50 protein-coding genes (1 of these 50 running past the window's edge) are annotated in these 57,671 nt (G+C 28.5%); 13 read left to right on the top strand and 37 right to left on the bottom strand.

From position 1 onward, the window contains the following. The 7 genes from Q3223_RS14280 to Q3223_RS14250 all read right to left on the bottom strand — a co-directional run. On the bottom strand, positions 1–881 hold the 5' portion of the coding sequence (locus Q3223_RS14280; RefSeq protein WP_054269523.1) for a glycine betaine ABC transporter substrate-binding protein. It extends 667 nt beyond the left edge of the window; only the first 881 of its 1,548 coding nucleotides appear in the window; it begins with the start codon at positions 879–881; the stop codon falls past the left edge of the window. Next, positions 874–2,010, bottom strand: coding sequence for an ABC transporter ATP-binding protein (locus tag Q3223_RS14275; RefSeq protein ID WP_054269522.1), 1,137 nt, complete (start codon positions 2,008–2,010; stop codon positions 874–876). Before Q3223_RS14275 ends, Q3223_RS14280 begins: the two co-directional genes overlap by 8 nt. 261 nt (positions 2,011–2,271) lie before the next feature. Then, the gene (gene dinB / locus Q3223_RS14270; RefSeq protein ID WP_054269521.1) at positions 2,272–3,369 is read right to left on the bottom strand and encodes a DNA polymerase IV; all 1,098 of its coding nucleotides are present in this window, start codon (positions 3,367–3,369) and stop codon (positions 2,272–2,274) included. Between the two features lie 388 nt (positions 3,370–3,757). After that, positions 3,758–5,263: a DUF1846 domain-containing protein gene (locus Q3223_RS14265; protein ID WP_054269520.1), complete on the bottom strand. Its 1,506-nt coding sequence runs from the start codon at positions 5,261–5,263 to the stop codon at positions 3,758–3,760. Positions 5,264–5,524: 261 nt separating this feature from the next. Beyond that, complete coding sequence (locus tag Q3223_RS14260) at positions 5,525–5,875, bottom strand: DUF6483 family protein (protein WP_021383697.1); 351 nt, start codon at positions 5,873–5,875, stop codon at positions 5,525–5,527. A gap of 221 nt (positions 5,876–6,096) precedes the next feature. Then, the gene (locus Q3223_RS14255; protein ID WP_021383686.1) at positions 6,097–6,288 is read right to left on the bottom strand and encodes a hypothetical protein; all 192 of its coding nucleotides are present in this window, start codon (positions 6,286–6,288) and stop codon (positions 6,097–6,099) included. 119 nt (positions 6,289–6,407) lie between these two features. Further along, a complete protein-coding gene (locus tag Q3223_RS14250; protein WP_054269519.1) occupies positions 6,408–7,322 on the bottom strand; it encodes a ComEC/Rec2 family competence protein in 915 nt (304 codons plus the stop codon). A gap of 196 nt (positions 7,323–7,518) precedes the next feature. Here Q3223_RS14250 and Q3223_RS14245 point away from each other — a divergent pair, with 196 nt between their 5' ends. After that, complete coding sequence (locus tag Q3223_RS14245) at positions 7,519–7,767, top strand: hypothetical protein (protein WP_079739679.1); 249 nt, start codon at positions 7,519–7,521, stop codon at positions 7,765–7,767. Between the two features lie 74 nt (positions 7,768–7,841). Beyond that, the gene (locus Q3223_RS14240; protein WP_407812115.1) at positions 7,842–10,754 is read left to right on the top strand and encodes an EAL domain-containing protein; all 2,913 of its coding nucleotides are present in this window, start codon (positions 7,842–7,844) and stop codon (positions 10,752–10,754) included. A gap of 339 nt (positions 10,755–11,093) precedes the next feature. Here the strand turns inward: Q3223_RS14240 and Q3223_RS14235 are convergent, their stop codons facing one another. Then, positions 11,094–12,590: a 4Fe-4S dicluster domain-containing protein gene (locus Q3223_RS14235; RefSeq protein WP_407812114.1), complete on the bottom strand. Its 1,497-nt coding sequence runs from the start codon at positions 12,588–12,590 to the stop codon at positions 11,094–11,096. Between the two features lie 269 nt (positions 12,591–12,859). Beyond that, the gene (locus Q3223_RS14230; RefSeq protein WP_054269516.1) at positions 12,860–14,350 is read right to left on the bottom strand and encodes a 4Fe-4S dicluster domain-containing protein; all 1,491 of its coding nucleotides are present in this window, start codon (positions 14,348–14,350) and stop codon (positions 12,860–12,862) included. A 457-nt stretch (positions 14,351–14,807) separates the two neighbouring features. Between Q3223_RS14230 and Q3223_RS14225 the strand changes: the two genes are divergently transcribed. After that, entirely contained in the window at positions 14,808–15,008 is a 201-nt protein-coding gene (locus Q3223_RS14225; RefSeq protein ID WP_003418660.1) for a cold-shock protein, read from the top strand. A gap of 173 nt (positions 15,009–15,181) precedes the next feature. On the opposite strand, the gene speB is transcribed toward Q3223_RS14225, so the two are convergent. Genes speB through Q3223_RS14205 form a run of 4 tightly spaced genes read right to left on the bottom strand, consistent with a single transcriptional unit; the run spans position 15,182 to position 18,884 of the window. After that, the gene (gene speB, locus Q3223_RS14220; RefSeq protein ID WP_167640067.1) at positions 15,182–16,060 is read right to left on the bottom strand and encodes an agmatinase; all 879 of its coding nucleotides are present in this window, start codon (positions 16,058–16,060) and stop codon (positions 15,182–15,184) included. Continuing rightward, positions 16,050–16,901, bottom strand: a complete 852-nt coding sequence (gene speE / locus Q3223_RS14215) for a polyamine aminopropyltransferase (protein ID WP_054269514.1) — start codon at positions 16,899–16,901, stop codon at positions 16,050–16,052. Before speE ends, speB begins: the two co-directional genes overlap by 11 nt. Before the next feature lie 35 nt (positions 16,902–16,936). After that, complete coding sequence (gene speD, locus Q3223_RS14210; protein ID WP_054269513.1) at positions 16,937–17,350, bottom strand: adenosylmethionine decarboxylase; 414 nt, start codon at positions 17,348–17,350, stop codon at positions 16,937–16,939. A 58-nt stretch (positions 17,351–17,408) separates the two neighbouring features. After that, entirely contained in the window at positions 17,409–18,884 is a 1,476-nt protein-coding gene (locus Q3223_RS14205; RefSeq protein WP_054269512.1) for an aminotransferase class I/II-fold pyridoxal phosphate-dependent enzyme, read from the bottom strand. A gap of 657 nt (positions 18,885–19,541) precedes the next feature. Between Q3223_RS14205 and Q3223_RS14200 the strand changes: the two genes are divergently transcribed. Then, positions 19,542–19,976: a MarR family winged helix-turn-helix transcriptional regulator gene (locus tag Q3223_RS14200; protein ID WP_054269511.1), complete on the top strand. Its 435-nt coding sequence runs from the start codon at positions 19,542–19,544 to the stop codon at positions 19,974–19,976. Then, entirely contained in the window at positions 19,969–21,300 is a 1,332-nt protein-coding gene (locus Q3223_RS14195) for an MATE family efflux transporter (protein WP_407812113.1), read from the top strand. The genes Q3223_RS14200 and Q3223_RS14195 overlap by 8 nt, the downstream gene beginning before the upstream one ends. Positions 21,301–21,446: 146 nt before the next feature. Here the strand turns inward: Q3223_RS14195 and Q3223_RS14190 are convergent, their stop codons facing one another. From Q3223_RS14190 to Q3223_RS14140, 11 genes are all read right to left on the bottom strand, one after another. Continuing rightward, a complete protein-coding gene (locus Q3223_RS14190) occupies positions 21,447–22,751 on the bottom strand; it encodes an MATE family efflux transporter (RefSeq protein ID WP_407812112.1) in 1,305 nt (434 codons plus the stop codon). Between the two features lie 97 nt (positions 22,752–22,848). Further along, on the bottom strand, positions 22,849–23,643 hold the full coding sequence (locus Q3223_RS14185; protein WP_227832530.1) for a MerR family transcriptional regulator: 795 nt from the start codon (positions 23,641–23,643) through the stop codon (positions 22,849–22,851). 188 nt (positions 23,644–23,831) lie between these two features. Further along, positions 23,832–24,470 (bottom strand): GntR family transcriptional regulator, encoded by a 639-nt coding sequence (locus tag Q3223_RS14180; RefSeq protein ID WP_054276184.1) that lies wholly within the window; start codon positions 24,468–24,470, stop codon positions 23,832–23,834. A gap of 240 nt (positions 24,471–24,710) precedes the next feature. Then, a complete protein-coding gene (locus Q3223_RS14175) occupies positions 24,711–26,576 on the bottom strand; it encodes a glycoside hydrolase family 13 protein (protein ID WP_407812111.1) in 1,866 nt (621 codons plus the stop codon). 4 nt (positions 26,577–26,580) lie between these two features. After that, on the bottom strand, positions 26,581–29,001 hold the full coding sequence (locus tag Q3223_RS14170; RefSeq protein WP_407812110.1) for a glycogen/starch/alpha-glucan phosphorylase: 2,421 nt from the start codon (positions 28,999–29,001) through the stop codon (positions 26,581–26,583). 13 nt (positions 29,002–29,014) lie between these two features. Further along, positions 29,015–30,457: a glycogen synthase GlgA gene (glgA, locus tag Q3223_RS14165; protein ID WP_231301403.1), complete on the bottom strand. Its 1,443-nt coding sequence runs from the start codon at positions 30,455–30,457 to the stop codon at positions 29,015–29,017. A 28-nt stretch (positions 30,458–30,485) separates the two neighbouring features. Further along, entirely contained in the window at positions 30,486–31,616 is a 1,131-nt protein-coding gene (gene glgD, locus Q3223_RS14160) for a glucose-1-phosphate adenylyltransferase subunit GlgD (protein WP_054269503.1), read from the bottom strand. A gap of 1 nt (position 31,617) precedes the next feature. Continuing rightward, complete coding sequence (locus tag Q3223_RS14155) at positions 31,618–32,778, bottom strand: glucose-1-phosphate adenylyltransferase (RefSeq protein WP_054269502.1); 1,161 nt, start codon at positions 32,776–32,778, stop codon at positions 31,618–31,620. Between the two features lie 771 nt (positions 32,779–33,549). After that, a complete protein-coding gene (locus Q3223_RS14150; RefSeq protein WP_054269501.1) occupies positions 33,550–34,593 on the bottom strand; it encodes an SPFH domain-containing protein in 1,044 nt (347 codons plus the stop codon). 20 nt (positions 34,594–34,613) lie between these two features. Further along, positions 34,614–35,060 (bottom strand): NfeD family protein, encoded by a 447-nt coding sequence (locus Q3223_RS14145; protein ID WP_054269500.1) that lies wholly within the window; start codon positions 35,058–35,060, stop codon positions 34,614–34,616. 181 nt (positions 35,061–35,241) lie between these two features. Then, on the bottom strand, positions 35,242–36,828 hold the full coding sequence (locus Q3223_RS14140) for an NAD(P)H-hydrate dehydratase (RefSeq protein WP_407812109.1): 1,587 nt from the start codon (positions 36,826–36,828) through the stop codon (positions 35,242–35,244). Between the two features lie 755 nt (positions 36,829–37,583). On the opposite strand from Q3223_RS14140, the gene Q3223_RS14135 reads away from it, so the two are divergent. The 7 genes from Q3223_RS14135 (at position 37,584) to Q3223_RS14105 (ending at position 45,010) form a co-directional block, all read left to right on the top strand. After that, positions 37,584–38,486: an ABC transporter permease gene (locus Q3223_RS14135; RefSeq protein WP_074178288.1), complete on the top strand. Its 903-nt coding sequence runs from the start codon at positions 37,584–37,586 to the stop codon at positions 38,484–38,486. Beyond that, a complete protein-coding gene (locus Q3223_RS14130; RefSeq protein ID WP_054269498.1) occupies positions 38,473–39,228 on the top strand; it encodes an ABC transporter ATP-binding protein in 756 nt (251 codons plus the stop codon). Before Q3223_RS14135 ends, Q3223_RS14130 begins: the two co-directional genes overlap by 14 nt. Before the next feature lie 95 nt (positions 39,229–39,323). Beyond that, positions 39,324–40,361 (top strand): ABC transporter substrate-binding protein, encoded by a 1,038-nt coding sequence (locus tag Q3223_RS14125; protein ID WP_054269497.1) that lies wholly within the window; start codon positions 39,324–39,326, stop codon positions 40,359–40,361. 795 nt (positions 40,362–41,156) lie between these two features. After that, positions 41,157–42,059: an ABC transporter permease gene (locus Q3223_RS14120; protein ID WP_407812108.1), complete on the top strand. Its 903-nt coding sequence runs from the start codon at positions 41,157–41,159 to the stop codon at positions 42,057–42,059. After that, on the top strand, positions 42,046–42,801 hold the full coding sequence (locus Q3223_RS14115) for an ATP-binding cassette domain-containing protein (RefSeq protein WP_243194123.1): 756 nt from the start codon (positions 42,046–42,048) through the stop codon (positions 42,799–42,801). Before Q3223_RS14120 ends, Q3223_RS14115 begins: the two co-directional genes overlap by 14 nt. Positions 42,802–42,939: 138 nt before the next feature. Next, positions 42,940–43,962: a CD0873 family tyrosine ABC transporter substrate-binding lipoprotein gene (locus Q3223_RS14110; protein WP_054269496.1), complete on the top strand. Its 1,023-nt coding sequence runs from the start codon at positions 42,940–42,942 to the stop codon at positions 43,960–43,962. 31 nt (positions 43,963–43,993) lie between these two features. Beyond that, positions 43,994–45,010: an ABC transporter substrate-binding protein gene (locus Q3223_RS14105; RefSeq protein ID WP_074178290.1), complete on the top strand. Its 1,017-nt coding sequence runs from the start codon at positions 43,994–43,996 to the stop codon at positions 45,008–45,010. Positions 45,011–45,206: 196 nt separating this feature from the next. Here Q3223_RS14105 and Q3223_RS14100 read toward each other — a convergent pair whose 3' ends face one another. The 4 genes from Q3223_RS14100 to modA form a co-directional block, all read right to left on the bottom strand. Next, positions 45,207–45,764: a sugar O-acetyltransferase gene (locus tag Q3223_RS14100; protein WP_054269494.1), complete on the bottom strand. Its 558-nt coding sequence runs from the start codon at positions 45,762–45,764 to the stop codon at positions 45,207–45,209. A gap of 5 nt (positions 45,765–45,769) precedes the next feature. Then, entirely contained in the window at positions 45,770–46,846 is a 1,077-nt protein-coding gene (locus Q3223_RS14095) for a sulfate/molybdate ABC transporter ATP-binding protein (protein ID WP_054276123.1), read from the bottom strand. Next, positions 46,847–47,530 (bottom strand): molybdate ABC transporter permease subunit, encoded by a 684-nt coding sequence (modB, locus tag Q3223_RS14090; RefSeq protein ID WP_054269492.1) that lies wholly within the window; start codon positions 47,528–47,530, stop codon positions 46,847–46,849. Positions 47,531–47,677: 147 nt separating this feature from the next. After that, positions 47,678–48,490 (bottom strand): molybdate ABC transporter substrate-binding protein, encoded by an 813-nt coding sequence (gene modA, locus Q3223_RS14085; protein ID WP_054269491.1) that lies wholly within the window; start codon positions 48,488–48,490, stop codon positions 47,678–47,680. 192 nt (positions 48,491–48,682) lie between these two features. Between modA and Q3223_RS14080 the strand changes: the two genes are divergently transcribed. Continuing rightward, positions 48,683–49,612, top strand: a complete 930-nt coding sequence (locus Q3223_RS14080; protein WP_407812107.1) for a substrate-binding domain-containing protein — start codon at positions 48,683–48,685, stop codon at positions 49,610–49,612. 166 nt (positions 49,613–49,778) lie between these two features. Here Q3223_RS14080 and Q3223_RS14075 read toward each other — a convergent pair whose 3' ends face one another. The 9 genes from Q3223_RS14075 to Q3223_RS14035 all read right to left on the bottom strand — a co-directional run. Next, complete coding sequence (locus tag Q3223_RS14075; protein ID WP_407812106.1) at positions 49,779–50,228, bottom strand: hypothetical protein; 450 nt, start codon at positions 50,226–50,228, stop codon at positions 49,779–49,781. A 201-nt stretch (positions 50,229–50,429) separates the two neighbouring features. Next, complete coding sequence (locus Q3223_RS14070; RefSeq protein WP_054269488.1) at positions 50,430–51,410, bottom strand: alpha/beta hydrolase; 981 nt, start codon at positions 51,408–51,410, stop codon at positions 50,430–50,432. A 173-nt stretch (positions 51,411–51,583) separates the two neighbouring features. Next, positions 51,584–52,438 (bottom strand): protein-ADP-ribose hydrolase, encoded by an 855-nt coding sequence (locus tag Q3223_RS14065; protein ID WP_235701984.1) that lies wholly within the window; start codon positions 52,436–52,438, stop codon positions 51,584–51,586. Positions 52,439–52,732: 294 nt separating this feature from the next. Continuing rightward, positions 52,733–54,061, bottom strand: coding sequence for a 6-phospho-alpha-glucosidase (locus Q3223_RS14060; RefSeq protein WP_223195860.1), 1,329 nt, complete (start codon positions 54,059–54,061; stop codon positions 52,733–52,735). 147 nt (positions 54,062–54,208) lie between these two features. After that, the gene (locus tag Q3223_RS14055; RefSeq protein WP_054269485.1) at positions 54,209–54,538 is read right to left on the bottom strand and encodes a PTS lactose/cellobiose transporter subunit IIA; all 330 of its coding nucleotides are present in this window, start codon (positions 54,536–54,538) and stop codon (positions 54,209–54,211) included. 23 nt (positions 54,539–54,561) lie between these two features. Then, positions 54,562–55,851, bottom strand: a complete 1,290-nt coding sequence (locus Q3223_RS14050) for a PTS sugar transporter subunit IIC (RefSeq protein ID WP_054269484.1) — start codon at positions 55,849–55,851, stop codon at positions 54,562–54,564. 17 nt (positions 55,852–55,868) lie between these two features. Then, positions 55,869–56,195, bottom strand: coding sequence for a PTS sugar transporter subunit IIB (locus Q3223_RS14045; RefSeq protein WP_219674098.1), 327 nt, complete (start codon positions 56,193–56,195; stop codon positions 55,869–55,871). Positions 56,196–56,265: 70 nt separating this feature from the next. Continuing rightward, positions 56,266–56,895 carry a hypothetical protein gene (locus tag Q3223_RS14040; RefSeq protein ID WP_054269482.1) on the bottom strand — a complete coding sequence of 210 codons (630 nt, stop codon included), beginning with the start codon at positions 56,893–56,895 and terminating at the stop codon, positions 56,266–56,268. A gap of 498 nt (positions 56,896–57,393) precedes the next feature. Continuing rightward, a partial coding sequence (locus tag Q3223_RS14035; RefSeq protein WP_407812105.1) for an RNA-guided endonuclease TnpB family protein occupies positions 57,394–57,671 on the bottom strand: 278 nt, incomplete at its 5' end.

The following is a 57,671-nucleotide window of genomic DNA, read 5'->3' as shown; positions in this document are numbered from 1 at the left end:
ATTGCATTAAATGCAACAGATGAACCACCTAGATTTAAATTTTTCTTAACATTAAGATTTGTATTTTTTTCTATTAATTCAGCATAAACATTACCAAGTATAAGTTGTTCTGTATAATCTTTAGAACCAATAGTTATTGTATCTTTCTTACCTGAAAAACTTGAACTAAAAACAACAAACAACATTGAAACAACAACTACAACAGATATTACTTTAAGTGCTATATAATTTTTCTTTGGTGCTTTTGGATTTAATCCTTTTGGAGTAACTGCAACTTCAATTTTACTAAATAAATAATCAACTAGTAGTGCAATTATACATGATGGAATTGCTCCTGCTAAAATCATATTATTGTTTACAGTTTGAACACCTGAAAATACTAAATATCCTAGACCACCTGCACCTATAAACGCAGCAAGAGTCATCAAACCAACAGCTGTAACAGCAGAAATTCTAACCCCACCCATTATTATAGGTAGTGCTAAAGGAAATTGTATTTTAAATAATGTCTGATTTCTTGTAAGACCAATACCTTTAGCTGATTCTAATACGACTGGGTCAATACTGGTTATACCTATATACGTATTTTTTACAATTGGTAGTAATGAGTAGACTACTACCATAAATATGGCTGGTTTACTTCCTATCCCAAGTATGGGTACAAGAAGACCCAAAAGTGCCATAGACGGAACTGCTTGGACTAAGTTTACAAATCCAAGTATTATTTTTCTAAGAGATGAGATTCTTGAAATAATTATTCCAAGAGGAACTCCAACTATTATAGCTATCAAAATAGATGTAACAGTTAAACTCATATGTTGTATTAAAAGCTCTATAATCTTATCCTTTTGTAATAGTATAAAGTTAAAAAAATTATCCAAGGACACTCACCTCCATTTCTAGGAATTGTTCACTTAAAACGGAAAGTAAACTACTTCTAGTAATTAGCCCCACAAGTTTATTTTCATCAGAAACAACTGGAATATATCCAACCGAATTACGGTTCATTACATTCAATATCTCAACTAAATTATCTCCTTCATTCACATGTAAAGGCTCTTTTGACATAATATCAGCAAGTAATATTGATTTGTCATTAATATCTTTCATATCCTTTACTGTAACAATCCCTTTTAATGTTTTAGCTCTGTCTATAATTAGTAAACTGTCAACCTTACTTGTTCTCATAATTTCTATCCCTTGAGTTACAGTTCTCGTTGAAGTTACAGCAATAGGATTTTTTATCATAATATCCCTTGCTTTTATATACTCTGGATTATCCCAAACTCTATCTTCTCCAATAAAATCTTTTACAAAATCATTTGCAGGTTTTCTAAGTATATTTTCTGGAGTATCATATTGTGCTATTCTCCCATCCTTCATAATACAAATTTTATCAGCTATCTTTAAAGCCTCATCCATATCATGAGTTACAAATATTATAGTTTTTTTCAATTCATCTTGAAGAGAAAATAATTGCTCTTGTAAAGATGTTCTTGTTATTGGGTCTAAAGCACTAAAAGGCTCATCCATTAATATTATCTCAGCATCAGTTGCGATGGCTCTTGCAACACCAATTCTTTGTTGTTGACCACCACTAAGTTCTGAAGGATACTTATTTAAAAACTCATCACTATCAAGACCTACCATCTCTAGTAGTTGTAATGTTCTTTGCTCAATTTCTTCAATGGACTTTTCCTTTTTTAGGCGTGGAATTAACTCTATATTTTCTTTTATTGTAAGGTGAGGAAATAGGCCTGTGTTCTGTATAACATATCCTATTTTTCTTCTAAGCTCTATTTCATTTTCTTGAGAAATTGGTTTGCCATTAATATATATTTCACCAGATGTAGGTTTTATTAATTTGTTTATAAGCTTCAATGTTGTAGTCTTCCCACAACCACTTGAACCAATTAAAACCACCAATGTACCTGTTTCTACAACTAGAGAAATATCATCTAATATAACATTATTTCCTATCTTTTTGGTTACATTTCTTATTTCTATCATAATCTATCATCCCCTTCATCGACAAGCAACCTCCAGCAATATTATAAGTTGTTTTTATAATTATATCATATTATTCTCTTTATGTAAACAAAGTAGACCTTTTAGGTCAGTTTCTGACTGAAAATTCCTACAAATATAAAGTATTTATATATAGTTATACAATACATAATGTTGAAAAATAAAGTAATAAAAATATTCACAAAATAACACTAGTCTTAATTATATAACATCAAAACTAGTGTTATTTCATTTTTTAAAAAACTATAGTTGGATACTATCCATATACTCAAATAAAGTAATATCTTTGTAGGTTTCTTTTTTATCACTTAAATTCGATATTGTAACTCCCAATAGCCTTATTTGTTTTCTATTCATCTCGACATTTCTTAATAAATTGTCTATGCCACTTCTTATATCACTATATTCATCAATATAATGGTCTAAACTAAGACTTCTAGTTATCTTTGTGAAATCTTCATATTTAATTTTTAATGTAAGTGTCTTTCCAAATTTCTCAGAATTTTTTAATCTATGACATACCTCTTCACAAAGTTCATCAAGAATGTTGCGTGTTTCTTCTTCATCAATATCCAGGTTATGACTTAATGTAGTCTCTGCCCCAACAGATTTTCTAACTCTATTTGGCTCTACAGGTCTATCATCTATTCCTCTTGCGAATTTATACAATTCATAACCTTTTTTCTTAAATATATTTTCAAGTTCAAATAAATTTAAACACCTTAAATCGTATCCTGTTTTTATACCTAAATTTTTAAGGGTATTTGAAGTAACTTTTCCAACACCAAAAAATTTATTTACAGGTAATTTATCTAAAAACTCTTGGGCATTTTTTTCATTTATTACAGTCAGACCATTAGGTTTTTTTAAATCCGACGCAATTTTGGCTAGAAACTTGTTGTATGACACACCAGCTGAAGAAGTAAGACCAACTTCTCGAAATATATCTCTTTTTATTTGCTTTGCTATCTCAATTGATGAGTCAATATTTTTTTTATTTTTTGTTACATCTAAGTAAGCTTCATCTAAAGACAATGGCTCAACTAAATCAGTATATCTATAAAATATATCTCTTATTTGATTTGATACACCCTTGTACACATCAAATCTAGGTCTTACAAAAACTGCATATGGGCACCTATTATAAGCTACAGCTGATGGCATAGCTGAATGTATACCAAATTTTCTAGCTTCATAAGAACAAGTTGCAACTACACCTCTACTTTGTGGATTTCCTCCAACAATAACAGGTCTTCCTTTTAATTTTTTATTATCCCTTTGTTCTATAGATGCATAAAAAGCATCCATGTCTATGTGAATTATTTTTCTATGAAGTTCCATCCTTATCACCTTTTAAAATACAAACAGATTGAGTTTATTTAGATTACCTTTTAATTATACCAAACTTATGTTTCTTTATGCTCTTTTTTTTAATTCTCTTTACATATTGATATTTTCCATATATAAAACATCCTATAATCAACTAATTTAATATAATTTATAAAAAATCCTTAAAAACACTTGCAAAAACTATATAAAAGCTTTACAATAGGTATTCCAAGGAACTAAATTTAAAATTCCTTATGGATAACAGTATATATATTAATTTAAATGGGATGTTTTAAAAACAAAAGACTGCCTTATACAAGGCAGCCTACTGATTTTATTATAATTGTAATGGACTGCTCAAACTATTACTTTAAAACAGCCCATATTTTTTTATATAATTTTAACTATAGTAAAGATTTTGTGATGGATACTCTGGGTCACAAGTTACATCTATGCCAAGTTTTCTAAATGTTTGTTCATCGTCTCTATTTAGTATAGTAGTAGAATGAGCTTGACATCCTTTTAATAATGCCAATTTTTCCATAGCAAATTGTGCAGTTGGATTAGTTACAGCACAAATGCTAAGTGCAGTTAAAACCTCTTGGCAACTAAGAGAAACATTTCTACTAGCTAAAGTTTTTGTTTTTAGATTTATAATAGGTTCTAATATTACAGGTGATATTAAATGCATATCATCAGATATATTAGCTAAGTGTTTAATTGCATTTAATACAGCTGCTGCTGTTCCATTCATTAAGTCAGAACCCTTACCAGTTAATATTGTTCCATCCTCTAACTCTAGCGCTACTACAGGGCAAGTATCATTCTTATCAGCATTTTCTTTTAATTTATTACTGTAATTTCTAGCAGGTAAGACAACTTTTCTATCTTCTGGTTTTAGGTTAAGTTCTTCCATAATCATTTTCATTCTATCATAAGCACCTTTATCAACTTGTCCTTTTTTATATTCACAGGCAGTTTTAAAGTATCTTCTTATTATTTCTTCTATCGAGGCTTTTCTTATTACTTCATCATCTATTATTCCAAATCCAACTCTATTAACACCCATATCAGTTGGAGATTGGTAAATTGATTCTTTTCCAGTTATTTTTTCTATTATTTTCTTAAGCACTGGGAATAATTCTAAATCTCTATTGTAGTTTACTGACATTTCACCATAAGTTTCAAGATGGAATGAGTCTATCATATTTACATCTTTTAAATCAACCGTAGCTGCTTCATAAGCTATATTTAAAGGATGCTTCACAGGTACATTCCAAACTGGGAATGTCTCGAACTTAGAATATCCAACTACATTTCCTCTTTTATTTTCATGGTATAACTGACTTAAACAAGTACCAAGTTTCCCACTATTAGGACCTGGCGCTGTCACTACTACTATTGGTTTTGTAGTTTCTATATACTCATTTGCTCCATACCCCTCATCACTAACTATAGTCTCAACATCTGATGGATATCCTTTTGTTGGATAATGCTTATATACTTTAATTCCTCTACGTTCTAATTTATTTATGAATACAGTTGTAGCAGGTTGTCCTTCAAATCTAGTAATTACTACACTATTTACATCTAACTCATAACCTCTTAAATCATCTATTAATCTTAAAACTTCCATATCATAAGTGATACCAAAGTCTCCTCTTATTTTATTTCTTTCTATATCTCCTGCATATACACAAATTACAACTTCTACTTTTTCTTTCATATGTTGTAATACTTTTATTTTTGCATTTTCATCAAATCCTGGAAGTACTCTTTTTGCATGAAGGTCTCCCATTAATTTTCCTCCAAACTCTAAATAAAGCTTGTCAAAATTATTTACTCTTTCTAAGATATATTTAGACTGCTCTTCTAAATATTTTTTGTGGTCAAATCCTATTTTCATCTTAACACCTCACTAAATTAAATTTCTTATTGATAACAGTATATTTATATATATTTTTTTAGTAAAACATCTTATAAAAAAATGTTAATACTTTTTCACTCAAAGTAATATTATACAATTAAGATTAATTTTTTTCAAGATAGTTTTATAGTAAATTAGATATACTCATATAACTAATAAAATAAGAATATTATATTTTATATATCTAAATATAATATTCTCACCTTATCACTAATTTATTTCAATATTCTCATATATCTTTTACTCCAAGTTCAATACTTTTCTAATATCTTCTATTCCTTGATATACTTCTTGTTTAGAGAAATTCATAGCCTCTAATTCCTCATCAGTTTTTTCCATAAGCATAGTGTAAAATTCTATTGCTATATACTGCATATTTTCAGTATTCACAGTGTTAGCTTTATCGAATAAAATCTCTTCTGCTTCATTCACTTTTCCTTGAAAAACTAGTCGTTTCAAGGTAATAAGTATAACTTCTTCTTCTGTATTATACACTAAATCTTTTTCTTCATATTCACTGTATTTCTTTCCCAATAAAAGTCTTGCAACCATAAGTTTTATCTCATTGAAAATCTTATCTACTATAGCCATTTTTACATCTCCTATAAATAAAGTTTATTTTCTTTTTAATTATAACAGACTTTATATTAAAAATTATTATATGTAAATGAAATAATTCAAAAATAGATTTTAAACATAAAAAAAGAAGGTAGCGGGGGATTTCCGACTACCTTCAAACACTAGATTGTGATTGGTTTGGTATTTTACTTATACCCACCGTACGCTTTGTTAAATCATCTAAATTGATTTTTTTAGCATCCACATCCTCCATCAAAAACGTCACCGCATTCACAAAGTATTAATAATACTATTAAGAAAGGTATCCATGCACATAAGTCCATCTCAGCCCAACAATCTTGGAATGCTAAGAATAAGAAGAATAATATTATTATCCACCAAGCACATCCGCCAAATCCGCCTTCACCAAAAAATCTATCCAACATAATATGTTACCTCCTAGTTATTTTGTATGTGGAGTTTCAGCTCCTAAAATATACTATGTTTAAGGGGTAATATTTGCTAATGATTTTTTTAAATTTTTTCAAAGATTTTCTAAAAAAAATTATTGTCTAACACTCAATGTCTTGCTATCACTATTGATGACTACATCTCCAGCAGAAGTCAAAAATGTTTTTACATTCAGTTTTTCTAATATTTTTAATACATCTTCATCAGGAGCTTTTTTATCTGAACAAGTAATAACAGCATATTCTGGGGTAATAGACTCTAAAAATGCTTCAGTTAATTTGTCATACCTTCCATGATGAGGAATTTTAACAAAATCATATTTTAAGGTATTTTCACTTATAAACTCTGCCAACCTTTTTTCCTCTGCATCTCCTGCAAACAAAAACCTGTGTTCTCCATAATTTATACTAGTCATTATTGAATAATCATTTGAACTTTCATAATCACTTTTTGAAGCTGGTTGTATGCTTATTTTTGCATTATTGATTTCAAGATTCATCTTTTCCTTCAGTACTACTGGTTCTACACCAGCTTGTTTAAGTGAATCTGTATACTCATCATACTGTTTACTGTCTTTCTCATAATTTGCTTGTATCAGATTCTTTACTTTGACACTAGATAGCACACTATCGACTCCACCTATATGGTCCTTATCTAAATGAGTTAAAATCAAATAATCAAGTGTATTTACTCCTTTTTCCTTTAATTTATCAACTATTTGTTCTCCATTTTTATCTTCTCCTGTATCAATCATTACAACTTTATCGCCTATCTCAATTAATATACAGTCTGATTTTCCAGTGCTTAGTATAGTAGTCTTAAATGCAGTATTTTTTGTGTTGCCTTGAATATTATTTTGACTTACACTATTTTTTTCACTCTTTAAATAAGATTCACTTGTTGATTTTATCTTACCATTAGTAGTTATATTTACCACAATCAATAATATTGCAATTACAGACAATGTAGTAACAAAAAACATGATGTCTCTTAATATTATTCTCTTCATCCAAAATCTCCTATAAATTTTATTTATTACATATTTATAGTATAACAATCCTGACTTAGTAAAATACACATATAAACGGGGCAAATTCTAGGCATATTTGTGGCATTAAAAAAACGGGGTTGTCACGCTAGAAAATAGCGCTACGCCCTTTTTTATACAAAAAAGTAAATCCCAAGTTCAAAAGAGCTTGGGATTCTTGTATAATACTTGTATTAAAAAACAAAATACTATACAAATTAATTATGCTACTTATTGTGATAATCATCAATTTAAATTACCACTAAATATGGATTATATGATTCCAAAAGATGATTCTGTAAGGTTATTAAGTCAAATTATTGAGGAGATGAAGTTAGAAAAATTATATAAGACTTATTCTCGAATTAGAGGAAATAAAGTAACCCCTATACAACTTTTGAAATTCGAGAAATATTCTGAAAGTTAAACAGTTGGCAGTATATTCTATTTTTCTATTGAAAATGATATAATATAGCTATTAAGAGGGAGGGGGACAAAATTTTGAAGTTAAAAACCTTTCAACTGATTCTGATTGTTTGTATGATTTTTCTTTCTTTTCCAATAGAACTTGACTCTGCTTCAGATAAGGTTCCAGTTAAAGTCGGATATTATGATGATGGTGATTATATGAGTCGAAATGAAAATGGTGAGTATATAGGGTTTAATTTTGAATATTTGCAGGAAATTAATAAATACACTAACTGGAAATATGAAATAGTAGATTGTAAAAGTTGGGAAAATGCTTTTGAAATGTTAAAATCAGGTGAGATAGATGTTCTTCCTAGTGTCTATTATACAAAAGAGCGTACAAAAGAAATGCTTTTTCCAACACTGCCAATGTGTAATATTTATACAACTTTAAATGTAAGAGTGGACGATACTCGTTATGATTATGAGGATTTTGATTCTTTTCAAGATATGAAAGTAGGTGTTATTAGTAATAGTAAAGATGCTGAAAACTTTAAAAAATATTGTAAAACAAATGATTTTAAAGTTCAAATTGTATCTTATAAAGAAACAAATGATTTGTTAAGAGATTTAGAAAATGGAAACTTAGATGGTGTTGCTATAACACATCTTGGTCGGACTAGTACATTTAAAAGTGTAGCACAATTTTCTCCAGAACCACTTTACACTGTGGTTTCAAACCATAAGCCAAATTTATTATCTCAACTAAATTCTGCTTTGAATACATTGACACTTAGGAATTCTAGTTATGAAACAAAATTATACAATAAGTATTTTTCTATAAGTACTGCTCAGAAGCCAGTATTTACAAAAGATGAGCAAGAATATATACAACAATCTGGTGAAATTTCAGCTGTTTATGATGCTACAAAGATTCCACTAGAATATAGTGATTCCAAAACAGGGGAGTTTTCTGGTGTGGTTGCTGATTTATTCAAGGTAATTACAAATAACACTGGTTTGAAATTTAGATTTGTTTCTGCAAAGAATTATAATGAAGCACTTCAATTATCAAAAGATTCTAGTATATCTGTAGTTTGTGGTATGGAAAACGATTATATCAATAACCAAAAAAACAATATAAGAACAACACAGTATTATTTGCATGCTCCAGTAGTTTTAGTTAGTGGAGAAAATGAAAATGAAAATGAAATTAAAAAAGTGGCAGCTGTAAATGGTTCTTTGATTGGAGAAAATATTACTAAAGATGGGAAACTGGATAGAACCATAGAATATTATAATTCTCCAAAAGAATGTTTTGATGCTGTACTAAAGAATAAAGTTGATGCTGTTTATGTAAATACTTATATTGCAGATTATCTATTATCCAATCCTCGTTATGAAAAATTTTCTGTTTCAACTTTGACAAACTATGCAGAAGAAATAAGTATTGGTATTTCTGATTCTGCAGATTCAAGGTTGTTTTCTATACTAGATAAATGTATTCAATACATGTCAACAGAAGAAATGGACAGAATAATTTTAAAAAATACAATAAATCAATATGATATAACTTGGCAAGATATTATTCATCAGCATCCGATGGCAATTATTGGAGGAATTATTATAATATCAGCTATTATTATTATACTTTTGAGTTTTCTGCTTTTATTAAAGTCAAAAAATAACAAGCGTATCGAGAGTTTGTTATACCGAGATAGTCTTACAGGAATTTGGAATTTAAATAAATTTTCTAAAGAAGCCATTAAGAGTTTAAGAAATGCAGAAGGTGGTTTATATGTGATTGTTTATTTAGATATAAAACAATTCCGAATGATTAATGACACTTTAGGATTTTCAGAAGGAGATGAAATACTTTGTGCATTAGCTAAAGTTTTACAAAACACTGTCTCTTCTGAAGAATCTTGTGCTCGCGTTTCTGCAGACCAATTTGTTATGTTATTAAAATACAATAGTTGGGATTGCTTAAAGGAACGTCTCTTTAAGATTGACACTCAACTAAATGATTGGATAGAAAAAATGAGAAAAACTTACCAACTTATTCTTGTATTTGGCGTATACATAGTAAATGAAGTTGAAAAACATGATATATCTCTCATGCTTGACCTAGCAAATTATGCGAGAAGAAATACAGAAATAACACACAGAAGTTGTATTGTGCTTTATGATATGGCTATGAGAGAGGAAGGATTACACCAAAGAAACTTAACAGATAGGATGCAAATAGCATTAGAACATGGAGAGTTTATTCCATACTTTCAACCAAAGGTAGACATGAATACAAATAGATTGGTAGGAAGTGAAGCACTAGTAAGATGGAATTATCCAGATAAAGGTATAATAAGTCCTGGAGAATTCATTCCTTATTTTGAAAAAAACGGATTTGTGGTAGAAATTGACTTTTATATCTATGAGGAAGTTTGCAAAATGTTAAAGAGATGGATGGATTTAGGATTAAATATTAGTCCAGTATCTTGTAATTTTTCCAGAATTCATTTTAACAATGAAGGCTTCTCAGAAAGATTGATAGAAATAGCAGATTCATATAAAATACCTCATAAATACCTTGAAATAGAAGTCACAGAAAGCATTTTTATTGAAAATCTTAATCAGATTTTGAGTCATTTTAATCAACTAAAAGAATCAGGATTTCCTATTTCTATAGATGATTTTGGTTCTGGATATTCATCTCTTGGTTTATTACAACAATTTTCTATTGATATAATTAAGTTAGACCGTACATTTATACAAACAGGAATGCATGGTAGTCGTGAACAAGCTGTTGTGTGTGGAGTGGTAAATATAGCAAAAGAATTAAATATGAAAGTTATATGTGAAGGGGTAGAAAGTATAGAACAAGTGAGGATACTAAAAGAAATTGGATGTTATTTAGCACAAGGATATTTTTATGCAAAGCCAATGCCACAGGATGATTTTGAGCAATTATTAAAAAATCCTGTACTGGAAATTAAATCAAATGTTTAAGGTGTACATTTATTATAAATAAAGTTTATGTTCTAAGTAAAATTATGCATGATAAATAAAGGTATAAAAATAGCATTTTTTCAGATAATATTTTATTATAAATAATAAATTTAGAATACTTTTTTAGTATATCTATTGGAAGATGACTCTATCTTTGTACCATCAATAAATAGAGTGTTCTTTGAAATCTCTTTATTATTTTCAAGAAAGTTTGTAAACTGAATTATATTATACAAGAATCTCAAGTTCTTTTGAACTTGGGATTTGCTTTTTTGTACAAAAAAGGGCGTAGCACTATTTTCTAGTGCGACAGCCCTGTTCTTTTTATAAAAATTAAGTCTATCTTTCTAAAGTCACATCTTCAAATCCTTTAATTTTATCATTAGATAAGACACTCTTTTTAGTCGATTGTCCATTTTTTCTATCAAAGGTATTTTTGGCTTTTACTCCTGATAAAAACTTACCTGCTCCATTAATACATCCTTCTTCACACATCATTCCTTCTATAAAGTTACCTTCTAATCTACCCAATTTAGCCATTGTCATTGTCTTTTTAATTTGTCTTGAACCAGATACTTTTATAGGTTCAAAATCAAAACTAATTCCCTTCTCAGCAATATAGTTTTGTATGGATTTAGTTAGACCTCCAGATGCTCCAAATCCCCTTCCAAAAATTGACCCATCATTTATATCTTCATTTGAACATTTTGATAAATCTATATTAAAGGATTCAAACAATGCCATTAATTCTTCAAAAGTAAGCACATAATCTACTGCATCTTTTAGACATGCATCTGTTGCTTCACTCTTCTTAGCTGTACATGGACCTATAAATACAACTTTAGCATCAGAATCAAATTTTTTTACCAATCTTCCTGTTGCTACCATAGGAGATACTGTAGATGATATTTTATCTTTTTCATCAGGAAACATCTTCTCTATATACTTAAAAAATCCAGGACAACATGAATTTGTCATGTAATCATCTCCAGATTTTATTCTCTCAATAAATTCATTACTTTCATGAACTGTAACTGCATCTGCGCCACAAGAAGCTTCTATCATATCCACAAATCCCAATGACTTTATAGCATTTTTTAACTGTCCATATGTAATATTACTATCAATTTGACCTGTTATAGCTGGAGCTACTATTGCATACATATTTTCCTTTTTGGCAAGTTTTTTCGCAACAGGTGCTATCAAACTTTTGTCAGATATTGCTCCAAATGGACATGCTGACATGCATGCTCCACAATTTATACAATTATCTTCATGTATCATAGCTTTCATAGTATCTCTATTAAAATCCAATGCTCCTGTTGGACAGACACTCTTGCAAGGTCTTACAACTTCAGATATAGCATCATATTGACAAGAACTTTTGCACATTCCACAAGCTTTGCATAAATCATGATTTATATATGCCCTCCCATTTATGTAAGAAATCGCTCCAAACTTACATGCTTCTTTACATCTATGTGCTAGACATCCTCTACAAAGTTCTGTAACTGTAAATTCATTTATTGGACATCTATCACATGCTGCTTCTACTATATATATAATTTGTTCATCTGTATCTAAGTTTACTAAATCTGGATTTATATCTCCATATTTACTATTTGGTGTTAAACTTAATGCAAGTTGTGCTCTTTCAAGAACTACCTCTCTCTCCTTATAAACACAACATCTATATCTTGCTTTTTCTCCTTTGATTATTTCATATGGAATTTTTTCTATATTTTCTTTTGTTAATTTTTCTTCAATTGATAATCTAGCTACTGCTGTTAAAACTTCATGCTTCAACCTTTTTAGTTGCGTTTCAAACTCAAACATAAGTAATCCTCCCCATAAATCACATCTTTTTTGCTATATTTCTACTATTATGTACATTGTATTTTCATTTATTCCCATAAATCATTATAACACAGGCGTATACTTTGTTAAGTTATATACAAAATATTATATATGTAATTTTTATTTTAAGTGTATATAGTTTTTAATTTAAATTACTAAATAAACAAAAATATAAATAAAAATAGAGTTACCCAAAAGTCAACTTGCAACTTAGAACAACTCTATATAATATGTATTTTATACTCGTTTTATTTTTCTAAATTTATTTTACTAAAATCTTTTATCTTAGTATTTGCTAAGACACTCTTCTTAGTTGATTGAGAATTTTTTCTATCAAAAGTGGCTTTAACTTTTGCACCTGATAAGAACTTACCAGAACCATTTATACATCCACCTTCACACATCATTCCCTCTATAAAGTTACCTTCTAATTTTCCTAAGTTTGCCATAGTCATAGTTTTCTTGATTTCTCTTGCACCAGAAATCTTTACAGGTTCAAAGTTAACACCTATGCCTTTTTCAGCAAGGTAATTCTCTATGGCTTTTGTAAGACCTCCAGCAGCGCCAAAACCTCTTCCAAATATTGATGCATCATCTATATCTTCATTTGAACACTTAGCTAAGTCTATATCAAATGCTTCAAATAATGCCATTATTTCTTCAAAAGTCAGTACATAATCCACTGCACCTTTTAATTCTTTCTTAGCTGCCTCACTCTTTTTAGCTGTACATGGTCCTATGAATACAACCTTAGCATCTGGCTCATAACTTTTTATAAATCTTCCACTAGCTATCATAGGAGATACTGTAGATGATATTTTTCCTACATGATTTGGGAATGTCTTTTCTATATAACCAACAAATCCTGGACAACAAGAATTTGTCATAAAAGATTCTCCTTTTTCCATTCTTTCAGCAAACTCTAAGCTTTCATGCACTGTGACTGCATCTGCTCCACAAGCTGCTTCTAGTACATCTACAAATCCTAATGATTTTATAGCATTCTTTATTTGACCATATGTAACATTTGCTTCAACTTGACCTGTTATAGCTGGAGCTACTACTGCATACATTTTTTCATTTTTAACTAATTGTCTAGCTACAGGAGCAATCAAACTCTTATCAGATATCGCTCCAAATGGGCAGGCTGACATACATGCACCACAGTTTAGACACTTATCTTCATGTATCATAGCTTTCATATTCTCTCTATCAAATCCTAAGGCATTAGTTGGGCATACGCTCTTGCATGGTCTAACAACCTCTGAGATGGCATCATATTGACAAGCTTTTTTACACATTCCACAAGCCTTACATAATTCGTGATTTATATAAGCCATTCCTCCGACATGTGTTATAGCACCAAATTTACAAGCTTCTTTACATCTATGTGCTAGACAGCCTCTACAAATATCAGTTACTGTAAATTCATTTATTGGACAACTATCACATGCAGCCTCCAAAATATATATAATTTGTTCATCTTCTCCTATATCCATTGTATCTAAATCTATTTTATCTTGACCTGGTTCTAACCCCATACTTACATTTACTCTCTCAGATATTATGGCTCTTTCTTTATAAACACAACATCTGTATGTAGGTTTCTCACCTTTTATTATTTCATATTGAATATTATCCATTGCTTCTCTTGTAAGGTTATCTTCTTTTCCAAGCCTAGCTATTGCTGTTAAAACATCATGTCTTAATTTGTGTATTTGTGTTTCAAATTGAAACATTTTAATACCACCCCCGTAAATGATTTTATACGATACCATTATAACACAATATTTGCTTTTATTAATATATACATAAAATATTATATGTTTAAATTTTATTTTATCGAATATATATAATGTTTTTATATTTTATTGTATAATAATATTGATATTTCTGAAATTTCACTATTTTTATCTTGAATTTTTAATCGAATATATAATATTTTTTATTATATTTTTTAATTTTACTTTTTATTTGCATTCCTTTTTATTACATTTTTTGCTATTAAATTCATTCATAGTTTAGTATGATTTTGCACTATCTGTTATTATATGATTTAGCAGTTTTTCTTAAATTCTAAAATTAATTAATTTTTTTAAAAATTTTATTTGCTTTTATTTTAAATTTATGCTATATTAATAGAACAGACTTATTTTTTTAGTTTGTATTTTTTAATAAAGCGGAGGTTTTCTTATAATGAAAAACGGAATAGTAAAATGGTTTAACAATGAAAAAGGATTTGGATTCATATCTGTAGAGGGAGAAGACGATGTTTTCGTACATTTCTCAGCTATACAAAATGATGGATACAAAACTTTAGAAGAAGGCGAAAAGGTTAGCTTTGATATAACTCAAGGTAATAGAGGACCTCAAGCTGAAAACGTAAATAGAATATAATTATTTAATTTAAATATATATATTTTAGAAAAGGAGCTATCGTAGGCTCTTTTTTGTTGTTTATTATACTTATAATACATTACAAAAACAAGAAGTTACTTTAAAAAAGACAATTCAAAACATCTTTTTAAAATAACTTCTTTTATTATAATATATTACTATCAAAAACTACTCTATTTAATTTTATCAGATATCACTAAGCATAACTCTCTCAATATTTTACAGGCTATAACTGTTGATACACCTGTAATATCATAATCAGGACTTAACTCTACAATATCACAACCAACGATATTTATATTAGAGTTTTTTATGATTCTAAAAACTTCTTGAAATTCTCTATAATTTATACCACCAGGTTCTGGTGTACCTGTTCCTGGAAATACAGATGCATCTAGTATATCTAAATCTATAGTTAAATAAACATTCTTTCCATTCAACATATTAATTATATTTTCAAAGGTGTTTATTCCTCCAATTTCCATATATGTATGCTTTTGTTCTGTAGCAAACTTAAATTCTTCTTTTGTACCAGACCTTATACCAAATTGAAATATTTTATTATCTCCTACAACATCCCATACCCTTTTAATTACTGTTGCATGAGAATTTTTGCTATTATTATACTCTTCTCTTAAATCTGCATGAGCATCAAAATGAATTACATATATATCATTATACTTTTCATACACTGCTTTAAAAGCTGGTAGTGTAACTAAATGCTCTCCTCCAATCATAAATGGAACTTTTGAATCTCTAACAATCTTAGATGTTTCTATATATATTTCTTCTAATACCTTTTCTGTACTTCCTACACTTATTTCTAGGTCTCCATAATCGCATATACTGTAATCTTCCAAGTCCAAATCTAAAAACGGACTATATGTTTCAAGACCATAAAATTCTTTTCTCATAGAACCACTTGCAAATCTAGCTCCTGGTCTATTTGAAGTCGTTCCATCAAATCCAACACCAAATACTATAAGATTAGATTCTTCATAATTTTTGTCCATACTCATAAAAGTATTCATGTGATAGAAATTATTGTTCATCTAACATCTCCTTTACATATTGAGGTAACATAAACGAACCTAAGTGTATATTACTATTATAATATTTAGTTTTTAAATTTAATTTTTCCCATCCATCCCTATCTTGATTTTCTATTGGACTAAATTTTTTAGAAGCAAAACCAAACAACCAATGACCAGATGGGTATGTTGGTATATGTGCTTGATAGACTTCAGATATTGGAAATATTTCTTTTAACTTCTTATTAGCTCTTTTCATTTCCCTAGCATTAAAATCAAAATAAGGACTTTCACTTTGATTTACTAAAATTCCATCATCACTCAGTATTCTATGACAATCTCTATAAAAATCAGTTGAAAAAAGACCTTCTCCTGGTCCTATTGGGTCAGTTGAATCTACTATTATTAAATCATAAGATTTATCAGAGGCACATTTAACAAAATTAACACCATCTTCAAAATATAAATTAACTCTTTCATCATCTAATTTGCATGAGCATATATCCATATACTCTTTAGATACATCTACAACCATTTTATCTATTTCAACCATATCAATCTTTTCTATTTGTGGATAACGGCTTAATTCTCTTACAGTTCCGCCATCACCCCCACCTATTACTAATACTTTTTTTATGTTTAAATTTGTAGACATAGGAACATGAGTTATCATCTCATGGTATATAAATTCATCTTTATCTGTTACCATCATTAACCCATCTATTGTTAGAAACTTTCCAAATTCATCACTATCAAATACATCTATTCTCTGAAATTGAGACTTCCCCTCAAATAAATGTTTATTTACTTTTATAGAAAATCTTACATTTTCTGTCCATTCTTCTGTATACCAAAGCTCCATATAATAATCCTCACTTTCTCCTATATATTTTGTATTTATACTGCTTCTGGCTTATGAGTAATTTTCCCTAAATCTTTTTTTGAATATTTTTTTATTTTTGTAGTCAGACCTCTTGGAATTTCTGTAGACTCACTTCTTTCTGATTTTAAAAGTTGTTCTAACAATTCAAAACTTTTCCATGGGTCTATATCACCACAAGTAAAAAAATCTGCTGCTGCATAACCATACTCAGGCCAAGTATGTATTGTTAAATGAGATTCTGCAATTATAACAGCACCTGAAACCCCCCAAGGATTAAAATGGTGAAATACAGAATCAACGATTGTAGCTTTTGCATTTAATGCTGAATCATTCATAAAATTTTCTATAAGATGTGGGTCTTTAAGTACATTCTCATCACAATTATAATATTCTACTAGTATATGTCTTCCTAGTGTTTCAAATTTCATTTCAATCCCAACTCCTCTACATATTTAATCTATTCTTATCTTTTCTAAATAAAGCAATTTATTTTATTACAAGTATTCTATCTAAGTTTTTATCTTGCACATCAGTTAGATATACATTGCTATTTTTTAAGAAAATAATATATTCCATAATTTCTTTTGTTATCAATTCTCCTGGAGCAACAATTGGTATCCCTGGTGGATATGCCATTATTGATTCTCCACAAACTCTATCTATACACAAATCAAGTTCTACACTTTCTTTCGGTGCATAAAAAGCTTCTCTAGGATTAAGTTTAATAGTAGGATTTATTTGAACCATATTAAACTCATTTAATGCAGATTCTTTTCTATAGACCTTTGCAATTATAGAGAGTGCTTTTACTAATCTATCAATATCAGACTTATTCGTTCCAATAGATACAAGTGCAAGAATATTGTACGAATCTCCTAATTCTACTTGAATCGAAAAATTTTTATATAATAAGTCATAGACTTCAAATCCAGTTAAATTTAATTCTTTCACGTTTATACATAGTTTTGTTTCATCTATAAATTTGACACCTTTTTGTTTTAATATTTCAGTAGATAAAACTTTTATTCCATCAATTTTGTTTAATCTTGATTTTGCATACCTGGATAAATTTAGTGCTTTTGATAATTGTTTTTCTCCATTTTCAACTAGGTTTGCTCTAGCACCATCTATACTTGCCATAAGTAAATAAGATGCTGATGTTGACTGTAACATATTTATTGATTGAAGAACTTTTTCAAATTTTACATTGCCTCTATTAAGCAAAAGTGCTGAAGACTGTGTCAATGCACCTCCAGTTTTATGTATGCTTACAGCTACCATATCAGCTCCTAGTCCTATTGCAGAGGGAGGCAAATCTAAATGAAATGGAAAATGAGCTCCATGAGCTTCATCCACTAGCACCAAAATATTATTTTTATGACATAGCTCTATGATATTTTCAATATCAGCACAAACTCCATAATAAGTTGGATTAAGAAAAAATAATGCTTTTATATTACGATTTCTTTCTATCTCCACTTTAATTTTTTTAAGAGTAATATTTAAACTTATGCCTAATTTCTCATCAAATTCTGGCTGTATAAATATTGGTATTCCTCCACAGAGTATTAATGCATTTATCACTGATTTATGTATATTCCTTGGAAGTAATACTTTTTCACCTGGTTTTATCACACTCAAAATCATTGCATGTATTGCCTGAGTTGTACCATTAGTTATAAAGAATGCTTCATCAGCCATATATGCTTGCGCTAACAAATCTTGTGCATTTTTTATAACCCCATTTGGAGCAGATACATTGTCCATAGTTGGTGATGAATTTATATCCATTTTCATGAGATTTTCACCTAGATATTTATTTAATATATCTACACCTCTATTTTTTACATGTCCAGGCACATCAAAGCAAGCTATATCTTTTTCTGAGTATTCCTTTAAAGACTCTAATAATGGAGCACATTCATAGCTCAATTCAACTGCATTTGCGAACTCACTATCCATGATTTTGAATTCATCTCCTCTCTATATTCAAATAATTATTGTATTCTTATTTATTATTTCTATTTTTTATTTTTACTTTTATTAAACTCATGATATTTATTATATTAACATTCCGCTACTTTTACAAGTGTTTTTTTGGTTTTATCCAAAAACCCAAACATTAGTCATGTCAATATTTATAAACTTTTTTATTTTTTGTTGTTTATATTAATTTTTTTAAAAATTAGTATTTATAAACTTTTTTGTTTTTTATTTTTTTATCATTTCTATTTTTTTGAGATTTACAAAGCTTTTGAGTTTAATATTTTTAAGTTGTAAGTATTTTATTACTAAACTTTTATATTATTCTGATTTCATATGTCAAAATTTCTGGTTTAGTTAGACTAAATAAATTTCCTATTTTTGTATTTTTATTTTCTGTTAAAATTTATTAAATTTTTTTTATTTGATGAAATAAATTCTATTTTTATAAATAAAACCAGATACAAAATAAAGATTTACAAAGAATAAAAGTTTCTTGATATAACAAAACAACCTTATTTAGAATGGCAAATAGTTAAGGAAGATATTTTTTGTTTCTTTTTATTTCTTATTGACAATAGTACTAATCAGTACTATACTACATAAAGTACCGATTAGTACTATTAGGAGGATATTATGGATATTAGAAAACAAATTAGACTTGTAAACTCTGCTTTAAGCAGTACATTGGATTTATATAGGATATGGGCGAAAAAGAATAAATTGAATTACAATTCTTTGCTTGTTCTATATACCTTGTATGATTTTAAGACATGCACTCAAAAACAAATATGTGATTGGTGGGCTTTACCTAAACAAACAGTTCATGGAATTTTATTTGATTTTGAAAAAAAAGGTTATATTTTAATTACCCCAAATGAAGAAAATAAAAGGGAACGATTGATTACATTTACACCTAAAGGAAGTGATTTCGCTTGCGAGATATTAAAGCCATTACTTCAAATGGAAGAAAATGTAATGGAAGAATTAGGTGAAGAATTGATAAATCAGCTAATTGTAAGTAACACAAAATATTATGAATTACTCAAGGAGGAAATCAATAATGGATAATGTTTTGGCTAAAAAGTTTTCCTTTTGTTCATTATTACAATTTGCAATACCTAACATTGTGATGATGATTAGTTTATCTATGTATATTATTGTTGATGGAATGTTTGTATCACGATTAATTGGCACGACTGCTTTATCTGCTGTTAATATGTTTTATCCTGCAATATGCTTTGAAATGGCAATCGCAATTATGATTGCAACTGGTGGTAGTGCAATAATTGCAAGAAAATTAGGTGAAGGTAAACAAAAAGAGGCACAGGGAAATCTTAGTTTTTTAATTGCTATAGAGGTTTTAATAGGAATTTTGATTGCGATTCTAGGGAATGTTTTCATTGATGAAATTATTTTACTTTTAGGTGTAAGTCCCATTCAGTCTCCCTTAACTATCTGTTATGCAAAAATTATATTTTCATTTGCTCCTGCTTTCTTTCTTCAAACGGCTTTTCAAACATTCTTTGTTACAGTAGGAAAACCAACATTAGGATTAGCTGTTACTTTATTAGCTGGTATTACAAATATTGTCTTAGATTATATTTTTATGGCACCCTTGAATCTAGGTATAAATGGTGCAGCAATTGCTACAGGAATAAGTTATTGTATTCCTGCAATCGTGGGCTTGTTATTTTTCTTTACATCTAAGAAAAATTCATTATGCTTTGTAAAACCTAAAATGGATTGGCAAGTACTTATAAAAGCTTGTGCAAACGGTTCATCTGAGATGGTAACAAATTTAGCAAATGCTGTAACAACTTTTTTGTTTAATTATGTTCTATTAAAATTTTATGGAGAAGATGGTGTAGCTTCCATTACAATCATACTTTATTTTCAATATATATTCACTGCTCTTTATTTTGGATATTCTAATGGAATTGCACCTGTCATAAGTTTCAAATATGGAAATGATGACAAAGAGCAGTTACAGAGTATATTTAAAAACAGTATTATTTTTTTGCTTATAAGTACAATATTAGCAAACTTTTTGATTCATTTGACAGTAACAGAAGCAATCACAATTTTCACTCCAGTAAATAGTAGTGTTTATGATATTACACTTCATGGATTTTTTGTTTACTCTCTATCTTTTATTATTATGGGATTAGGAGTTTTTACTTCTGCAATGTTTACTGCATTTTCAGACGGAAAGACCTCAGCCATTATATCATTTTCAAGAACTTTCATTTTTATTGTAGGTGCTATTCTTATTCTTCCTAATATATTTGGAGAATTTGGTGTTTGGATGGCAGTTCCTGCAGCAGAAGTTCTTGGATTCATTGTGGCAGTATTTTATATATTTAAGAAAAAAGATACCTATACTTATCTTTAAATATATCATCAAATAACACATTCCTGTTGAGTGTTGTATGAATGAGGAAATTTTTTATAAAAAATATAAAAGAGTTGAACTTGAAACTTGATTAAAAAAGTCAGCTTTAAGACAACTCTTACTTATATAATTTATAATATTAAATGCTATAAACTTATAGCATTTTTTGTGCATTCCTTTATATTCACTGCTTTACTCATAATCAAAACTGTTAAAAGCTCTGAAATAGCCATACTTACCCATATTCCATTTGCTCCAAATAACTTAGAAAAAATAATCAATATAATAGGTAAAAGTAAAATTGAACGCAAAGCCCCTATAACATTAGAATGTATTGGCATTTCTATTGCTTGATAATACATAGTTGTTGTTAAATTTTTTCCAATCATAAGGTAAGCTATATTAGCCATATTAAGTGCAACGTATGCCATTAAAATAATCTCTTCATCACCTGTAAATATTTTTATAATCTCTCTTCCAAACAAGAAGCATACTATTGTAAATATTACAGACACAAAAATACTCATCTTCGTTGCCATACTATAATAACTTAACATTTTATTAGTCTCTTTAGAACCAAAATTATAGCTTATAAGTGGCTGAACACCCAAAGTTATTCCCATTAGAAGATTATAAATATTTGTAGTTATATAGTTCACTACAGCATAAGCTGAAAGACCTACATCTCCAACCACTCTTGTTAAAACTATATTATGTGCAAGTATTATTATTGAAAAAGCACACTCTGCAAAAAATGAAGGGAACCCTATTGCAAACAATTCTTTTAAAACATCTTTTTCTATTTTAGCTGTTCCAAAGGACAATTTACCTTTCTTAAATACAAAATGAGGTAGCATTATCATTAGTGTTGATAACTGACCTAATCCACTTGCAATTGCTGCACTCTTTATACCAAATCCAAGTTTAAATATAAATATATAATTCAAAGCTATATGAAAAATTGTCCCTGACAAAGTTGCTATCATTGCAAGTTTTGGTCTTCCATCATTTCTTAAAAAGCTACAGAAAACAAGTCCTAGTAAGTTTGGAAGACAAAAAACAGCATAAAAGGTTAAGTACTCAGCAGATAATCCAACTAAGCTTTCAGTTGCTCCCATAAATCTAACAATATGATTTGAAAAAAGTATACAAAATATTGTAAGAGATACACTACCCAATATTAAAACTTTTATAACTTGCCTAAATATATTTATAGCCCTTTCATCATCTCCAGAACCAAAGTTTTTTGATACTAATGCTCCTCCTCCAACTGCCATTAAACTAGATAACCCTAAAAACACCATAACAAGAGGCACCACTATACTAACAGCTGTAAGTGCTGCATCACCTAGTCCTTTCCCCAAAAATATTCCATCTAATATAGTATTAAATGATGATACAAACATAGCAAGAGCTGATGGTATGGCATATTCTAAAAATTTTTTTATCATTATAAATCACCCCTCTATATATTATTATGATAATTATTATTCCACTATATAAAATATTAATATATCCTCTGAGGGGAGAGTCAAGTTTTTTTGTATACTATTTTTTTCTTATTTCTAACTGAACTAATGTCTTTTCTTTTGAATCTGAGTCTACTCTAGAGAGTATCCATATTTCATTAAAATCACCAACAATTTCTATATTGTTATCCTTAGCATAATCTATTATTTTTTGATAATAATCATAAGCTTTATTCCAATTATCATCATATAATATAGTTAGATATTCTCCTTCTGGCAAAATATATTCATTTTCATAATTGTCTCTTCTTGTAAAATCAACTATGTTATCATATAATAATGTATCTCTTTCTTTAATTACTTTTTCATAAGAAATACTCCCTGAGATTATAGGATAGACATCGTTGTATTTGTCCTGAACATGTAAGATGACATGTCTAAGATACATCTCAAACTCAACTTCATCTTTTGAATCACATTTATAAACACTTACTTTTCTTTCTTTATTGTATTTTACAAATACCTGATTTAAACCATATTCCAATAATTCATTTACATTAGATTCTATATCATTTAAATATTTTTTTACATCTGACAATTCTTTTATTTTATTTTCTATCATTTTTTTCTGCTCATTAATTGTATTCAACATAGATTTTATTGAACCATCTGAATCAATCAATTTTTTTATATCTTCAAGAGTCATTCCCATAATCTTGCAGTACTTAATTACATCTATACTCATAAACTGCTCTCTTGAATAATATCTATATTTATTTTCTTGATTTACATATGCTGGTTTTAGTATACCTATTTTATCATAGTATCTCAGAGTTTTTATTGATAACCCAAAAAGCTTAGATACTTCACCTATTGAAAAATATGTTTTTATATAATCTCCCCCTTTATATTTTGCATTAAAATAATACTATATTCCTATGCAAACAGCAACATAAAATTAATTTTATTTTTAATTAATTTTATTCATATTTTTTTATTAATAATTAACAAAAAACATAAATATATATAAAAAAATAAAGAGAAGCTTTATAAAGCTCCTCTTTATTCCATCTCCGATACAGGTATCGTTTTCCAATGTTCCCTCAGAATTCTTTCAACATTTTCTAAATCATTCTCTTTCATAAATTTTACTACTTCAATATGTTGATTATTACTGTATGTCAACATTTTATATAACTCATCTTCATTATTACTAGTATATGACTTTGACATAAAATTATATCTTAAAGAATTCAATAGATTTATTAACACTTGATTTTCTGATTTAGCTATGTATATATCGTGAAATTCATTACTTAATTTTAAATAGTTACTGTAATTTTTATACTTTATAGATATAGTCATCATTTCTGTTAATTCTTCCATTTTTATTAAGTCTGATTCAGTTAAATTTTGTACTGCTGAAGAACCTGCTAAAGCATCCAATACTCCAATTACAGAATAGGTGTCTAGTTTTTCCTTTTCTTGAAATTCTTTTACAACAAATCCTTTATTAGGTATCTTTTCTAGTAAATTTTCACCCGCCAACCTCGTTAGTGCTTCCCTTGCCGGTGTTCTACTAACTCCTATAGAGTTACAAATCTCAGATTCAGTAATTCTCTGATTAGCTTCATACTCTCCATTTTGGATTTTTTTTGATATATAGTCATATACTTGAGTTGTAAGTGGATCTACCTTCATAAGACGTTCCTCCATATTAAGATTATAAAAGTTAAATCTCCCGCCAACTTTGGTAGAGAGGTTCAGTTTTACCTTACTCATTTATATAATATCACAATTATCATATTTTTTATACTTGTTTGTAATATTTTGAAATACTAAAATTCTTATAGTAATTTAAACAAAAAATGTAGAAAAAGTTTTGATTTATCAAAATTTTTTCTACATTTTTACTTTCTCTTTATTTTTTAAATCAAGTATTTAATTTATTCTAAAAATGCCAAATGATTTTGCTCCTAAATCAATTCTCAATTCATTATTTTCAATTTGTGTAGTATTATTTACATTTTTAGGGCTATACTTTATTGGTATTTCTTCAATAAAACTACCATCTATATTTAATGATATTCTTTCAGTACTCTCACTTCTATTTACCAAAATTAATACTCTATCATTATTTTCATTAAACCTAATAAAAGCAAACACAGAATTATTTTCTGTATATATAAAGTCTGTATCTCCTGAGCTTAAAAGTGTATTTTTATTTCTAATTTTTATAATATCCTTATAGAAACTAAGCATATCTTCATCTTCATTTTTCCATGGATATGTTCTTCTATTATCTGGGTCAACACCTCCACAAAGACCTGCTTCATCTCCATAGTATATATATGGTACACCTTCAAAGGTCATCTGTACAGCTACTGCAAGCTTCACTAAATCCACATCATAATTCAATTCAGTTTTAGCTCTTGTAACATCATGTGTACCAATTAAATTTAAATTAGACTTAAATGATTCTTTTGGATAATTTTCCTTAATCTGCATATATCTATTGCAAAGTTCATATGATTTAATTTCTCCTTTTAGAAAAGAAAACATATTGTTTCTAAAAGGATACCCCATAACAGAATCCAATTCTTTACCCAATAGATAACTTCTTCTTTGACCATAACTAATCTTATTTGACGCATCTTCCCAGACTTCTCCTATAAGAATTGAATCATCGTCAGCTTTTTTTAGTTCCTTTTTTAACTCTCTTATAAACTTAGTTGGTAGTTCATCTGCAACATCTAACCTCCAACCTTTAACACCCATATCTATCCACTTATTTATAACACTATCTTTGTCATATATTATATAGTCCATATAGCTATCTTCTAGTTCATTTATATTTGGTAATGTCTTAACATCCCACCAACTTTTGTACTTTTGAGGAAAGTCTTCAAACATGTACCATGGATAATATGGAGACTCTTTCGATTGATATGCTCCTAGGCTATTATAGTTTCCATACATATTAAAATATTTACTATCTGCTCCAGTATGGCTAAAAACACCATCTAATACTATTGACATATCTTTTTCTTTTGCTTTATTAATAAGCTCTTTAAATGTCTCTTCATCTCCAAACATTGGGTCAATCTTTTTATAATCACCTGTATCATACTTATGATTACTAGATGCTTCAAATATAGGGCTTAAATATAGTATACTTACTCCTAGTTTTTTTAGATATCCAAGTTTGTTGATTATCCCTCTCAAATTACCACCATGAAAGTCCCACCTTATAATATCACCTTTGCTGTCTTTTATGTACATAGGTATATCTTCCCAATTCCCATATATAAAGCTATTCTTTTTAGGATTGTCAATTTTACCATTTCGATTGCCATTATTAAATCGGTCTACAAATATATGATAAAGTATTCCTTCTTTATACCATGTTGGTACTTTAAAATCTTTATAAACAGTGATTTGATATTTATTTATATCATTGTAGTCATACTCACAAGAATATCCATTTTCTCTATTCTTTCCATAAAATACAGTTTTTTTATTGCCATCCACTTCAACATCAACTTTAAAATAATAAAAATAAACACCTGTCTCTTCAAAGTTTTCCATCTTGCAACAGAAACACTTTCCAAGTTTATCATTACTTAATTCTTCATTTAAAGTTATTGTTCTCATTTCTTCTTCCTTATTTATTTCTAGGGAAATAGAATCGACATTATATCCTTCATTTACTTTAACATAAATAGTCAATCTCTCATCAAATTTTAAAGCTCCAAATGGAGCCTTAAAATTTTTATCCCAAGAGTTATATTCTATTATATCTTGCATCTAATCACACCCTTTTAAACCAAATGTCTTTTGCATATTCAGAAATTGTTCTATCTGAGGAGAAAAATCCTGAGTTAGCTATATTAACTAAAGACATTGTATTCCATTTTTCTTTATCTCTATATAACCTGTTTATATCAGCTTGAGCTTCACCATAATTCTCAAAATCTCTCAATACAAAATATTCATCATTGTAAGTGGTAAGTGAATTATAAATGCTTCTTCCTTCTTCACCTAGATTAGGAATAAATCCATTTATTAAATCATCTACTACCCTTTTTATATTCATATTAGAATGGTATAAGTCAAGTGAAGAATATCCACCATACTTATTATAATTCAACACTTGCTCTGCACTAAGTCCAAATAAAAACATGTTTTCTTTTCCTACTTGTTCACATATCTCTACATTTGCGCCATCTAGTGTAGCCAAAGTTATAGCACCATTCATCATAAACTTCATATTACTTGTTCCTGATGCTTCCTTTGTTGTAGTTGATATTTGTTCACTAACATTTGCTGCTGGTATTATTATCTCTGCTAATGATACTCCATAATTCTCTAAAAACACTACTTTTAACTTGTCCCTTACTCTGACATCATTGTTTATAGTACTTGCAACAGAATTTATAAATTTGATTATACATTTAGCTAAATAATATCCTGGTGCAGCTTTTGCACCAAATATAAAAGTTCTCGGGTCAATATTTAAATTAGGATTATCAAGTAACTCATGATACATATGAAGTACATTAAATATATTCAACAACTGTCTCTTATAAGCATGTAATCTCTTAACCTGAACATCAAATATTGAATTTGGGTCGATATTTAAATCGTATTTATCTTTTATAAGTTTTGCTAAATTTGCTTTATTATTATATTTTATATCATCAAGTCTCTGTAAAACAGAAGAATCATTTTTAAATTTTTCAATATTCTTTAACTGTAAAGTATCTTTCTTCCATGAATCACCAATTAAATCTGTAATTAAATTGCTAAGTTCAGGATTTGAACTTATAAGCCATCGCCTATGTGCAATTCCATTAGTCTTATTATTAAATTTATTTGGCTCATCTTGGTAGAAATCTTTCAATACCTCTGTTTTAAGAATTTGAGTATGAAGCTTAGCAACTCCATTTACACTGTGACTTGTAACAATACATAAATTTGCCATGTTGATGTTATCCCAGCTTATTATACTCATTCTATTTATTCTATCTTGGTCATATCCTTTATTATTTAATTCCTCTACATATCTTCTATTTATTTCTTCTATTATCATATAAATTCTTGGTAATAGCTCTTTCATCATACCTACAGGCCATTTTTCCATTGCTTCTGACATTATAGTATGATTAGTATAAGATACTGTTTTTTTAGTTATTTCCCATGCCTCATCCCAAGATAAGTTTTCTTCATCAAGCAGAATTCTCATAAGTTCTGGTATACATAAGGTAGGGTGTGTATCATTTATATGAATTGCTACCTTATCACATAAATTGCTAATATCCAGTTTGTTCTTTTTATATTTTCTTATTATATCTTGTATCCCTGCACTTACAAAAAAGTATTCTTGTTTTAATCTCAATAACTTTCCTGCATAATTTGAATCATCTGGATATAGTACCTGTGATATTTCCTCAGTATAATACTTATGTTTTAAAGCCTCTTCATAGCTACCAGAATAATTTAGAGCGTTTGAAGTAAGTTCACCAAAATCTCTCTTTGGTATCTCACTTTTAAACAATCTTAAAGTATTTATACATTGATTTTGATACCCAATTATTGGTATATCATAAGGCATTGCCATTACAGGAAGGTAATTCTTATGCATTACTTTTAAATGACTACCTTCCTTAAATAATTCTACCTCTCCACCAAACTTCACCATTGCTGCTTCATTTGGCCTTACAGTTTCCCAAGCATATCGTCCTTCTGTAAGCCAGTTATCAGGTACTTCTACCTGATAACCATTTACAAATTTTTGTTCAAACAAACCGTATTTATATCTTATTCCATACCCTTGACCACTTATATTCAAGGATGCCATAGAATCTAAAAAGCAAGCAGCTAATCTACCAAGACCTCCATTTCCTAAGGCTGGGTCTACTTCAGCTTCAACTAAATCATCCAAGTTAATTCCTAATTCAGATAAGCCTTCTCTAACTTCTTCTTCAATATTCAAATTTAGTAAGTTTGATTTTAATTGTCTTCCTATTAAAAATTCAAGACTAAAATAATAAACTTCCTTTTTCTTGTCTAACTTTGTTGCAACCCACTTTTTTGCTATTTCATCTTTCAATAAACTACATAATACGTTTAACAATTGTTCATTAGTAGCTTCCTTGATAGACTGTGCATATAAGCTATACATTTTCACTTCAAATTTTTGCTTGAATTTTTTTTTGCTTATTGTTACCAAAAAAACCACTCCTTTAATCACATATGTCTCTATATGTTTCTATATACTCCTTAGCTGATTTTTTCCAACTATTATCTGTTCTCATTGCATTTTCAACTAATTTAGTCCATTCTTCTTTATCTTTAAATACTTTGATTGCATTTTTCAAACAGAAAAACATCTCATGAGCATTGTAATTTTTAAAACTAAATCCATTGCCTTCACCAGTAAATTTATTGTAAGGCATTACAGTATCCTTAAGCCCTCCAGTCTCTCTAACTATTGGCAAAGAACCATATCTCATAGCTAACATTTGTCCTATACCACAAGGCTCAAATAATGATGGCATTAAGAATATATCACTTGCAGCATATATCTGTTGAGCCAATGATGTATTAAAAGTAATTCTAGCTGATACTTTATCAGAAAAATTAGAATCATAATAATTGAACATTGATTGATATTGATGTTCTCCAGTTCCTAAAACAACAATTTGTAAATCTTCTCTCATAAGTTCAGGCATCATATACGCTATTAAATCAAATCCTTTTTGAGAAACTAATCTTGAAACTATTCCTATTAATGGAATAGATGAATCTTTTTTCAACCCTAAAAGGTCTTGTAGTCTCAATTTATTTTCTATCTTTTTATCAATAGACTCTACATCATAATGAACAAATATATCTTCATCTTTTGCAGGGTCATTTAAGTCATAGTCTATACCATTTAATATTCCTTTTAATTTTCCTGATTCTTTTCTAAGCAAACCATCCAATTGTTCACCATAAAATGATGTTTGTATTTCATTTGCATAAGTAGGACTAACAGTTATAATTTTATCTGCAAAATTTATTCCAGCTTTCATAAAATTTATTGAGCCATAATATTCTATATCCCCATTATCAAAGTATTTTTGAGGTAAGTCCAATATATCATCTAAAACAAATTTATCAAACACACCTTGATATTGCAGATTATGTATAGTATACATAGTTTTTATATTTTTATACCCCTCAAGGGTTGCATATCTCTCTTTTAAAATCAATGGTAACATTCCTGTATGCCAATCATTTATATGTATTACATCTGGATAAAAATCAATTCTACTTATAGCTTCTAAAACAGCATCTGTAAAGAAAGTATACCTTTCTGCATCATCTCCATATCCATATATACTCTTTCTTTCGTCTTCTCTTCTAAAATAAAATTCATTATCTATAAAGTAAAATTTGACTCCATCCAATTCCATTTCTAAAAGTCCACAATATTGATTTCTCCATCCAACACGTACACTAAACACAGCTATCTCTTTTAGTTGATCTTTTAAATAACTTGGTATAGTTGAATATTTAGGCATTATAACCCTTACATCTACGCCTTCTTTTTTTAATTCTTTAGGTAATGCATAAGATACATCCCCTAATCCTCCAGTTTTTGCAAAGGGCCAACACTCTGCTGTTACATAAAAAACCTTCACTAGTCATTCCCCCTTCTAAAAAATATATTTATATGTTTGTATTCTTTTCTACTACAAGAGGATATTTTTCATCTCCTCTTAATTCTTTTCCATTTGATATATTGGTATTTTTATCTAATATTGCATTATATAATTTTGCATTTGATTTTATTACACAATTTTGCATTACTATTGAGTTCTCTATAACTGTTCCTTTTTCAACATTGACCTTTCTAAATATGATACTATCTTTTACAGTACCTTCAATTAGACAACCTGATGCTATAAAGCTATTTTCTACCTTGGCACTATCTGTATAAATTGTAGGCGATTCATTCTTTTCTTTTGTAAATATCTTTCTTTCAGAATATAATAATTCATCAGCAATTTCTAAATTTAATAAATCTTTACTCATTTCAAAATAAGATTCAACAGAATTTACACATTTCAGATATCCTGTATACTCATAAGCTCCTACTTTCATGTTTTCTGCTTCTTCAATAATGAATTCTTCTAGATAACAATAATTGCCTTTATTTACAATATTATATATACACTCTACAAAATCTTCACGTTTCATAATATAAGTTTCCATACATATATTAGCTCTAGGGAATTTACCTAAATTATTTCCAACATTTATTACTCTATTGTTACTATCCAAATTCAAAGTTAAATTACCAGCAAAATCTTTATTTGCATTATTTACATTTTTATATATTATAGTTATATCATTATGAGATTTTTTATGATACTCCAATGCTTTAGAATAATCCAAGTTGCATAGCATATAACTAGGTGCTATTAAAATATATTCTTCTTCACTCTTTTCTATATAATCTAGATTAGCTAAGATAGTGTATATATCACCCTCTCTATGTGAATAAGTATTTCTATACTTAGTATTTTCTGGACTAAAAATTGATAAGCCACCTTTTTTTCTACTTAAATCCCAATCTTTACCACTGCCTATATGGTCTGTCAATGATCTGTATTTTTCCTTTGCGAATATTCCAACTTTAGTGATTCCTGAATTTATCATATTAGATAAAGCAAAATCTATTATTCTATATCTTCCAGCTACTGGAGTAGATGCTATTGGCCTTCCATAGTTAAGCTTGTTTATTGCTGGGTCTCCTTTTTTGTTTAAATTTATTATGCCTAAACATTCATTTCTCATCTTAAAGACCTCCTTCTATTAATACGCATCTAGGTTCAATATTTTCGTATTCAGAAACTACATTTATTTCATTATTTACATTTTTTATCTGAACATTATCATTTATTGTTGCACACTCACCTATCATAGCTTTTTCTATAGTTACATTTTCACCTATTACAACATTTGGCATTATTACTGAATCAATTACCTTACTTCCTTTACCAACAACAACTCCATGTGATAATACAGAATTACCAACTTCACCTAAAATCCTACAACCATCTGCTATCATTGATCTATGAACATTTGCATTTTTACCTATATATTGTGGAGGCATTGCCATAGTATTTGTATATATTTTCCATTTAGGGTCTGCTAAATCAAGAGTTTCTGGAGATTTTATTATATCCATATTAGCATCCCATAAACTTTGTATAGTTCCTACATCTCTCCAATAACCTTTAAATGGATAAGCATACATTCCAACATTATCTTCTAACATTTTAGGTATTAAATTCTTTCCAAAATCATCATAATTTACTTCTGAATTTTTTTCTGCTTCTTTAAAATAACTTCTCAACATCTTCCAATCAAATATGTATACTCCCATAGATGCTAAATTACTCTTTGGTTCACTTGGTTTTTCTTCAAATTCATAGATACTTGAATCTTCATTTGTATTCATTATTCCAAATCTAGAAGCCTCATCCCAAGGGACTTCAATTACTGCTATTGTGGCTTTAGAGCCTTTTTCTTTATGAAATTTTAACATCTTACTATAATCCATTTTATATATATGGTCACCTGATAGTATTAATACATATTCTGGATTATAAGTATCTACAAAATCCATATTTTGATATATTGCATGTGCTGTACCATTATACCAATTACCTTCTTTTTCATTCATAAATGGTTGCAAAACATATACACCACCATTTATTCTGTCCAAATCCCAATGACTTCCCATACCTATATGTGAATTTAATATCAACGGTCTATATTGAGTTAAAACACCGACTGTATCGATACCAGAGTTTGAACAATTACTTAACACAAAATCGATAATTCTATACTTGCCTCCAAATGACACCGCTGGTTTGGCAATTCTTTTTGTAAAAACGCCTAGCCTTGAACCTTGCCCTCCTGCCAAAATCATAGCTAACATCTCTTTTTTCATTTAATGACACTCCCCTCATCTAGTAATTAATATTTATAATTGCATTTTTACTTTTATAAACTCTATCAGTCAATAAATGTTGTGTATAAATTTTGCTCAAATGATACTTTAATAAAAATAAAATAATATCAACTATACAATTGATATAATGTATACCCCATAATATGCTTGTTGACGTATACATTATTTTCCATAAACACCATAGTATTTATTAATATTCAATTCTCAGTTAAAAAATAATACAAATTTTATTTAACAAATATAAGAAACATTTTTTATGAATATTTTATACCATAATAGATATACTTATTTTTTTATTTATTAAATGCATGATAATAAAATATAATTATAAATTTGTTAAATAATTGTCTAAAAAATTTTAAATAATCAATAGTTAACCTTTTTTTCATTAACACTTTTTTGACATCATCTAAACAGTAAATTATAAAGTTACAATTAGGTTATTAGTTTTATTAATAGTAATGTTGCTATTTTTATAATTATGTGTGCTAATGATATAAATAGATTAATTAAAATCATTCTCATTACCTACATGTTTTATATATTATTATATAACACTTTTTATATTAGTAAAGAATAAATTGTATAAAAATTCTGTTAATTTATTTTTATAATATTATTTTTTAAATAAAAACAAAGAAGAAGACTTAAAAAGCTATAAGTCTTCTTCTTTTCAACGTGCATTTTTATACTATATTTAATTAATTCGACCTTTAATTTCCATTTCCTTCTTGTGATAACAAAACTCTTTTATTTTTTTAATGAATCATTATTATCTAAAACTTCTTTTACATCTAACATATCTTTGTTATCATCACTCATAACTTCTTTTATTCCTTTAAATGTTCCTAAGAAGTTAACTGCTTCTGAAGGTAAAACTAGTTTTGTTGACTTACCTTCAGCCATTTTTTCAAGTGCTTCCATAGATTTTAATGCTAAAATATTATTGTCAATATCAGACTCTTTCATTGCTGAAAATACTAATTTTAAACCTTCTGCTGTTGCAACTTGAGTTCTTTTTATCATTTCAGCTTCACCTTGTGCTTTAGCAATAGCTGTTTGTCTTATAGCTTCAGCTTCACCTTCTGCAACCAAGATAGCAGATTCTTTTTCTCCTTCTGCTACACGTACCATAGCTTCTTTTCTAGCTTCTGCTGTTAGTATAGCAGATTGTTTTTCTCCTTCTGCTTGTAATATCGCAGCTGATTTGTTACCTTCTGCTTGAAGTATCGCTTCTCTTCTTTCTCTTTCTGCTCTCATTTGTTTTTCCATCGCAACTTGAATATCATGAGGAGGCATTATATTCTTTAACTCTACTCTATTTACTTTTATTCCCCATTTATCTGTTGCTTCATCTAGGATAGTTCTCATTTTTACATTTATTATATCTCTTGATGTTAATGTTTCATCTAAATCAAGTTCACCAATTATATTTCTTAATGTTGTAGCTGTTAAGTTTTCAATAGCAGCTATTGGATTTGCTATTTCAAACACATATCTAACTGGGTCTGTAACTTTATAATATACAACTGTATCAATCTGCATAGTTACATTATCCTTAGTTATAACTGGTTGAGGTGGGAAATCTATTACAATTTCTCTCAAATCAATTACATATGCCATCTGATCTAAAAATGGTATTAAGAAATGTACACCTGTATCAGCTACTTTCTGAAACTTTCCAAGTCTCATTATTATACCTACTTTAGATTGTTTTATAACTCTTATACAAGTTAAACTTATTGCTACAACTACTACTATTAATACAATACTTAAAACAATTTTAATACCCATACTATAAATCCTCCTTTATTCTATTGATTTGTCACACTAGTTGTAGAGTTTACTTTTTTAACAACTAGTTTTACCCCTTCTATTTTCAATACTTCTACTGTAGAATCTTTTTCTATCTTTTCACCATCTATAGAAATAGCAGTCCATGTTTCATGTTCAACTACAACTAAACCTGTGCTATTTGGAGAAATCTCTTCTGTAACAACACCTTTTTTAGACATCATCGCTTGTAAATTAGTGTTAGACTTATAACCTTTATCTTTCTTTACTATTTTTTTAGTAGCTACAACCAACATAGTTATAGAGATTACTGCAAAAATTAGAATCTGTAAGAATATACTCTCTACAAAGCTACTTAAAAATATAAGTACTACAGCTCCTACACTAAACCATATCAGAGTTAAGCTTGGTGTCAACATTTCTGCTATTCCAAATAAGATTGCTACTATCAACCATATTAATTTCATACTATCTTCCCTCTTTTCATATGAATTATAAAACTCTATATAAATATTATGTTTATACAATGCTTTTAAATGTAAATTTAAACCATAAACCAATAAAATAACTTAATTTTAAATTAATTTAATAGTATTATATCAACATACTTTGTTAAAGTTGTTACAAAGTAGTATCAAATATCATTCACTAGATAAGCAAAAACTCCTTCATTGTTAACGAAATGTTACTTATTAAATCCGTTGCAGTTACTGTATACATTTTCTTGCTTAATTTATCTCCTATATAACCATGTATATACGCTCCCATGACTGTAGCTTCAAATACATCCACACCTTGACCTATAAATGAAGTAATCATGCCAAGAAGACAGTCTCCCATTCCTCCAGTTGCCATACAACTGTTTCCTGTAGGATTTATATATGTTTTTTTGCCATCTGTTATGACAGTTTGATAACCTTTTAAAAGTACAACTACATTATATTTTTGAGCAAATTCTTTTGCTACATCTACCCTATGTTCTCTTATATACCCAATTGAGTCTCCTGTCAACCTGGCCATTTCTCCCAGATGAGGTGTAATCACGAATTTATTTTCCCACTCTAAAAATCTATAACATCTATCTTTCATAACATTTAATCCGTCAGCATCTAATACAATTGGACAATTAGAACCTTCCACTGTTTTGAGCAATTTATCAAATGTCTGATGACTATCTCCCATTCCTGGACCAAAACCAATTGCATTACTAGAACTTAATATTTTATTCAATCTTTCTTCTTCAAAATTTACAGTCATCGCTTCTGTAAGCCTAATAGATGCCTTGTTTTGTACATCTTCTTCACTAATCAATGTTACAAGTCCACATCCACTCTTAACAGCAGATTCAGTTGCTATAAAACTTGCACCATAAAATCCTTTTGAACCTGCAACTATAGATACTTTTCCAAAATCACTTTTAAAACCATGTACATCTCTTATTCTAATATTATTTTTCACAAAATTCTCATCAGTTATGAACTCGTCTTCATGGTATTTTTTTGTAATAAAATCTGGAACACCTATTTTTTCTACAATTACATTACCTATAAGTGAACTAGTGTCATAGTTTAAAAAACCTCTTTTATAAAACTCAAAACTAATTGTCTTATTTGCTTTAATACAAGTTCCTAACACATTTCCTTTATCACTATTTATACCAGATGGAACATCTATAGAATATGTCTTTTTACTATTATCATTTACCATGTCGATTACTTCTTTAAAAATACCAGTTATATCTCTTTTTAATCCAGTCCCAAATATAGCATCTACTACAACATCACTTTTAGATATTGCTTCTTTAAGCATTGTTAAATTTTTATTTTTTATAATATTTCCCTTTTCATTCTTAATAATTTTATCAACTTTATTTTTATTTATATTTTCATCATCTTTTTCAATTAAATCACTTTTATTAATATTTATAATATTAATACCCATATTTAAAAGTATATTGTAGTTTATTTTAGAACATTCACTTAACTTTTCAAGATTTCCTATTAAAAATACTTCTACATCTTTTCCTTTTGTATTTAAATGTCTTGCTATCCCAAGACCATCTCCACCATTATTACCAACACCACATACAACCACATAGCTATTATATATATCTATATCCATATTTTTCATTGCAGATATCACGGCATTTTCCATTAATACAATCATTGGGATTCCCAACTCTGTCACACATGCAGCATCAACGTTTTTACTTAAATCAGATGTACCTATCAGCATAAATCATCACTCCTATAAAGTTAAAGACTTCCTAAATATTCACAGATAAATATCTATTGAAGTCTTTTTAATATCATAATAAAATTACTAAAACTAAAATTTTAAAGTAATCTAAAATAACAAAAAATTTTGAATTAAAATAATTATTTAATTTTATTATATCACATAATTTGAGTTATTATGTTGGTTTAAAGCCTATTTGAACTAATCATCCAAATATTTTTTATTTTTATTTAGAAAATAATAATTAAGAATATTGCTATATTCCACACATAAAATTTTTTTTATTTAAATCAAATTTTCTGATAATTTAATGATTTTCTTAAATTTATAGTTGACTTTTATTTTTTACTGTATTAAACTAATTACTATACAAAATAGAAAACAAAATTTTCAAAATTATTAAATTAAAAGGAGAGATAAACATGAAGACTTTATTAAACAAACAAGTACGATTTTTTAATAGCCAATTTAGTTAGGGTTTGTAGCTAAGTTAAGACAAATTGTCATGACATAGATACAAACCCCTTAGGATTATGATTTTTAAGGATTGTATCTGTGTTGGCTATAGTAATTGTTGTTAAAGTTTTTATTTTATCATCATAATATAGAGCCACATGGATTATACTGTGTGGCTCATTCGTGTTTTTGCCATACAGTTATATATACTGTGTGGTTTTTTTATATTAAAATTCAATTTTTAAATTAAATTTAAAAAATTATTTAAAAAATATTTTCAAAGGGGTGTTTTATTTATGTCAGGTATTATATCTGTAATGACGCAAAGTTTAATTTTATCGATTATGGCACTGGGGGTTTATATAACTTACAAAATCTTAGATTTTCCAGATATGTCTGCTGATGGTAGTTACACAATGGGTGCTTCTATCGTAGCATTTTCTCTTACTAATGGTATTTCCCCTGTAATGGCAACACTAATGGCTATCTTATGTGGTTGCACTGCTGGTCTTGTTACTGGAATTCTTCACATTAAGTTTAAGATTTCTAACTTACTTTCTGGTATTTTAGTTATGGGAATGCTATACTCTATCAATTTAAGAATAATGGGAAAATCAAACATCCCTCTATTTAGTTTCAAGCACTTATTCAATGGAGAAATATCTCCTATAGTTTTAGCCTTAGTATTCGTTTTTATTTGTAAAGTCTTCTTAGACTTATTCTTAAAAACAGGTCTTGGATACACTTTAAAAGGTGTTGGTGATAACTCTCAAATGATTAAATCTTTGGGTATAAATATCGGCTCTATAAAGATACTAGGACTTATGATTTCAAATGGACTTATAGCTTTATCTGGTAGCCTTATGGCTCAGTTCTTAGGATTCTCAGATGTAAATATGGGTATAGGAACTTTGGTTCTTGGAATTGCATCTATAATAATTGGTATTACTTTATTTAAGAAATTCACTTTTATTAAAGATACTACTGCAATAATCGTTGGCTCTTTTATATACCAATTCACTATATACTTTGCAATGAGTTTAGGAATGTTATCAACCGACTTAAAACTTATAACTGCAATAGTTATAATTGCTTTCTTAGCTACTGGTAACTTAAATATTTCACTAAAAAAAAACAACCACAAAGCTAGTACCAAAAATAAATCAGAAAAAAGAGGTGTTATAGATGTTACAAATTAAAAATCTTTCAAAAAGTTTCCCTAATCCGTATGGTCAACCTAATACTATATTTGAAAATTTATCAATTGATATAGAAGATGGTGAATTTGTAAGTATCATAGGTAGTAATGGGACTGGTAAGTCTACTTTACTAAACATAATATCTGGACTTATAAAAGAATCTTCTGGAGAAATTACTTTAGATAATACTGCTATAACAAATTTAGCAGAATACAAAAGGACTCAGATAGTAAGTAGAGTTTTTCAAGACCCAAGCCTTGGAACTTGTCCTTCTATGACAGTTAGAGAAAACTTATCTTTAGCTCTTAATAAAGGTAAATTATTAAACCTAAGAAAGTGTCTTCGTCATAAAACGAATGACTTAGAACACTTACTTGAAGGAATTTCTTTAGACTTAAAAAAATATTTAGATATCAAAGTACAATATCTTTCAGGAGGTCAAAGACAGTCACTATCATTAATTATGTCTAGTCTAGCAAATCCTAAAGTTCTTCTGTTAGATGAACATACAGCAGCACTTGACCCTAAAACATCAAATGAAGTTATAGGGCTAACAGACAAGATAGTAAGAGAAAAAAATATAACTACACTTATGGTAACTCACAACTTAAAGCATGCTCTTCAATATGGTGATAGATTGATAATGCTTCATAAAGGCGAAGTTGTTTTAGATGTAAGAGATAAGGAAAAAGAACAATTAACAGTTGAAGAAATCTTAGAAAAATTCGAATATGCAGTTTAAAAAATAAAAAACTTAGTCTTAATCAAGTATACTTATAATCTTTTATATGAATATATGAACAAATATAATTATTAAATTTGAGGGAGGAAAATAAAATGATAAAAAGTAAAAAAATATTAAGTTTAATTATAGCAGGAGTACTTGGTGTATCAATGCTTACTGGTTGTTCTCAAAATGATGGCTCTAGTACTTCAAACGAAAAGGATAAAGCAGATAACAAAAAACAAAAAAATATAGGTATAACTCAATTAGTAGAACATCCATCTCTAGATAAAGCAAAAAAAGGATTCATAAAAGCACTTGAAGACAAAGGCTATAAGGATGGAGATAATATAAAAATAGACTTCCAAAATGCACAAAACGATATGCCTACTACACAAAGTATTGCAAGTAAATTCGTATCTGATAAAAAAGATTTGATATATGCTATATCTACTCCATCTGCTCAGGCAGCTTATAATGCTACTAAAGATATACCTATAATTATGACTGCTGTTACAGACCCTATAGAAGCTGGACTTGTTAAATCTATTGAAAAGCCAGGTGGGAATGTTTCTGGTACATCAGACTACCTTTCTATTGATAAAACATTGGAATTAGTTAAAACATTAACTCCAAAAGCAAAAAGAATAGGTGTTATATACAATACTAGTGAAGTTAATTCAAAAATCCAAGTTGATTCTCTACATGATTACGCTAAGAAAAATAATTATGAAGTTGTTGAAAAAGGAATCAGCTCTTCAAGTGAAGTTAATCAAGCTATTTCTAGCTTAGTTGGTAAGATAGATGTCTTATATGTTCCTACTGACAATTTAATAGTTTCTTCTATGCCAATAGTTGCTAAAGTTGCTAATGAGAACAAAATTCCTATAATAGCTTCTGAAGAAGGTTCTGTATCTTCTGGTGCTTTAGCTTGTTGTGGAATAGACTATGAAAAGCTAGGATATAAGGCTGGAGAACTTGCTATTGAAGTATTAGAAGGAAAATCTATTGGAGATATCCCAGTTACTATGTTAGATGAAACTGAAATAATAATTAATGAAGATACACTAAAAGCACTTGACATGCAAAAGTTATCAGCCGATAATATAAAGTATATAAAGTCAGATGAAAATACAAAATCTGCAGAATAATACTTATTAAATTTAACAAAGTAGGTAATATGAAAACTTTATATAATAAGTACTCTTATCCACCCTAACCCTTTGAAAATTGTGCTTATTTCAGCAATTCAAATATTGCATATAAAGTTATTCATTTTCCATAAAAGTCGTCTATACTGACGACTGATTATGAAAGTTATATAACTTTCTAATCACAACTTGAGCTGTCCAAAAGGATTTTAATATTCTTTAGACAGCTTTTTTTTATAAAATAGTATGAATTTATGTGCATATAGACTCTATGTTTAGTAAATATTTTCACAATTTTTCCATGTCAACAAAATATTAGGATAACGTTTTTTCCAAATATCACGTTAATTTGAAAGTTATCTAAGTATACATTATTTAGTATTTTAATTAAATTTAGCAGTTGACTTTTATTATTGTATAATTTATAATTTATAACAAGTCGAGAATACATATAATTTTCTGACTAATTAAAATATTAAAAGGGAGAGATAATTATGAATACTTTATTAAACAATAAAAAATATTATTATTATTATAGCCACTATTTTTAGGGTTTGTACCTACGTTTTAACATAGATACAGGCCCCTTAAGACTAGTAAAATTTTGGGATTGTATCTATGTTGGCTATATTGTTTATAGAGTTTTCATTTAACTATATAAGAGCCACATAGATTAAACTATGTGGCTTATTCGTGTTTTTCACCACATAGTTTTGTATACTATGTGGTTTTTTTATACACAAAATTAGCAAATAATTAAAATTATAAAAATATTTTCAAAGGAGTGTTTTATTTATGTCAGGTATTATATCTGTAATGGCGCAAAGTTTAATTTTATCGATTATGGCACTGGGGGTTTATATAACTTACAAAATCTTAGATTTTCCAGATATGTCTGCTGATGGTAGTTACACAATGGGTGCTTCTATCGTAGCATTTTCTCTTACTAATGGTATTTCCCCTATAGTGGCAACACTAATGGCTATCTTATGTGGTTGCACTGCTGGTCTTGTTACTGGAATTCTTCACATTAAGTTTAAGATTTCCAACTTACTTTCTGGTATTTTAGTTATGGGAATGCTATACTCTATCAATTTAAGAATAATGGGAAAATCAAACATCCCTCTATTTAGTTTCAAGCACTTATTCAATGGAGAAGTATCTCCTATAGTTTTAGCCTTAGTATTCGTTTTTATTTGTAAAGTCTTCTTAGACTTATTCTTAAAAACAGGTCTTGGATACACTTTAAAAGGTGTTGGTGATAACTCTCAAATGATTAAATCTTTGGGTATAAATATCGGCTCTATAAAGATACTAGGACTTATGATTTCAAATGGACTTATAGCTTTATCTGGTAGCCTTATGGCTCAGTTCTTAGGATTCTCAGATGTAAATATGGGTATAGGAACTTTGGTTCTTGGAATTGCATCTATAATAATTGGTATTACTTTATTTAAGAAATTCACTTTTATTAAAGATACTACTGCAATAATCGTTGGCTCTTTTATATACCAATTCACTATATACTTTGCAATGAGTTTAGGAATGTTATCAACCGACTTAAAACTTATAACTGCAATAGTTATAATTGCTTTCTTAGCTACTGGTAACTTAAATGTTTCACTAAAAAAAAACAACCACAAAGCTAGTACCAAAAATAAATCAGAAAAAAGAGGTGTTATAGATGTTACAAATTAAAAATCTTTCAAAAAGTTTCCCTAATCCATACGGTCAACCTAATACTATATTTGAAAATTTATCAATTGATATAGAAGATGGTGAATTTGTAAGTATCATAGGTAGTAATGGAACTGGTAAATCTACTTTACTAAACATAATATCTGGACTTATAAAAGAATCTTCTGGTCAAGTATTATTAAATAAACACAACTTGTCTAACCTAGCAGAACACAGAAGAACTCAAATAGTAAGTCGAGTTTTTCAAGACCCAAGCCTTGGAACTTGTCCTTCTATGACAGTTAGAGAAAACTTATCTTTAGCTCTTAATAAAGGGAAATTATTAAACCTAAGAAAATGTCTTCGTTACAAAAGAGATTTCTTAGAAAATTTATTAGAAGGAGTGTCTCTTGATTTAAAAAAATATCTTGATGTTCAAGTACAGTTTTTATCAGGAGGTCAAAGACAATCACTATCACTAATTATGTCATGCTTGACAAATCCTTCTGTCTTATTACTTGATGAACATACAGCGGCACTTGACCCAAAAACATCAAACGAAGTAATTGAGTTGACTAATAAGATTGTAAGAGAAAAAAATATAACTACACTTATGGTAACTCACAACTTAAAACATGCTCTTCAATATGGAGATAGATTAATAATGCTTCATAAAGGTGAAGTTGTATTAGATGTAAGAGGTAAAGAAAAAGAGCAATTAACAGTTGAGGAAATCTTAGAAAAATTCGAATATGCAGTTTAAAATATATCTATTATATTAATTTAAGTTTATTTTATTTCTAAAATAAGCTCAAAAATATAATAATTATGCTAACTTTACAATAATTCATATGAATATATGAACATATATAATAATAAAATTCTTGAGGGGGATATAAAAATGATTAATAAAAAAAGATTGGCAAGTTTAGTTTTAGCTGGTGCACTTAGTGTATCTATGCTTACAGGATGTTCACAAGGTGGAGATTCTGGTAATTCAAAACAAGAAAGTGCTTCTAAAAATAAAGAAGTTAAAAAAATTGGAATAACTCAATTGGTTGAACATCCAGCATTAGATGCTACTAAGGCAGGATTTGTAAAAGCATTAGAAAAGAATGGATTTAAAGATGGAGAAAATATTGATATAGACTTCCAAAATGCTCAAAATGATATGCCTACTACACAAAGTATTGCAAGTAAATTTGCATCTGACAAGAAAGATTTAATATTTGCTATATCTACTCCATCAGCTCAAGCAGCTTTCAATGCCACTAAAGATATACCTATACTTATGACTGCTGTAAGCGACCCTGTTGCTGCTGGATTAGTTAAAACACTTGAAAAACCAGGTGGAAATGTTTCTGGGACATCAGATTTTGTTTCTGTAGATAAAGGCTTAGAACTTCTTAAAATATTTGCTCCTAAGGCAAAAACTATAGGAGTTATGTACAATACTAGTGAGGTTAACTCTAAAGTTCAAGTTGATGCCTTAAAGGAATATGCATCTAAAAATGGTTTTAAAGTTGTTGAAAAGGGTGTAACTACTTCAAATGAAGTCAATCAAGGAATTTCTAGTTTAGTTGGTAAAATAGATGTCTTATATGTTCCTACAGATAACTTAGTAGCTTCTTCTATGCCTATAGTTTCTAAAATAGCTACTGAAAATAAAATTCCTGTTATTGCAGCTGAATCTGGTCCAGTTGAAAAAGGTGCTCTTGCTTGTCAAGGTATAAACTATGAAAAACTAGGTTACAAAACAGGTGAAATGGCAGTTAAAATTTTAAATGGAGAATCAGTTTCTGATATGCCTGTAGCTACATTGGATGACACAGATATCATAGTTAATGAAGATATATTAAAAGCTTTAGGCATGGAAAAACCTTCTAATGATAATATTTCTTATGTAAAAACTAAACAAGAATAGATATAATAGATTTTTTGAGGGAGTGGTCAAAATGAAACGAAGTAAACTAATAAATTTAACTTTGATTGGTGTTCTTAGTATATCTACCATTACAGGTTGCTCTAAGAATAATGAAGGTGATTTAGATGAATCATCCAGCAAAAACAATGATATAAAAAAAATTGGTATTACACAATTAGTTGAACACCAAGCTTTAGATGCATCTAAAGAAGGCTTTGTTAAAGCTTTAGAAGATAATGGTTTTAAGGATGGTAAAAATATAGAAATAGATTACCAAAATGCTCAAAATGATATGCCTACTACACAGACCATAGCAAGTAAATTCGTATCTGATAAAAAGGACTTGATATTTGCTATATCTACACCATCTGCTCAGGCTGCATATAATGCAACTAAAGATATACCTATACTTATCACTGCTGTAACTGACCCTGTCTCTGCTGGATTTGCAGATTCTTTAGATAATCCAGGTAAAAATGTTTCTGGAACTTCTAACTTTACACCAATTGAAAAAAGTATGGAAGCTCTTGATGTACTAGTTCCCAAAGCAAAAACTATAGGTGTCATATACAATACTAGTGAAGTAAATTCTAAAGTTCAAGTTGATAATTTGAAAAAATATGCTACTAATAAAGGGCTTAAAATTGTTGAAAAGGGAATTAGTTCTTCCAGCGAAATAAATCAAGCAGCTTCTAGCCTAATGGGAAATGTTGATGTTATTTATGCTCCTACAGACAATTTACTTGCATCTTCTATGCCTATAGTATCTGAACTTGCTACTAAAAATAAAATCCCTATAATAGCAGCAGAAGAAGGAATGGTAAAAGGAGGCGCATTGGCTTGCCAAGGTATAAATTACGAAAAATTGGGCTATAAAACTGGTGAGATGGCTGTCAAAGTACTAAAAGGAGAATCTAAAGTTTCAGATATGCCTATAACAAGTTTGGATGAAACTAATTTAATTATTAATGAAGATATATTAAAAGCACTTTCTATAGATAAACCTTCTGACAATAATATAGTTTACGTTAAGACTGAAAATAAATAATTTGACTACTCTAGTTTGAACGATATAAAATTAAATATATTTTCTCTATAATTACTATGCCTGTTTCTATAAGTTTTTTAAAACAAGAAACAGGCATATATTTTTACTTTAGTATCTTTTCTACTCAAAACTATGTATAAACATTCTTAATTTATTTTTATAGACTTTACTTTTCCAGGCTTTATATAATCAATATTTAGTCCTCTATTTTCTTTATTACTCTGCATGGATTTCCAACAGCCACAGTATCTGATGGAATATCTTTTGTCACAACACTTCCTGCACCTATTACTACGTTATCACCTATAGTAATACCTGGAGTTATGATTACTCCACCACCTATCCATACATTATTACCTATCTTTACAGGGGAACCATACTCTATACCAGAATTTCTAAGTTGTGCATCCATTGGATGATAAGCTGTATAGATTTGAACATTTGGCGCTAGCATTACATTATCACCAATTTCTATTTTACATACATCTAAAAAGATACAATCATAATTTGCAAAAAAATTTTCACCTACATGGATGTTATATCCATAATCACATCTTATATTTTGTTCTACATTTATTTTACTACCTACTGAACCAAATAGCTCACTTAAAATTTCTTCTCTTTTCTCATATTCATCCTCTAAAGTATTATTAAATAGTCTAGTTAATCTTTTACATTTCTCTCTTTCTTTTACTAGAATTTTATCGCTTGCATAATAGCCTTTACCTGACAACATTTTTTCTTTTTCAGTCATATAATTTACTCCTTTTCGTTATAATTGTTTCTAAAGCAAAATAAATATTCCTGTGGAAAATCTAAATAAATGCTGTCTCCATTTTTAAATCTCATTTTACTTTTTTCTAATTCTATTTGAATAGGCATACACTGGTTAGATAAGTCCTGTTTTCTAACGTATATAGTATATGTAAATGGATTTTCTATAATGTTAATCAATTCAAAACATAGCTTTCCACTTAAATCTTCATTAGAATCCAAGACATTAATATGATGCTCTCTGATTCCCACATATTCTATATTATCGCCTATTTCTCTATTTAATGTCAACTCGCATCCCCAATCTGTAGCATAAACAGTATTTTCATCTATTCTGTTTAATTGAGATATATTTTTACATCCTGTTATCTTTGCTTCCATAAGGTATCTTGGGGATTCAAATAACTCTTTTTTAGGTCTTTTTGGAAGGCCTTCCCCTTTGTTGTATACCATAATATCATCACAAACTCTATAAGCTTCCTCAATGTCATGAGTGACAAATAATATGTCTCCTTTATAATCTTTTAGCATATTCATAAGTTCTTTTTCCATATTACTTCTTAAATGGTGGTCTAGTGCTGAAAACGGCTCATCTAGAAGTAATATATCTGGAGATGTTGCCAATGCTCTAGCTAATGCTACTCTTTGTTGCTGACCGCCAGATAATTGCCAAGGATATCTCCTCTCAAACCCATTCAATTTAAGTATATCTAAGTATCTTTCTACTATTTCCTTTTTTTCATCCTTACTCAGTTTTAAAAGTCCAAGCTCAATATTTTGGCTTACAGTCATATGTGGAAACAAAGCATAGTTTTGAAATAGAAAACCTACTTTTCTTTCTTGAGTTGACAAATTTATCTTTTTTTCAGAATCAAACAATACTATATCGTTTAATACAATCTTACCTTTTGTTGGTTTTTCAAGCCCTGCTATACATTTTAGTGTCATACTTTTTCCAGAACCAGATTCTCCTAGAAAACCTAAAATTCCTTTTTCTTGTTCAATTTTTACCTTTAATTTAAAAGAGGATAAATCTTTTTCAATATCTACATATAAGCTCAATTATCTACACCTCTTTCCTATAATTTTCTGCTGAAATTCAGACCAATAATTTAACAATAAAATCATTGCTATAGATATCACTACAATAATCATAACCCACATCATAGCTTTATTCATATCTCCACCTTCCACAGCAAAAAATATAGCTATTGGCATAGTTTGAGTTTTTCCAGGTATATTACCAGCTACCATAAGTGTTGCTCCAAATTCTCCAAGAGCCCTAGCAAATGACAACACCAGTCCACCAATTATTCCAGGCCATGCTAATGGAACTGCAATCTTAAAAAACACTTTCCATTCATTAAGACCTAATGTTCTCGCAGCTGACAACATATTATTATCAATCTGTTCAAATGCTGACCTTGAAGTTCTGTACATCATAGGAAAAGACACCACTACTGCTGAAATTACAGTTGCTGTCCAACTAAATATTAAAGTCTTATCAAAACTTAACAAAAACTTACCTACAAAACCATTTTTCCCACATAGCAATAATAAAAAGAAGCCTACAACTGTTGGTGGCAAAATCAATGGGAGTGTAAATAACCCATCTATAAGACCCTTCCATTTGCCTCTATAATTAGCCATAATATATGACACAAATATTCCTATTATAAAAGTTATCACTGTTGACAAAAAAGATGTCTTAAGTGATATCCATAAAGGTGACCAATCTGTTCCCATTTTTCCCTCCTTAATTTTAAATGGAAATAGTGAAATTAATATGTCTATTAACTTCACTATTTCCATTTTATTATAATATACAATTATTTTCAATTTTCATTTATTTATATATAATTTATACTTAATATACATAACTTATTTGTAAACTTATTCTACTTTTTTGTACCCAAATTCTTCAAAAATCTTTTGACCTGCATCACTTAACAAAAACTCTTCAAATTTCTTAGCCGCATCTACATTTTTACTAGCTTTAATTACTGAAACTGGATATGTAATAGGTGAATGAGTTTTTTCATCTGTTTTTTCAACTACTTTTATCTTATCATTATTAACAGTATCACTAAAGTAAACGAATCCAACGTCAGCATTTCCTGATTGTACCCATGCTAAAACTTCTTTTACATCTTTTGCAAATACTAACTTGTCTTTTAATTTATCTTTTAAATCTAAATTAGTTAATACTTCATCTGCATATTTCCCTGCTGGAACACTTTCAGCTTCACCAACAGCAATTTTCTTTACTTTATCCGATGTCAAATCTTTCATACTAGACACATCACTATCAGTAGAAGAAATAAGAACTAAATCATTTTTTACTAAGTCTTTCGTTGTATCAGAAACTAATAACTTTTCTTCATCCAATGCCTTCATTTGTTTTTGTCCTGCTGAAATGAATAAATCACATGGTGCTCCTTGTTCTATCTGTTGTTGTAACGAACCTGATGCTCCATAGTTAACTATAAGTTTTACATTTGAATCAACTTTTTTGTATTCTTCTTCAAGCTTTGCCATTGCTTCTTTTAAACTTGCAGCAGCCGATATGTTTAACTCTACTGTATCACTACTTTTATTTGTTTTTTCTTGTTTTTCATCATCTTTCTTGCTTTCATTACTATTGCATCCAACTGTCCCCAGAGTTAAGCATGCAACTAGCCCTAATATTCCCAATATTTTTTTCATAACAATCTCCCTTTTTGTAAATTTGGTACACATTTCAATATGTTTTATCATGTTTTATCATGTTTTGTTACGTATAACTTAATTATATATACCTACTAATAAATTTTCAAGTAAATTATTTATATTACTTTTAAATATTTTCCTACATTTTTCTTTTTTTAATGTTAAAATAACCTTATATGGAGGTGTATTATGGACTCATTATCATCTTTGACGCCTGTCGAGGTAGCTGAATTATTAAAGATAACAAAAAATACTGTATATGAATTAATCAAAAGAGGTGAACTTCCTTCTTATAAAGTAGGGAAAAAAATAAGAGTTGATATTAAAGATGTTGAAGAATATATCAATAGTCAAAAGACTGGTAAAATAAAAGATACACAATTTAACAATAAGAATATATCTATAAATAATAATTTTAAAGTTATTATTTCTGGTCAAGATGTAATATTAGATATTTTAGCTAGGTCTGTTGAAAAAAAATTAGATGGAGTAAATACATTTCGCTCTTATATAGGTAGTTATAATGCTTTATATGAATTATATAATGGTAGGGTTTCTATAGCATCATCTCATCTATGGGATTTTGAAACAGATGAATATAATAGCACTTTTGTTAAAAAACTATTGCCAGGAATCCCATGTGTTCTTATAAATTTAGCTTACAGAATGCAAGGTTTTTATGTTGCTAAAGGTAATCCTAAAGAAATAAAAGCTTGGGAAGACTTAATTAGACCAAACATAACTCTTGTCAACAGAGAAAAGGGTGCTGGTACTAGAGTTTTACTTGATGGTAAACTTAGACTTCTAAATTTTAATGGTAACTATATAAAAGGTTATGACAATGAAGAATTATCACACCTTGGTGTTGCAAGTACTGTTTCTCGTGGAATAGCTGATGTTGGTTTAGGGAATGAAAAAGCAGCATTACAAGTAAATAATATTGACTTTATTCCTCTTCACAAGGAACGTTATGATTTAGTCATCAAAAAAGAAGACTTACAAAATCCAGTTTACCAAACCATAATTAACATAATAAACTCAGTTGAATTTAAGGCTGAACTTCAAGGTCTTGGTGGGTATGACTTAACTGATACAGGTAAAATCATAGCAGAAGTATAGAATCAAAATCGCAATCTATTTCATAAGACTTATAATTTTTCACAAAACTTATAACTTAAGGTCAAAATAAATTGCGATTTTTTGTGCATTTTTAAAAATATTTACCATATTAAATTTAGCAGTTAATACAAATTTCAATATAGTGAATTTCATAGTACTATTACATTTAATAGATATTCACATAATAGTACTTTTCCTTAACATAGATTAGCATATGATGTATTCTAACAAGCAACACTCTTCCTTTATTATATATATGTGGCAATATGTATGAATTTAATACATTATATACAATATTGCTTTCTTCTTGTATTTTTTCAACTAATAAATTATTTATAAAAGTATCCTTTTCATTTCCAATAACTTTACACCAATTTATTTTAACTTTTAAGATATATCTTCCCACTAGGTATATACATTCTACAATAAATAACAAAAATACAATATAATCAGTACCTCCTAGCTGATATAAACTTCCCGATACCAATGGTTTTGCAAAGAAATTATAAAAGTTTAAAGTATCTCCTGTATAATCAAAAAGTATTAATAGTAATCCTAACCCCCTTAACACTTTCATATTCAACATGTCTTTATCTTTATTATCTTTGTTTTTCATATATACTACCTCTCTTTTCTTTAGATTTTATTGTAATATAATACTAACTCTTTCATTTGAGGTATAAATGAATTTAATTGGTAGTTATTTTCATTTTTACTAGAAATTAATTCACATTACTAAATATTATTTATATTTCAACATAAAAATAGCTTATCTATTTTTGATAAATACCAAAATAAATAAGCTATTAATATGCAACTAATTTTTATCATTAACAACATTACTATCTATAAATTTAAAGATTTTATTGAAATATACTGTTTTATCATGCTCATATCCATCAACATGACCAACACCTTCTATAAGCCATATCTCTTTTTTGTCGTGTTTAACTAAATCATACATTTTTTGGCTATTTCTATAATCACAGACATTATCTTCTGTTCCATGTATAAATAATATAGGGACATTAGACTTTTTAACTGCCTCGTCTGGTCTTACATCACTGTACCAAAATCCAGATTTAAACTTATTGTATAAATCTCCACATGTTATTACATAATCGACTAATACATTTGGTATGTGCTTTTCTATTACTCCCATTCTAATCGCTTCTCTCATTTCAGAATAAGGAGAATCCAATATATAAAAATCCACATCTCTATTTTTAGAGTTTATCTCTGTATGCATAGCAGCTGTTCCTGCACCCATAGAAAATCCATGTATTCCTAATCTTCCATCTGGAAATTTATTTTTTATAAATTTAACTAAACTATCTAAATCATACCTTTCATAAAGGCCAAATGTATAATTATCGCCTCCACTATTACCTGTGTTTCTTTGATTATAAATTAATACATTATAACCTTTATCTAAGTATCCATATGCTACCTTTAGCATTTCATAGTGGCAACTTCCTATTCCATGAACAAGTATAATAGTATCTTTTGTCTTTATATTTGAAGTTATAAAAATACTTTCAAGTTTGTAATTATTAGAACTTTGTATCATTAATTCATCTGTCTTATAGTTTTTTAATTTCTCTAGAGGCTTATCTTTTCTCTTAGAAAATACTTTTATCACATCTTCTTTTTTTATTAGTTGTTCTGAACCAACTGAGCTATCATAAACTAATTTACCAAATATATAAGATACAATTAATAGAATTAACAGAAACACAACTGATATAATTATAACTTTATCGCTTAAATTAATATAATTTTTAAAATTATTTTTCATATTTATTTACCATACAATTTCCTAGATTATATTTTTAAGTAATAGAACAATTACTTATATTACCCTTATGATTTCTATTATACCCATTAATGTACTAAAATTACAAATTTTATTTAGTATTAATAAATTATTATATTATATAATAAAGATTTTTAGAATTTTATTATATAATATTATTTAAATATTCTTCTATATTTTTCTTCTTCCTCTTCAGTAAACACATTAAATACAACTTTTAAGTTTTTCTCAGGATTTTCTTTTAACCATAATCTAACTCTGCTTACAGCAAGATTAGCTGCTTCTTTTTTTGGATACCCAAATACTCCTGTAGAAATTCCACAAAAAACAATATTTTTTATTTCATCAATTTCTTTTATTGTGTTTAAACATGATTTGTAGCAATGAAGTAGTTGCTTTTCTTGTTCTTTACTTGGTTGACCACCAGATACAATAGGACCAACAGTATGTACTACAAATTTTGAAGGTAGGCAATAACCTCTTGTTATTTTAGCATCTCCAGTATATTCTAAATGACCTTGTTTTTTTATTATTTTATCACAATCTTCTCTAAGCCTAGGACCTGCACATGAATGTATCTCATTATCTACACATAAATGTAATGGTTGTAAGCATCCTAATAGCTTATTATTTGCAGCATTCACTATTGCATCTGCTTTTAAACTTGTTATATTACCTCTCCATATAGCAATACCTTCCTCTACTTCTTCTATATCATTTACATCTACTAACTCTCTTTCTTCACATTCAATTAACAATAAATTATGTAACATATTAAGTATTTCTGGAGCAATTTCTTTTGGTGGATATACATTCAAAAGTCCTCTAAGTATATCTCTAGGCTTAATTTCGTCATTTGATAAATTGTATATTTTAGAAGGAACTTCTTTTGAAAAATATGCAATTAAAGTGTTTATATTTTTCTTTCTTTGTTCGTCAGTTAGAGGCTTGATACTCTTATCAAAATCCTCAAATAAATTTACATCATCAGCATAATCTCTCCACTTCATAGCCATCTCTCCATTCTCATATTTTAGGATTGTAAAATAATTATGTATTATGTACATGTTTATTTATTTCTATAAACACTTACATAAATCCTGTTAAAAGTGTAAATTTTTTAATATTATTATATTTAAAGACAAAATATAGAATTATTTTAAGTATTTTATAGAAACCTTTATAAAAATAATATGCAATTTGTTATTACTTTAATAGTAAAATTTTTAAATAATAATAAAGGTGAAAGCTTCTAAAGCTAACACCTTTATAAATTAAATATTCTAAAAAATCATATATTATTCTTAGTTAAGTTCTGGCCAATAATTTTTATTTGCTTTTATTAAATCATCTAATAGTTCTTTTGCTACTGTTGCACTTGGAACTGTTTTAGATAGCATAAGTGCTTGCCAAAGTTTATTATATGATTTTTCAATCCAAGCATCAACCACTAACTTTTCAACTGCTAATTGTTGTTCCATTAAGCCCTTTTGAAACGTTGGTATTTTTCCTATTGATAATGGTTCATACCCATCTTTTCCAACTATACATGGAATCTCAACCATCGCATCAGATTGTATATTTTCTATAGCTCCATTATTTTGAACTATTAATAACATACGCTCATGAGTATTAAAAGCTAGAGCTGTAGCTAAATCAACTATAAACTCTGCATGTATTCCTATCTCAAGTCCACTGCCATTAGAATGCCCTTGCTTTTCTATTAATGCACATGAGCTAAATACTTCTTTTTCTCTTCCATTAATTACTTCATTAACACGAGTGTAATTTACATCAGAATGATTTACAACATAATCTGGGAATAGATAGTACTTTAAGTAACTACTTGGTATTGTAGTCAAATCTGTTTTTACTATTTCTCTAGTAAATAAATTAGTTTCAAACCAGCTATCCTTCTTATCATTTTTCATTCCTTCTTCACCATTTATAAATCCATACTCTTTTATATGCTCTACTAATTTTGGCAAAAGTTCATTTCCTTCTTTGTCTTTAATTGAAGTATACCAACCAAAATGATTTAATCCAAAATATCTTATATCCATATCTTTTCTAGATTCAAGCCCCGCAATCTTTGCTATACTATGCTCCATACCTATTGGCATGTCACAGATATTTATTACTCTAGAAGTAGGTCTTAACCTTCTAACAGCTTCTGCTATTATGGATGCTGGATTAGAATAATTTAACATCCAGCAATTTGGAGAATACTTTTCCATATAGTCTATATTTTCAAGCACACCTTCTATGGACCTCATTCCATAAGCTATTCCACCTGGTCCACATGTTTCTTGACCAACTATCCCATGTCTTAGAGGTATTTTTTCATCTAATTCTCTCATTTCAAGTTTTCCCACTCTTATATGAGCCAAACAAAAGTCTACATCTGTATAAGCTTCTTCAGGGGATGTTGTTGCTAAATACTCTATAGTAGGGTCCTTTTCTTTTATTAATATTTCACAGGCTTTAGCTACTTTATTTTGTCTTTCTTCATCGTTGTCATACAATTTAATAGCTCTTAATGGTAACCTATCTAGATTATCTAACAACATTAATATGATTTCTGGAGTATATGTACTTCCTCCACCAGCTATTACTACTGAAAACTTCTCCATAACAATTTCTCCTTTTCTATTTAAAAATTTACTATATTTATAAATAACTTTATAAATACTAGTACTTTAAAGCAAAAGGGAGTTCATTTATTAAATTTGCCAAATTAATAAACTATAGCCAAACTTCAAGCACTATTTATATGAAAATTAATTCTTATCATTTCTTGGGTCCATTATTTCAAATATGTCTACAAGCTCAGATACTAAAGAGTGAGCAAATAATGCATTTGAATAATGGTCTTCAGAATGTACAACTAAAAAATTAGTTCCACTATCTTCACTGTTCATAGCATTTGATAGTAATTCTAAATGATTCTTTGATGCTGTTTGTATTTTTTCTGATGCTGAGTCTAAAAGTTTTTTAGCTTTATCATAGTCACCTTTTTTTATTTCTTTAAGGGACATCATCACATCACTTTTAGCATCTCCCGATTCTGATATTATGCTAAATACTTTTTCTTCTATTTCAGGTATCATATCCTTCTCCTTCTAATGACTAGTTAAAAATCAAAGCTATCGTCACTTAATTCCGTAGCTAATTCTGCATTTTTGTTTAATTCCTCTTTCTCCATTATCTTAAAGAATGGATAATATATCAAGGTCATAAGTATTATACTTGCAAATACTAATACTATAGCCTTCCAGTCTAATGTCATTAAAAAAGCTGCAACTCCTGGAGGCAAAAATCCTGGAGGTTCTGCAATAGGTAATCCTACTAATCCTAATTTTAAAGCCATAAAGTTAAGTGCTCCAACTAGCACAGGTCCAAATACAAATGGTACAAACATATATGGATTCATAACTATTGGTGTTCCAAATATTACTGGCTCATTTATCCCAAATAATGATGGTAATAGCACAACTTTTCCCATACTATTTAAACTCTTACTCTTACTTCTCGACATAAGATATACTAGTCCTAAAGTTATTCCTGACCCAGTTACTTGTAAGAAACCATAGTAAAACCCTATTGTAAACACATGTTTTGGGTCTCCTCCAGCTGCTATTAGTGTCGCATTTTCTGCCATATATGTAGCTGCTATTGGCATCCATATACTTGAAGTTATTGCTGCTCCATGAAGCCCAAAGAACCATAACAATTGAGTTATAAAAAGTATTATAATTACTGCAAAGACATTGTCTAAACTGCTTATAGCTGGTGCTAAGAAATTCATTATAATAGCTGGTAATGGCTGACCTAGTATATTTTTAGTTACTGCTGCTATTGCTGTAAATAACATTATACATACTATCATTGGTGTTAAATTTCTAAAACTTTTATTTACTACACTTGGTACTTCTTTTGGAAATCTAATTACAAGATTTTTATCATTCATAAACTTAGTAATATCAACTACTAAAAGTGCTATTAGTATACTTACAAATAAACCTTGAGCATCTAAATAACTTGTATCTAATGCACCATCTACTATTTGCCCACATACAACAAGTTGTGCTATAACGGCTGTCATACCTATTTCCACATGATTAAGATTATATTTTTTAGCCAATGCTTGAGCTATAAAAAAAGCTGAGTATATAGATAATAAGCTCATAGTAAATTTATTTGGAATAAGTAATGTATCCATATTCTCAGATAATAACGTTTTTACACTTCCTTCAGGTAACATATTATTTAGAGCTACAAATAGCATACTTAAAGAACCAACAATTATTATTGGGGTGATGCTTATCATACCTTCTTTTATAGCTTGGAGATGCCTCTGCTTTTCAATCTTTTGTGCTATTGGAAGAAGAAATTTTCTCAAATTATTTTGAAGTGCTTCCATGTTTATCCTCTCCCTAATTATCTATTTTTATATAGCTCGATTGCCGACTTCATAACAGAAGGGGCATCCATACGACCATAATGTTTAGTATCTATTACACCAACTACTATTTTATAATTTTTACAAGCTTCAACTACATCCTCCTCCTTAAATCTAATTTGAGGAGCTACAAGAACTACATCTATATCATTAACTTGAATATACGATTTTAAATTTTCAAATGATGTTGCATCTATATTTATAGTTTTTGTTTTTAGATTTACATGCTCACTGCAAAAACTTTTCATTTTTTCTACGAGTACTCCTGTTGAAGCTCCATTTGCACATACTAATAAAATATTCATAATAAATTCCTCCTGCAATATTTAATTTCTTTTATTTTATAGTTTTATACTTTAATTCTTGCTTTAATTCTTAGTACTGCCAGTGATTAAATTTAAAAGCTGTATCTATAGCTTCTTCTGGCTTATATTCTTCTAATATTTTTAAGTATCTTTCTTTATAATCATTATCTACCTTTTTTTCTGGTATTACTATGCTAGCTTCATTTAAGAAGTGGAATGAATCTCTTCCCATTTCTAATCCTCTATATGTATGTTTATCAAGTGCCACATCCATAATTTCTGGGACTTTACCCATTGCAAATCCTTTTATAATTATATTTTTTAATAAGTCACTTGATCTATCTTTTTCACATGCACAAAGATATCTTATTGCATGTATGAAAAATAAAGGTCTATCTCCATCTGCATATGAATATTCCTTTCTTACTTGATTTAAATTATTTATGATTATTATAGCTGATGGGTCTCCCATTCCTATATCCTCAACTGATATTGTAAGTATTCTTCTCCACAACTTATCTTCTAATTCTGGTGATGATATATATAGTTCATAAGCAAATTCACATGCTTCTTCTACCATATTTCTTCTTATAGCCTTTTGAAATGATGATATTATTTCATCTGCACTAAATCCGTTTCTTGTAGTCATTCTTGCCCATGGGTCATTTGCCTTTTTATCTCTTAATATTTTCTCCTGCATATTATTTACTCCTTTTTATTTAAATTTTAATTCTTTATATTATTTATAAATAATACAAAGCAAGTATTGTGCCAGTTTTTTTAGACACTTCTAAATGCGATTATTTCAATCATATTTATTGCCAATACTCAGATACTTTGTCTAAATTTACTTGTATGTGTCTAATATTAATGTCATTTTAGACTAAAAAAGACTACCAAATAGGTTTTTATACTTATTGGTAATCTTTTTTATTATTTATACATATTCTAATATTAATAATATTTGATAACATTCTTTTTTATTAATTTCTATATTATATTTTTTATCTAATTGAGATAATATATTTTTTATTTTACTTAAGTCCTTATCACAATTAAGTGCTTTTTCTTTCTGAACCTCCCATGACTAAAGTCACAGGGTTCCTGTTTCATAGAATCTTGCATACTGAAATATGTCTTACCAATTCTCCACAGGCTATCCCCGTAGTTCCTACGGTTCTTACATAAGTTATTTATTTTAAACTGTTATTAGTCTTAGTCCTTCTTTTAGTATATTTATACTTGCATTTATATCTCTATCATGAGTTACATTACAACAAGGACAAATCCATTCTCTTATACTTAAATTCTTCATTTCCTCGTTTTTGTACCCACATTTATTGCATATTTGTGAACTTGCAAAGAATTTACCTACCCTTACAATTTGTCTACCATACCAATTAGCCTTATATTCTAATTGACGAACAAATTCTGACCATGACACATCAGAAATTAAGCGAGATAGTTTACTATTTC

Source organism: Clostridioides sp. GD02367 (assembly GCF_045900275.1).
In the GTDB taxonomy this organism is placed as follows: domain Bacteria; phylum Bacillota; class Clostridia; order Peptostreptococcales; family Peptostreptococcaceae; genus Clostridioides; species Clostridioides difficile_A.
Note: the sequence above shows the minus strand (reverse complement) of the source record. Positions and strands in the feature narration are given on the sequence as shown.

Coding starts and splice junctions, on each gene's coding strand:
- Q3223_RS14275 (WP_054269522.1), bottom strand. CDS start 2,010: ATGATAGAAATAAGAAATGTAACCAAAAAGATAGGAAATAATGTTATA.
- dinB (WP_054269521.1), bottom strand. CDS start 3,369: ATGGAACTTCATAGAAAAATAATTCACATAGACATGGATGCTTTTTAT.
- Q3223_RS14265 (WP_054269520.1), bottom strand. CDS start 5,263: ATGAAAATAGGATTTGACCACAAAAAATATTTAGAAGAGCAGTCTAAA.
- Q3223_RS14260 (WP_021383697.1), bottom strand. CDS start 5,875: ATGGCTATAGTAGATAAGATTTTCAATGAGATAAAACTTATGGTTGCA.
- Q3223_RS14255 (WP_021383686.1), bottom strand. CDS start 6,288: ATGTTGGATAGATTTTTTGGTGAAGGCGGATTTGGCGGATGTGCTTGG.
- Q3223_RS14250 (WP_054269519.1), bottom strand. CDS start 7,322: ATGAAGAGAATAATATTAAGAGACATCATGTTTTTTGTTACTACATTG.
- Q3223_RS14235 (WP_407812114.1), bottom strand. CDS start 12,590: ATGTTTGAGTTTGAAACGCAACTAAAAAGGTTGAAGCATGAAGTTTTA.
- Q3223_RS14230 (WP_054269516.1), bottom strand. CDS start 14,350: ATGTTTCAATTTGAAACACAAATACACAAATTAAGACATGATGTTTTA.
- Q3223_RS14225 (WP_003418660.1), top strand. CDS start 14,808: ATGAAAAACGGAATAGTAAAATGGTTTAACAATGAAAAAGGATTTGGA.
- speB (WP_167640067.1), bottom strand. CDS start 16,060: ATGAACAATAATTTCTATCACATGAATACTTTTATGAGTATGGACAAA.
- speE (WP_054269514.1), bottom strand. CDS start 16,901: ATGGAGCTTTGGTATACAGAAGAATGGACAGAAAATGTAAGATTTTCT.
- speD (WP_054269513.1), bottom strand. CDS start 17,350: ATGAAATTTGAAACACTAGGAAGACATATACTAGTAGAATATTATAAT.
- Q3223_RS14205 (WP_054269512.1), bottom strand. CDS start 18,884: ATGGATAGTGAGTTCGCAAATGCAGTTGAATTGAGCTATGAATGTGCT.
- Q3223_RS14200 (WP_054269511.1), top strand. CDS start 19,542: ATGGATATTAGAAAACAAATTAGACTTGTAAACTCTGCTTTAAGCAGT.
- Q3223_RS14195 (WP_407812113.1), top strand. CDS start 19,969: ATGGATAATGTTTTGGCTAAAAAGTTTTCCTTTTGTTCATTATTACAA.
- Q3223_RS14190 (WP_407812112.1), bottom strand. CDS start 22,751: ATGATAAAAAAATTTTTAGAATATGCCATACCATCAGCTCTTGCTATG.
- Q3223_RS14180 (WP_054276184.1), bottom strand. CDS start 24,470: ATGAAGGTAGATCCACTTACAACTCAAGTATATGACTATATATCAAAA.
- Q3223_RS14175 (WP_407812111.1), bottom strand. CDS start 26,576: ATGCAAGATATAATAGAATATAACTCTTGGGATAAAAATTTTAAGGCT.
- glgD (WP_054269503.1), bottom strand. CDS start 31,616: ATGAGAAATGAATGTTTAGGCATAATAAATTTAAACAAAAAAGGAGAC.
- Q3223_RS14155 (WP_054269502.1), bottom strand. CDS start 32,778: ATGAAAAAAGAGATGTTAGCTATGATTTTGGCAGGAGGGCAAGGTTCA.
- Q3223_RS14150 (WP_054269501.1), bottom strand. CDS start 34,593: ATGGGTATTAAAATTGTTTTAAGTATTGTATTAATAGTAGTAGTTGTA.
- Q3223_RS14145 (WP_054269500.1), bottom strand. CDS start 35,060: ATGAAATTAATATGGTTGATAGTAGCAATCTTATTTGGAATAGCAGAA.
- Q3223_RS14140 (WP_407812109.1), bottom strand. CDS start 36,828: ATGCTGATAGGTACATCTGATTTAAGTAAAAACGTTGATGCTGCATGT.
- Q3223_RS14135 (WP_074178288.1), top strand. CDS start 37,584: ATGTCAGGTATTATATCTGTAATGACGCAAAGTTTAATTTTATCGATT.
- Q3223_RS14130 (WP_054269498.1), top strand. CDS start 38,473: ATGTTACAAATTAAAAATCTTTCAAAAAGTTTCCCTAATCCGTATGGT.
- Q3223_RS14125 (WP_054269497.1), top strand. CDS start 39,324: ATGATAAAAAGTAAAAAAATATTAAGTTTAATTATAGCAGGAGTACTT.
- Q3223_RS14120 (WP_407812108.1), top strand. CDS start 41,157: ATGTCAGGTATTATATCTGTAATGGCGCAAAGTTTAATTTTATCGATT.
- Q3223_RS14115 (WP_243194123.1), top strand. CDS start 42,046: ATGTTACAAATTAAAAATCTTTCAAAAAGTTTCCCTAATCCATACGGT.
- Q3223_RS14110 (WP_054269496.1), top strand. CDS start 42,940: ATGATTAATAAAAAAAGATTGGCAAGTTTAGTTTTAGCTGGTGCACTT.
- Q3223_RS14105 (WP_074178290.1), top strand. CDS start 43,994: ATGAAACGAAGTAAACTAATAAATTTAACTTTGATTGGTGTTCTTAGT.
- Q3223_RS14100 (WP_054269494.1), bottom strand. CDS start 45,764: ATGACTGAAAAAGAAAAAATGTTGTCAGGTAAAGGCTATTATGCAAGC.
- modB (WP_054269492.1), bottom strand. CDS start 47,530: ATGGGAACAGATTGGTCACCTTTATGGATATCACTTAAGACATCTTTT.
- modA (WP_054269491.1), bottom strand. CDS start 48,490: ATGAAAAAAATATTGGGAATATTAGGGCTAGTTGCATGCTTAACTCTG.
- Q3223_RS14080 (WP_407812107.1), top strand. CDS start 48,683: ATGGACTCATTATCATCTTTGACGCCTGTCGAGGTAGCTGAATTATTA.
- Q3223_RS14075 (WP_407812106.1), bottom strand. CDS start 50,228: ATGAAAAACAAAGATAATAAAGATAAAGACATGTTGAATATGAAAGTG.
- Q3223_RS14070 (WP_054269488.1), bottom strand. CDS start 51,410: ATGAAAAATAATTTTAAAAATTATATTAATTTAAGCGATAAAGTTATA.
- Q3223_RS14065 (WP_235701984.1), bottom strand. CDS start 52,438: ATGAAGTGGAGAGATTATGCTGATGATGTAAATTTATTTGAGGATTTT.
- Q3223_RS14060 (WP_223195860.1), bottom strand. CDS start 54,061: ATGGAGAAGTTTTCAGTAGTAATAGCTGGTGGAGGAAGTACATATACT.
- Q3223_RS14055 (WP_054269485.1), bottom strand. CDS start 54,538: ATGATACCTGAAATAGAAGAAAAAGTATTTAGCATAATATCAGAATCG.
- Q3223_RS14050 (WP_054269484.1), bottom strand. CDS start 55,851: ATGGAAGCACTTCAAAATAATTTGAGAAAATTTCTTCTTCCAATAGCA.
- Q3223_RS14045 (WP_219674098.1), bottom strand. CDS start 56,195: ATGAATATTTTATTAGTATGTGCAAATGGAGCTTCAACAGGAGTACTC.
- Q3223_RS14040 (WP_054269482.1), bottom strand. CDS start 56,895: ATGCAGGAGAAAATATTAAGAGATAAAAAGGCAAATGACCCATGGGCA.